Source organism: Pseudohongiella sp., from assembly GCF_040877505.1.
GTDB lineage: Bacteria > Pseudomonadota > Gammaproteobacteria > Pseudomonadales > Pseudohongiellaceae > Pseudohongiella.
Genome location: NZ_JBBDNQ010000006.1, coordinates 255,473 through 313,143 on the forward strand (window position 1 = coordinate 255,473; position 57,671 = coordinate 313,143).

Below are 57,671 nucleotides of genomic sequence, written 5' to 3' on the forward strand. Positions count from 1 at the left end.
AGGCGACGCGATGAGGTTAATTCATGCCAGTATTGCCGCGGTTCTGCTTGCCGTGGCAGCGTTAGTGTTGCCGATGTCTGCCGGCAGTGTGCACGCTGCTGCTGTTGATGTTTACGAGTTCGAAAATACCGAGCAGCAACAGCGTTTTCGCAACCTGTCCAACGAGTTTCGCTGTCCCATGTGTCAGAACGCCAATCTGACCAGTTCGCCTGGCGGTGTGGCAGCGGATTTGCGCCGGGAAATCTACCGGATGATCATTGAAGGACGCACGGATCAGGAAATTGAAGAGTTCATGTTGAATCGCTACGGTGATTTTATTTTATACCGGCCGCGTTTAACGTTGCAGACTGTGCTGCTTTGGTTCGGTCCGCTGCTATTCCTGTTGATCGGCATCTGGGCGGCTTTTTCCATCATGCGCCGCAGTGGTGGCGGTGATTCGCAACTGACAACCGAGTCGCTCAGCTCCGAAGAAGAGTTGCGATTAAAACAACTGTTGGCGCAAAAGGAAAACGACGTTTCCGACAAAGCCTGATGTACCAGGCTGCAACCCCTCCCACTGTCAAAAAGGTGATATTTTGTTCTGGATAGTCAGCCTCCTGTTAATGTTCGTTGCCGTACTTTTTGTTGTTGTGCCGATTATCCAGCATGCACGCCAGCAGCAAGGCGCCGACGGTAGCGGGCAGCATCATCGCGATTCTGCCAATCTCATGATCTTTGAAGAAAGGCTGGCGGAACTAGATGCGGAACTGGCAGCGGGCGCATTGGACGCAAATCAGCACCAGTCGTTAAAAGCTGAGTTACAGCGCAGCCTGTTGACTGATATCAAGACCGGCGAGACATCTGCTGACAGGTTGAAACAAGGGCATCCGGCGTCAACGCTGACTTCTGCGAACTGGCTTCAACCATCACGTCTTGTGCCGGTGGTCATTATCGTTCTGATGTTGCCGTTGAGCTACTATCTTTACGGTATCTGGGGGTTTGAGCGGGATCTGCAGATTGCCGATGTTTTTGAACGAAGTCGTGATAATCAAGGTAGTCCGGAAGAGATCAGAGATCTGATTTTTGAACTGGGTGCGGTTATCGAGGAGGATCGCGAAAACGGCTGGGCCTGGTACTACCTGGCGCGTCACCTGGTCAGTCTCGGTCAGATTGACGAGGCGGCGCGCGCATTTGAGCGTGCCTCTGCCCTGGTTGAGAATACCCGGGATCGATCCGTCATTCTTGGGCAGTACGCCCAGGCAGCGTATATTTCCGCGGGACAGCAGATAACGCCGGAGGTCCAGGCCATTATAGATCAGGCGCAGCGCCTGAATCCGGCAGAGCAGTCGGTACTGCAGCTGCTGGGCGCTGATGCGTTTATCAATGAAGACTATCAGGGCGCGCTGACCTATTGGCAGCAGTTGCTTGGCATGTCTCCTGGCGAGGAGGACAGGCAGTTTCTAAACCAGATGATCGCCGAAGCCCAGGCCCGCATGGAAGCGGCCGGTGTTGCCACAGAGGTTATTGAAGGGCCAAGACTTGAGATCAGTCTGTCGCTGGGACCTGACCTTGATCTGGCGCCTGATACGCGGGTATTCCTGTCAGCCCGGAATCTGCAGGAGACGGGCCCGCCGCTGGCGGCAAAAGCACTGACCGTTGGCGATTTGCCAGCCGTGGTAACCTTGTCCAATGCTGACGCTGTTGGGCCATTCAACCTGTCTTCAGCGGATGAGGTCACGGTTGTGGCTACGGTTTCACTCAGTGGCTCTGCCGATGTACAATCGGGTGACTTCCAGGCGCGGTCACCAACACTTTCGCTGGCGGATGAAGGGCCTGTGCGCCTGCAAATGTTGATTGCTGATCCGCTGCCCTGAGCGGGGTAGAGCAGCCCTGAGCCGGGTGAAGCAGCCCTGAGCGGGGTGAAGCAGCCCTGAGTCGGGTGAAGCAGCCCTGTGCCCATGCCTTAACGATTACTGAGCTTTTATGTCCCGACCCGCAGAAATTGACAGCAAACAGATGCCATCATTGATCGACCGCTTTGGTCGTCGCGTAGACTATGTGCGACTGTCTGTTACCGACCGTTGTGATTTCCGCTGTGTCTATTGCATGACCGAAGACATGCAGTTTCTGCCCCGCAAACAGGTGCTGTCGCTGGAGGAAATCTACACCGTAGGCCGCGCCTTTACCGAGCTCGGGGTCAGCAAACTGCGACTGACCGGCGGCGAACCGCTGGTGCGTAACAATGTCATGTCGCTGATTCAGGCGCTTGGACGACTTCCCGGGCTGCAGGAATTGCTGCTGACAACAAACGGGGCTCAACTGGGTAAACTGGCAGCTCCGTTACGCGACGCCGGTGTCAACCGTATCAATATCAGCATCGACAGCCTGGACGCCGAACGATTTCAACGCATAACCCGGGTCGGGCGCCTGGACAAGGTGCTTGCAGGCATCGATGCCGCGCGCAATGTTGGCTTTGACCGGATACGGCTGAATGCCGTGGTCATGAAGGGCTACAATGAAGACGAAGTGCTGGCCTTGACCGACTATGCCGTCAACCACGGTATTGATATCGCGTTTATCGAAGAAATGCCTTTGGGTCAGGCGTCCGATCATGCGCGCGAGGACACCATGTGCAGCAATGACTGGGTACGCGAGCAGATTGAGACCCGTTACACCCTGGTAAACAGCGCGGCGACCACAGCAGGGCCGTCCAAGTACTTCCAGATCCCCGGTGAACAAAGCCGAATCGGATTCATTTCCCCCATGTCGCATAATTTCTGTGCGGACTGCAATCGCGTGCGGGTGACAGTAGAAGGGCGTCTGCTGTTATGTCTGGGCAATGAGCACTCGGCGGATCTGCGTTCGGTACTGCGTAACGGGCAGGATGTTGCTATTCAGGATGAGTTGGCCAGCCTGGAGCGGGCCAGTGATACGCCGGTCAGTGACTCACTCAAGCAGGCGATCATCGCTGCCATGGATCTGAAGCCCGAGCGACACCATTTTTATGAGCAGGACTACGCACAGCCCGTGCGCCTTATGAACATGACAGGAGGCTGACAGCCCGTCGATGAGCACTGACTTCATTCCCGTAAACGCCGCAGTGATTACCGTATCCGATACCCGCACCGAAACAAACGACAGTTCTGGTCGCTATCTGGTCGAGCAGATGCAAAGTGCTGGCCACAATGTAGTTCAAAAGGTCATTATCAAAGATGATACCTACAAGCTGCGAGCGCTGGTTGCCACGCTGGTCGCTGATGAACAGGTGCAGGCTGTGCTGTTGACCGGCGGGACCGGATTTACCGCACGTGATAACACCGTTAAAGCGGTAACACCGCTGCTGGATATGCATATCGACGGATTTGGTGAAATCTTTCGTTATCTGTCCCATGCCGAGATTGGCAGTTCAACCATTCAGTCGCGCGCTTTTGCAGGCATGAGTAATGGAACCATTGTCTTTTGCATGCCAGGCTCGACCGGAGCTTGCCGTACGGCATGGGAAGGGATCATTGCACAACAGCTCGACAGTCGTCACCGGCCCTGTCATTTTGTGGACAAGTTAAAACAAGTGCATCAGCCCTGAACCGGAGAGATTCAGAGGGCTGATGCGTTAAAAACCGTCCAGGCGGGTAATGCTAAAAACAGAGTCACGACCAGTGCGTTAAAAATCAACACGCCTGCTGACTCGTGGTATATCTGATCTATCATAATAAGCTCCCGTTGCAGGGTAGGCTATCTTGAATGCCCCCTCTTGATGCGCCCGTTTGATATACCCTTTAGCCGGTGATATCGGAGCTATCGCAAGGTGCTTATTCTTACTGTGCTGCCAGAATGGTCAGAACAGGTACTGCAACAGACGCGGTTACGATGGCGGCAGTTACTAATGCTGCTCGTGCGCTGATGATAAGTTCGCTCATGAAGTCTCTCCTTTTGGGTAATACAATCACGGTTATTGGTTTTTCGTTACTTTTGATGTTGTGCATCTCAGTAACTGTGCGCATAGTAACACATGTGCGTATTAAAGTAACACTTTTATGGTGAAATATTCTCAATCTCGATAAAAGGTAACGTTTAGACGATGAAATTCCAAAAGCAGATCAAAATAACCACGTTTAATTGCAACGGTGTGCGTTCGGCTGCCAGAAAAGGGTTTTTCCAGTGGCTGAACAACCGTTGCCCGGACATCGTCTGCCTGCAGGAAATCAAAGCTCAGGAACATCAACTGCAGGAGGGGCCATTTTTCCCCGAGGGTTACCACTGTTATTATTTTGATGCAGTAAAAAAAGGTTATTCCGGCGTTGCCATTTACAGTCGGCAGCAGCCAGATCGTGTTATCCGCGGGCTGGGGTGGGAGCCTGCCGATACGGAGGGGCGCTACATTCAGGCTGATTTTGGTGATTTCAGTGTTATCTCGCTATATATGCCATCAGGCTCAAGCGGGGAGCACCGGCAAGCGGTCAAGTTCGGTTTTCTGGACATGTTCATGGCGCATCTGCAACGCCTGCGCGAAGACGGACGTGACTACATCATCTGTGCCGACTGGAATATGTGCCATAAAGAAATTGATTTAAAAAACTGGCGGGCCAATCGCAAGAGCCCGGGATTTCTGCCTGAAGAGCGCGCCTGGCTGGACAGGCTCTACGACGAAGTCGGGTACGTCGATGCATTCAGGCTGGTGAATCCGGCGCCTGATCAGTATAGCTGGTGGTCAAACCGCGGTCAGGCGAGGGCCAACAACGTTGGCTGGCGACTGGATTATCATGTCATTACACCGGCACTGGCGCCTGCAGTGGAAGCCGCTTCGATATATACTGACGAACATTTCTCGGATCACGCGCCGGTCACCCTGGTGCTGACCCGTTAGCATAGCGGTGCCCCGTCGCGGGTATGGCTGACAGCATAATCACTCTGGAGAGTCTGACACATGAAAGCGAAGGGTTTTATAGCCGGGTTGTTGCTGGCCGCACTGACGATGCCGTTGACCAGTGTTCACGCTCAGGGCATATCTGCCGTGATCTCGACCAGCAAAGGCGATATCGAACTGGATCTGAATGCGCGCGCAGCGCCAACGTCGGTTGCCAATTTTGTCAATTTGTCCATGCGTGGTTTTTACGACGGGTTGACGTTTCATCGGGTGGAACCACAATTCATGATTCAGGGTGGGGACCCTCTGGGTACTGGCACGGGTACACCAGGTTACCGTTTCAGTGGCGAAACCCATTTGCGTCACAATCGACCGGGCATTATCTCTATGGCAAATTCGGGGCCCGGCACCGAGGGCAGTCAGTTTTTTATCACCCATGTCCGCACGCCGCATCTTGATGGCCTGCATTCGGCCTTTGGTGGGGTGACTCAAGGTATGGACGTCGTGAACCGGATACGTCCCGGAGACGTGATCGAGAGCATTACCATCAAGGGAGACATCAGTTCGCTATGGGCGCAAAAGTCCGAGGTACTGGCGAGCTGGAATGCGACACTTGACGAAAATTACCCGGATCTGCGTCCCGCACCGGCGCCCTGATCAGGGCAATACCTGCTTAAAGGGTTTGACTGTGACTTTTTTGTACACGCCGGCTGCAACGTAGGGATCGTCTGCAGCCCAGGCTTCAGCTTCCTGCAATGAATCAAATTCAGCGATAATGAGACTGCCGGAAAAACCGGCGTCGCCCGGGTTTTCACTGTCAATGGCAGGGTGGGGGCCGGCAATGACGAGCTTGCCCGCACTTTTCAGGGCTTCAACCCTGACCAGGTGCGCCGGCCTCGCATTCACGCGCAGGGGCAGGCTGTTTTCGACGTCTTCACTGATGATTGCGTAGTACATAAAACTCCTCGTGGCGGATGCTGACAATAGCGTTGGGGACACCCGCTGTGTCTCAATTATCAAGTCATCGACATTGATAAAGCGGCCTGTTATTGTTGCCGGTTTGTACAGGCAGGCATGACCGGTTTGTATAGGCAGGCATGACCGGCTCGAATAAACAGGCATGACCGGCTCGAATAAACAGGCATGACCGGTTCGAATAAACAGGCATGACCGGTTCGAATAAACAGGCATGACCGGTTCTAGTAAACAGTCATGATAAGAAATTGTCCGGCCCCTGGCAATTCAAAGCCCCGGCCAGACAAAAAATCTTCAGCCCTGGCTGAGAACAACAGATCCATCAGGTACGCCTCAGGGGCGGCCAAGAGCACGCGAATCAGTATGGCACAATTATTGGAAATTCATCCGGTTGATCCGGAGCCCAGGCTTATCAGGCAGGCGGCCGATTATCTCAGGCAGGGCGGCGTCATTGTCTATCCAACCGATTCCACTTACGCGCTGGCCTGTCACATCGGTGACAAGGCTGCGCTGGAAAGAGTCCGGCGCATCCGGCAACTGGGTGACAAGCACAACATGACGCTGATGTGCCCGGATTTATCGGCCATCGCAACCTATGCCAAAGTCAGCAACACGGCTTACCGGCTGCTCAAGGCTTATACGCCTGGGCCGTACACATTCATCCTGGCGGCTACCGCTGAAGTGCCTCGTCGCCTGATGCATCCGAAACGCAAAACGATTGGCCTGCGCATACCCGAGCATCCGGTTGCCCGGGCATTGCTGGACGCCGTCGGTGAACCCATTCTGAGTACCAGTCTGATCCTGCCTGATGAAGAGCAGCCCTTGTCCGAAATCTATGATATCGAGGAAAAGCTGGGCAAACTGGTGGATCTGATCATAGAAAGCGGTGCCTGCGGCATCGAGCCATCAACGGTTATTGATCTGGTCGATGGCGTGCCGGTCGTGGTTCGTGTTGGTAAAGGTGACCCTGCGCCGTTTGGTTGACGGCTGCGGGTTGATATTGGGGTGCATGTGTCCGGTGCATTTCGTGCGATAATGGCAGTGAATTTATATTTTGATCAGCAGATATCCAGCGAGCAGAGGGAAAGAGTTTGTCTACAGTGGAATCGCAGAAACGGGTGTTATCCGGCATGCGCCCGACCGGGCAGTTGCATTTGGGGCACTACCATGGCGTTTTGAAGAACTGGATAAAGCTGCAGCATGAGTACGAGTGCTTCTTTTTTGTCGCTGACTGGCATGCACTGACCACGCATTACGCTACACCACAGGTGATCGGTGATAACGTTCTCAGCATGGTTATTGACTGGCTCGCGGCAGGAGTGAATCCCGGTTCTGCCTCGATTTTTATTCAGTCCCGGGTACCCGAACACGCCGAACTGCATTTGCTGTTGTCCATGATGACCCCTCTGGGCTGGCTGGAGCGCGTCCCCAGCTACAAAGACCAACAGGAGAAATTGCGCGACAGGGATCTGGAAACCTATGGTTTTCTGGGTTATCCATTGCTGCAGAGCGCCGACATATTGATCTATCGCGCAGGACAGGTTCCGGTAGGCGCCGACCAGGTCGCACACGTGGAGCTGACGCGGGAGGTGGCGCGCCGCTTCAATCACCTGTATGGCCGTGAACCGGGCTTTGAGGACAACGCTGAGGCGGCGGTCAAGAAAATGGGTAAAAAAGCCGCCCGTCTTTACAACAATCTGCGCAAGGCGTACCAGGAGCAGGGTGATCACGATGCACTGGAGCGCGCACAGGCGCTGATCAAGGAACAGCAAAATATTTCATTGGGCGATCGCGAGCGCTTGTTGGGCTACCTGGAAGGCAGTGGCAAAATGATACTGGCTGAACCACAGGCCTTGTTGACACCAGCGGCTAAAATGCCCGGACTGGACGGACAGAAAATGTCCAAATCCTATGGCAACACCATTGCCCTGCGTGAACCCATCGACGGCGTCGCCAAAAAAATCAATACCATGCCAACGGATCCAGCGCGTGTGCGTCTCAAGGATCCGGGTGATCCGGACAAATGCCCGGTGTGGCAGTTGCACGAAGTCTATTCGGATGACAAGACCAAAGACTGGGTGCAGCAGGGTTGTCGCAGTGCCGGCATTGGTTGCCTGGCCTGCAAGAAGCCGGTGATTGATGCGGTTGCCGCGGAACTGGAGCCCATCCAGGAACGTGCCCGACAATACGAGAAGGATCCGGATATAGTTCGGTCAATTATCGCTGAGGGTTGTGAGCAGGCGCGTGAATCGGCGCGCGAAACCTTGCAGGATGTCAGAGAGGCCATGGGGCTGTCGTACCGCTAGCGCGTACCCAACGGGAACATTTGTGATGACCGAGCAGGCAGAAACTTCCGGCACCAATGACATGCAGATTGTTGCCGCACAGCCGCAGCATGAGATGCCGTTCGCGTACGTTGCGGGCAAGGCAATCACACAGCTGCCACAGGATCTGTATATCCCGCCGGATGCGCTGGAAGTGTTTCTGGAGGCGTTCGAGGGCCCTCTGGATTTGTTGTTGTATCTGATCAAACGCCAGAATATCGACATCCTCGATATCGATGTGGCCATGATCACCGAGCAGTACATGGCTTATGTCGATTTAATGGAATCTCATCAGTTTGAACTGGCCGCCGAGTATCTGGTGATGGCGGCCATGCTGGCGGAAATCAAGTCACGCATGTTGTTGCCGCGCAGTACGCAGGAAGATGACGAAGAGGAGGATCCCCGGGCTCAGTTGATTCGACGGTTGCAGGAGTACGAACGCTACAAGAAAGCCGCAGAAGATATTGATCAGCTGCCACGGCTGGAACGTGATGTGTTTGTGGCCGGCGCCCAGGGGCCGCTGCTCGAACGTACCACGCCCGATCCCGTGGTTGAGCTGCAGGAAATTCTGATGGCCCTGTCTGGTGCCCTGCGCCGCGCGGACATGTTTGAGCATCATCAGATTCAACGCGAAACGTTGTCTACGCGTGAGAAAATGGCGGAAATACTGGTACGATTGTCCTCAGAACGTTTTGTTCCGCTGGTATCACTGCTGATGCGGGAAGAAGGCCGTCTGGGCGTGGTGGTGACGTTCCTGGCAATAATGGAGCTGATCAAGGATTCGTTGGTAGACATTGTGCAAAGTGAACCGTTTGCGCCCATTCATATCAAGGCCCGCAGTTAGGAAAATGATCGACATGATGAGTGAAGACATGATCACAGGCAATGACGCCGATACGGACACGGTGCAGGATGCTGATGATGCATTCGAGGAAGTGTCTTATCCCGTGCAGGAAATTGATCCGCAGACGCTGCAGCAGATCATCGAGGGTCTGCTATTGAGCGCCGGGCGTCCCCTGTCGGTAGCAGCTTTGTCAGAGCTGTTTCTGGAGGGCGAGCGGCCCACGAATGATCAGATTCGCGACATCCTGAGCGCCATCACGCGGGACTGTGAAGGGCGCGGTTTTGAGTTGAAGGAAGTTGCCTCGGGATTCCGTTTCCAGGTGCGACAAAAACTCAGCCCCTGGATATCAAGACTGTCGGAAGAAAAGCCACAACGCTATACCCGTGCACTGCTGGAAACACTGGGTCTTATCGCCTACCGCCAGCCAATTACCCGTGGCGATATCGAAGAGATCAGAGGGGTGGCTGTCAGCTCAACGATTATCAGAACCCTGCTCGATCGTGAATGGATTAGAGTGGTCGGACACCGCGATGTGCCCGGTCGTCCTGCAATGTTCGCCACAACAAGACATTTTCTCGACTATTTTAACCTGAAGAATCTGCAGGAGTTGCCGCCGCTGGCCGAAATTCGCGACCTCGATCAATTGAACCCGGAGCTTGATCTGAACGATGAAGAAGGCAGGGTGCTGGTGCTTCCGGAGGAATCGGTGGAAAGTGATGAGATTGACGAGGAACGCAGCCAGGCCGAACTTCTTGATGAGAACGAGGCGATGGCACTGGCCAAACGGCCGCTGGATGACATCCTGGGTTATGGCCGTAAAAAAGATGATGCTGAACCTGACAATGCAGCAGGACCGAGCACTGATGCAACACCGGACACCGACGTGACACGCCCCCAGGACAAAGACAATGATTGACGCAGTACAGGATGAAAAATTGCAGAAAGTGCTGGCACGTGCCGGCTTTGGTTCACGTCGTCAGATGGAAAGCTGGATCAGTCAGGGGCGTGTGCGTGTCAATGGTAATGTCGCGACACTGGGTGATCGTGCCGGGCCGGACGACAAGATTCTGGTTGATGGCAAGAAAGTAGCCAATACCGCGCCGGACAATACCGAGCCACGTGTCCTTGTTTACAACAAGCCGGAAAACGAAATCTGCTCACGTCGTGACCCGGAAGGACGAAAATCCGTCTACGATCATTTGCCAATGATCAAGCATGGGCGTTGGGTCGCGGTAGGGCGGCTGGATTTTAACACCAGTGGTCTGTTGCTGTTTACCACTGATGGTGAGCTCGCAAACCGGCTGATGCACCCGTCCGCCAATATCGATCGCGAATATGCGGTGCGGGTGATGGGCGATGTCACTGACGAGATGATCGCCACGATGCAGAAAGGCGTGATGATCGAAGAGCATTTGTGTCGCTTCACTGATGTACAGTTTTTTGCGGGTGAAGGCCGTAACAGCTGGTATCACGTTGTGATCATGGAAGGCCGCAATCGCGAGGTGAGAAAAATCTGGGAATCCCAGGGGGTCAAAGTAAGCCGCCTGAAACGTGTGCGTTACGGACCTGTGTTTATTCCCAGCCGAATCAAAAAGGGCCAGTTCTACGAGATGAAAACCCCGGAAATAGTCGGCCTGTACGAAACCGTCGGTATGACGCCACCGGTGGCAACCAGAAAACGTCCGGTCGACAGAAAGCGCAAGGATGGTCGACCCGGACGTGGATGATGATGGCCGGAGCCCTGTCAGGTATCCGGGGCTTCAGCATTGCTGAGCTGTTTAGATCTGAGGCTGTTGCGCAGCGGGTTGACCAGTGCCGGGATTAACGCTTCTATCAGCTGCAATTCACGCTCGGAGAACTTGCGATTGCGCTTGAAGACAATCTCTCCCAGATACTCGTCTGTACACAGCAAGCGATAACCGCAGCTGTGTGAAGACTGTTTGCCGATACGTATATCAACATCCAGAGCTTCGTGATGGTAATGCAGGCCGTCCAGCGCCACACCCCGGGTCATACTGTGCAACAGCCGCTGTTGCAATGCCGATATTTCAAGCGTGCCACCCAGGTTTTCAGTCAGCAGCGCACGCAGCTCCTGCTCCCGCTGCTTACGCCCTGAAGCCGGTTCTGCTGTTCGCTTTACAGATTGCTGCCGGGCGTCCTTGAGTGTGCTTTGCAGATAAGCTGTCATTAAATGTTTCCCCTGGTTGTGCTCACATAAAGGCGGAACTGTTTCCGCCTTCGTTTTTTATTTTGTACATGGCCTTGTCCGCACGGTTGAGCAGACTTTCTTTGGTATCGGTTGTTACATGCGAGGCAACACCGATGCTCACCGTTATCTGCAGAGGCCCGGATTCAGCGCAGAGACGGAGTCTGGCTACTGCCTCGCGCAGACGCTCGGCGATCACCAGCGCGCCGTATTTGTCAGTCTTGCTCAGGATCACAACAAATTCTTCACCCCCGTAGCGGTAACACAGATCAGTGTTGCGGTTGACCTTGGTAATCAGCCGCACCAGCTCCTGAAGGACGTTGTCGCCTGCTGCATGGCCTTCGGTGTCATTGATGTTCTTGAATTTGTCGATATCCAGAATCAGGATGGAGAGTTCATGGTGATAGCGGCGGGCAAGATTCAACTCATGCTCCAGATTGGTCATCATCGCCAGTCGATTGCCGGCGCCGGTCAAGGGGTCAGTCATCGAGGCGTTGATGGCCGCGCGATACTGCAGTGCGTTTCTTAATGGACACAGCAGAGCGCTTAACAGGGTTTCGATGATGTCCAGGTTGGTATCGGAAAACCGTGCGTTGTGGTAGAGCACAATCTCCCCCAGGTTGTCGCGCTGGGTAATTAACCGGTAACTGCAACTGTGCAGTTCGACGCTGCCCACTGACAGCTGTAGTTGTTGAGACTCGTTGACATAAACCAGGCCGCAATGATCGACCAGCTGGCTGCTTTCTTCGTGAAACAGGGCAAGAATTTTTTCCAGATCCAGTGTTGTCTGCAACCGCGTCAACAATCGGTAGCGCGTTGTCGCCAGCGGTTTGTTTTCATCCGGTAAATAATCGTTGGCTGCCGGAAATTGGGCAATCTGGGTACGTCCCTGACTAGCGGTGTCCAATGCTGTGACCGAGCTGAGTGGCATAGCCATGTAGATCTCCGGAGTAAGCGTCTACCGGAGTTAAGCGATTTTTGTGCCAGAATTATTTGATTTATATCAAGTGGAGTTAAAACAATAAGATAGCCATTTAAAAAGAGGCAATATGGCAAGTTTTCACGGGCGCGGCAAGCCAGGGACATGCGTCAGCGGCAAGAATTTGCCGGTTTACTGACGCTTGCCGTATCCATGCTGTCAGTTTGCCGTCGCGTGGGTATCTGGCATCGCGGTCAGCAGGTTGCGGATATCCAGGGCCTGTCCGTGCAGTTGTCGACTCCCTGCCTGCATCAGATAAAGGTAGGCCGGCATCAGTGATTCAGCTGTCGGCAGAGACAGGGGGTTCTCGGCCGGGTAGGCGGCGCGTCGCATTTCCGTGCGGGTCGCACCGGGGTTGATGCTATTGACGCGGATATTTGCGGTCTCGGTCAGTTCGTCTGCAAGCACCTGCATGAAACCTTCGGTGGCGAATTTACTCACCGCATAGGCACCCCAGTAGGCGCGCCCCTTGCGGCCTACGCTGGATGAGGTGAGGAGGATGCGGGCATCTTGAGACTGCTGCATGGCAGGCAGCAGGGCCCGGGTCAACAGGAAAACCGCATTAATATTGATCTGCATGAGTTTCATCCAGCTCTCCGGTGTTTGATACTGAATGGGACCCAGAGCACCCAGTTCACTGGCGTTATGCAGCAGTCCGTCCAGTGACGGGAATTGTTCCGAAACAGATTTGCCCAGCACATCGTAGTCTTCGCTGTTAGCGATGGCCAGGTCCAGCGGGTGGATGATGGCTTCAGGCAAATTCTCCTGCGCGATGGTGTCATAAACCTTTTCCAGTTTTTGCTGGGTGCGACCCAGTAAAATGACGGTCGCACCACTGCGGGCATAGGTGAGTGCGGCTGCTTTGCCAATGCCGTCGCCAGCGCCGGTGACCATGATGGTTCGGCCTTGCAGACTGTCATTGACAGCAATCGTCAGTTCGCTGGCGTTGGTGGCCCGGGCGGGTTCAATTTTCATGTGATGATCCTTGCTTTCAGGTGGCGGTGAAGCGGGCGGACAGATACCGGTGCATGTCCACAACCGATTTTGAGATGTAGCATGCCCCCCAGTCGTCAATCGGAGGGGCTGATGGCAGGTAACCGTAAGCAGCTGTGATGGTGTGCATGCCAGCGGCGTTACCGGCCTCGATGTCACGCGGGTGATCACCGACATAAATGGCCAAATGTGGCTCACAGGCAAGGCGGTTGCAAGCCAGCAGCAGAGGCTCGGGATGGGGTTTGGTCTGACTCACGTGATCGGGGCAGATCAACACCGAACAGCGAGTGTCCAGGTTCAGTTTCTGCAGCAGTGGCACACTAAAGCGCTCCGGCTTGTTGGTGACCACACCCCATGGTATGTGCCTGTCTTCGAGCTCAGACAGAAGTTTGTTCATGCCCGGGAAAAGTACCGAGTGGGTATGCTGCAATTGAGCCATGTATGCGTTGAGTAACGCCTGGTGCAATGTGTCGAAGCCGTCGGCATCAGGCGCGAGTTGGAAGGCAAGCTCCACCAGCGCGCGTGCGCCACTCGACACCGTGGCCAGAATGGCCGAGTCACTGGGAGGGGCAACACCCTGGTCCGCGCACATTTGATGCAGGACAGCAGTGAAATCAGGTGCGGTGTCGACCAAGGTGCCATCAAGATCGAACAGCACGGCGCTGACCCGGGAGCCGGCAGGCACGCTCATGTCGGTTTCCGGTAGTGAACCAGATAGTTCACGTCTATGTTCTTTTGCAGGCTGTAGCGCTTGCTCAATGGGTTGTACCCCATGCCAATCAGTTCACCCTGTTGCAAACCGTATTGCCGGCACCAGGACGCCAACTCGGAGGGTTTGATGAATTTGGCGTAGTCATGGGTCCCCCTGGGCAGCAGGTTGAGGATGTATTCACCACCGACAATGGCAAACAGCCACGATTTGGGGTTGCGGTTGAGCGTGGAAAAGAAAATATGACCGCCGGGTCTGGCCAGTTTAACGCAGGCTTCCACAATGGCTTCGGGGTCCGGCACATGCTCCAGCATTTCCAGGCATGTGACGATATCGTATTGACCGGGCTCGCGCGCAGCCATGGCTTCGGCGGCGATGTTTTCGTAGCTTATGTCCAGCCCGCTTTCGAGTTTGTGCAAGCGGGCAACGGCCAGTGAGGCTTCGGCCAGATCAATGGCGGTCACAGTGGCGCCCTGATGCGCCAGCGCTTCACTGAGAATGCCACCGCCGCAGCCGATGTCGATACAACGCTGACCGGCGGGATTGATCTTACCGCTGATAAAGCCCATGCGCAGCGGGTTGATTTCATGCAACGGCCGAAACTCACTGTTTGGGTCCCACCAGCGTGCTGCCAGAGCCTCGAATTTGTGTATTTCCGCATCATCGCGGTTACTGTGTTGTTGCGGCGCACTCATGCCTTGTCTCCCTGAAACTCGGTTTGCTGTAAGCGTTGCTGCCATGCCAGTGTCTGCTCTTGCAGGTGGTTTTTGTTGATGGTGGTCAATTCGCCGTCATTCAGCAGCAAATTGCCGTTCACCCACAGGTGGCTCACCTGGCTGGCCTGGGTCGAGTACACCAGATGCGACACCGGGTTATAAATTGGCATGGCATTGAAGCTGTCCATACGCACAGCGGCAAAGTCGGCACGCTTGCCGGTTTCCAGCGTGCCGATCAATTTGTCCAGTCCCATCGCTTTGGCACCATTTATGGTAGCCATTTGCAGGGCTTTGTATGCCGGCAGCGCACTGGCGTCGCCGGCGCAGGCTTTGGCGAGGAGTGCGGCTGTGCGCATTTCGGAAAACATGTCCAGGTCATTGTTGCTGGCGGCGCCATCCGTTCCCAGCGCAACGTTTATGCCGTTTGTCTGCAGGTGATGCACAGGGCAGAAACCGCTGGCAAGCTTCAGGTTGGATTCCGGGCAGTGCACTACGTTGGTTGCTGTTTCACGCAGCAGCGCCATGTCCTCGTCATTGATCTGGGTGGCATGTACACACAGCATACGCGGGCCCAGCAGGCCCAGATCATAGAGTCTGCGTACAGGCCGCTGACCCTGGGTCCTTTCTGCCTCCTCAACCTCGAAGGCAGTTTCGTGCACGTGCATGTGAATCGGCAGGTCGAGCTCTTCGGCAAACGTCAGCACCTTGCTCAGGGATTCATCAGAGACAGTGTAGGGGGCATGGGGTCCAAATGCCGTGCTCACAAGCTCGCTGTTGCGCCAGATGTCATGCAGTTCGGTGGTTTTACGAATACATTCGTCGGCATCGGCAGCCCACGGTGTCGGGAAATCAATGACAGGTGCGGCCAGTTGTACACGAATACCTGCCTCACTGGCGGCCCTGGCGCTGGTTTCGGGAAAAAAGTACATATCCGCGAAACAGCTGGTGCCGCCACGTATCATCTCTGCGATGGCCAGTTGCGTCCCCTGATAAACAAACTCCTCACTGATCCACTTGCCTTCCAATGGCCAGATATGGTCATTGAGCCAGGTGTGCAGTGGCAGGTCGTCAGCAATGCCGCGCAGCAGAGACATGGCGGCATGGCCATGGGCATTGATCAGGCCGGGGATCAGGGCGTGTTGCTCGAGGCTGACCTCGCGTGCTGGCCGGAACCGGGTTTTTGCATCAACCGTTGCACACAGGCCGGCGATTGCGCCGTTGCGCACCGCAATGCTGTGATGCTCCAGGATTGCATGGTCATCGGTGGCCGGAATTATCCAGCGCGCGTGAATTATCAGGTCGACGTCAAGGCGGTTTTCGCTGAGGCTCATTGCGGCTCCGATTCAATATATAAGCAGAGATTATAACGAATAAAGCGGTAAAGCAGGAGCTTGATATCGGGCCGTATTTTAGTGTCCGGAAGCGGCTCAATTGTGGTAGTATTGATCAATTTTATCGATCGGCGATTGCTGTTAAATCGACGTGTGGGAACTACCTGAACGGACTGACCCGGGCGCTCTTGGATGAGTCGCCTGAAGTCTGCATAAGAGCCTGTAAAATATGACGGAATCTACAAACCAGATATCGCCGGTTTCTCTCGAAAGCGAGATGCGCGAATCCTATCTAGCCTACGCGATGAGCGTAATCGTCGGTCGGGCGCTGCCCGATGTGCGTGACGGGCTCAAGCCTGTGCATCGACGTGTGCTGTTCGCCATGAACGTGCTCTCCAATGACTGGAACAAGCCCTATAAAAAGTCTGCCCGCGTGGTTGGTGATGTGATCGGTAAGTACCACCCCCATGGTGATTCTGCTGTATACGACACCATTGTGCGTATGGCGCAGGATTTTTCCCTGCGTTATCCGTTGGTTGACGGTCAGGGTAACTTTGGTTCCATAGACGGTGACTCGGCTGCGGCCATGCGTTATACGGAAATCCGCATGGCTAAAATTGCCCATGATCTGATGGCCGATCTGGACAAGGAAACCGTCGATTTTTCCGACAACTACGATGGCACCGAACGCATACCGGATGTTTTCCCGACACAGATACCCAATCTGCTGGTGAATGGCTCGTCAGGCATTGCGGTGGGCATGGCAACGAATATTCCGCCCCACAACCTGACAGAGGTGGTGGATGCCTGTCTCGCGCTGATGGACAACGACGACATCAGCATTGATGAGCTGATGGAATATATCAAAGGCCCCGATTTTCCGACGGCGGCGATTATCAATGGCCGTGCCGGCATTGTGGAAGCCTACAAAACCGGTCGTGGCCGTATTTACATGCGCGCGCGCGCTGAAATTATTGAAGATGAGAAGTCCAACAAGCCGACTATCATCATCACGGAAATTCCGTATCAGCTGAACAAGGCGCGACTGGTCGAAAAGATTGCTGAACTGGTCAAGGAAAAGAAGATAGAAGGCATTACCGAACTGCGCGACGAATCTGACAAAGACGGTTTACGTGTCGTGATAGAGCTGCGCCGCGGCGAAGTGGGCGAGGTTGTGTTGAACAATCTGTATGCTCAGACTCAGATGCAGTCGGTCTTTGGTATCAATATGGTGGCCTTGGTCGATGGCCAGCCCAAACTGCTGAATCTGAAGGAGATTCTGAAGGCCTTTATCCGTCATCGCCGTGAGGTGGTGACGCGCCGGACCGTATATCTGCTGCGCAAGGCGCGTGAAAAAGGTCATATACTCGAGGGCCTGGCGGTTGCGCTGGCCAACATCGATGCCGTGATCCAGCTGATCAAGGAGTCACCCAGTTCGGCAGAAGCAAAAGAGAAGCTGTTGGCACGCTCCTGGGTGTCCACCAGTGTGCTGGCGATGCTGGGCGAAGCCGGTGCCGATTCCTGTCGGCCGGAAGAATTACCGGTCGAATTTGGTTTGAAGGGTGAGGAATATTATCTCTCGCCTGCGCAGGCCCAGGCGATTCTGGATCTGCGTCTGCACCGCCTGACCGGGCTTGAGCATGAGAAACTTATCAATGATTACAAAGAGTTATTGCAGCAAATTGCGGATTTTCTTGAAATTTTGGGCAGTGATGCCCGCCTGTTTGAAGTCATGCGTGAAGAACTGAATCTGGTGCGTAGCAACTACGGTGACAAGCGTCGTACCGAGATTGTCGGTTCCCAGCTCGACTTGAGCATGGAAGATCTGATTACTGAAGAAGACCGGGTGGTCACGATTTCCCGCAGCGGTTACGCCAAGTCACAGCCATTGACCGACTATCACGCCCAGCGCCGTGGTGGTATGGGTAAGGCAGCAGCGGCAGTGAAGGATGAGGACGTGGTCGAACACCTGTTGATCGCCAGCAGTCACGATACGCTGTTGTGCTTCAGCAGTGCCGGTAAGGTCTACTGGTTGCGCGTGTTCAATATACCTCTGGCCAGCCGGACTTCTCGCGGACGCCCGTTGGTGAATATCCTGCCATTGGAAGAGGGCGAGCGAATCACCAGCATGCTGCCGATACGTGAATACACCGAAGGCTATTTCATCTTTATGGCGACAGCGCTGGGCACGGTGAAGAAAACCTCACTGACCAGTTTCTCCCGCCCGCGCAGCGTTGGTTTGCGGGCCATTGAGCTGGACGAGGGTGATCGTCTGGTTGGCACGGCGCTGACTGATGGTGAGCGTGACATCATGTTATTCGGCAGTGGCGGTAAAGTCCTTCGTTTCAACGAAGCCGGCGTCCGGACCATGGGCAGAACAGCCCGTGGGGTGCGCGGCATCCGTCTGGCCCCGGGTCAGGAAATGATTGCCCTGATTCTGCCTGAGGAAGGTCATCAGGTGTTGACGGTCAGTGAAAACGGTTACGGCAAGCGCACGGATGTTGCAGAATTCCCGGTGTACGGCCGCGGCGGCCAGGGCGTCATAGGCATGCAGACCAGCGAGCGCAATGGCGCACTGGTCGGCGCTGTTCAGGTAGCCGATGGTGGTCAGATAATGCTGATTTCCAATAAAGGCACATTGGTACGTATCCGTGTTGACGAAGTGTCTGTGCTGAGCCGCAATACTCAGGGTGTGCGCCTGATCAAACTGAAAAAAGACGAATTGCTGGTCGGTGTGGAACCAGTAGCCGACGCCGATGAGGCATTGCTTGACGATATCGTTGATGGCGATGTCATTGACGGTGAACAGCAGCCAGCGGACGAGGCCGGGGATGAGTGATACGCCTGAGCGTGTCGCATTTCTGGGGCCGCCGGGCACTTTTTCGCATGCGGCGGTAGACCGGTTTTTTGGTCCGGGCAATAACCCTGAGCGGCTGAGTGTGGCCAATATCGACGATGTCTTCCTGGAGGTTGAGGCCGCTAACGCCCGCTACGGGGTGGTACCAGTGGAAAACTCCACGGAGGGCGCGGTCAACAGCACACAGGATTGCCTGATCGATACCTCACTGACCACCGTCGGGGAAATTTATCTGCCAATTGAGCACAATCTGCTGCTGAAAGATCCGGCCAGCCTGCCTCACATCCGGCGCATCGTGTCGCACAAGCAATCACTCGGGCAGTGTCGTATCTGGTTGCGCGCGCATTACCCGGAGATTGAGTTGCATGAGGTGAGCAGCAATGCGGAGGCGGCACGGCTGGCAGCGGAAGACCCGACGACAGCAGCCATTGCCGGTGAGGTTGCGGCAGACTATTTTGACCTGAAAGTGGTTTTTCCCCGCATTCAGGACCGTAAAAACAACACCACGCGATTTCTGGTCCTGGCGCGGGACCATGCTGCGCTGGTGACCGGTCGTCAGGGACCGGCCATGGCAACGGGCCATGACAAGACCTCGATCCTGGTTTATGCCGAAAACAAGCCGGGCGCTTTGTTCCGTGTATTGGAACCGTTTGATACCTGTCAGGTAAGTCTGACTCGAATTGAGACCCGGCCAGCCCGGGATGACATGTGGTCTTACGTATTTTTTATCGATTTTGAAGGCCATATCGAAGACGATGTCGTTAAAAATGTATTCCGCCAGCTTGCCGGACGCGCCGTTAAAATCAAAAACCTTGGCTCGTATCCAAGAGCACGGGGCTGAGCCATGAGTTTGCTCAGGGACAAAACCGTTTTGATTGTCGGTTTAGGGCTGATTGGCGGTTCGATCGCCCGGGGCCTGGCGGCAAACAAGGCATGTCATCGTATTCTTGCGGTTGGCCGGGACGAAACCGCGCTGCAGACAGCAATGCTGGACGGAAGTATCCATGCTTATGCAACTGATCTGGCGACCGTGGCACCTGAAGCCGATCTGATCATGATTACTGTACCAACATTGTCGGTGCGCCTGATTCTTGAACAGCTCAACGGGCTGCTGGGCGATCATGTGATCATTACCGATGCCGCCAGCGTCAAAGGCAATGTGATTGCCGACGCACGTCGAATCCTTGGCCCGGGTGTTCGCCGCTTTGTCCCCGGGCATCCCATAGCCGGTTCCGAAAAAAGCGGCTATCAGGCGTCACGCCCCGGACTCTTCGACAAACGCAAGGTGATACTGACGCCCTTGCCCGACAACGATACGCTGGCCGTGCGCACCGTGATGGAATTGTGGCAGAGCCTGGGTGCTGACATCCACGCCATGAGTGTGGAGCGTCATGACCGGGTCCTCGCCGGCACCAGCCATTTGCCTCATCTGCTGGCCTTTACGCTGGTTAACACACTGGTCGACGCTGTCAGTGAACCGGACCGGGTACAGCAGGTGTTTGACTATGCGGCCGGTGGCTTTGCTGACTTCAGTCGCATCGCCTCCAGTGATCCGGTGATGTGGCGGGATATCTTTCTCGCCAATACGCAGGCAACGGTTGATATTCTCGATGCCTACGTTGGATCACTCCAGCAGATGCGCTCCGCTTTGCTGCGCGCGGATGGCGCCGAACTTGGCCGGGAGTTTGCCCGGGCAAAGCTGGTTCGCGACAATTTTTTCCAACGTTTTCAGCAGTCTGACGGTTCTGCCTGGGATCGCAGCTGGCAAGCGGATGACGCCGTGCTTCTGGTCGGAAGGCCCGGGCTTTCTGTGCAGGGTGAGTTTCGTGTGCCAGCGTCGGCGAGCACTGCCAGGCAATATCTGGATGATGCCGTCAGTCGTGCTGCGGTATCGTTGCTGCGCGGGGTGCCCGAGGATTGCGCGACCATGGCCTATGTGCAGAGTTTGCGCAATGCTGGTGTGCCCGTTGTTGGCCCCGAGCTGGACCTGATGACAGTTTATGGCAGTGACGCCGGGGACTCTCCTGCGCGCAGGGAGACGGGCGGGGAAGTTGTGCCTGATACGGTGGCATTGCCAACTTGCACGGAACTGCCGGCCAATGACTTTGTTGTGTTGGCTCTGGCATTGGCGGCCACGACCGTTCCGGAATCAAGGCTGGTATTGACAGGCGTGTATGCCGGCATCGAGGGTAATGAGCACCCACTGCTTGCCCTGCAGGAAATGGGGGCGGATTTGCAGTTCACCGGCGACGGATTGCTCAGCGTCATTGTCAGTACTTCGGCCTTGCATGGTTGCGAACTTGATTTTTGTGTTGCCGGGACGTCGCCTGACGTTGGTTCGCTAGACACAGATAATGGAACGGACGCCGTGAATGAACAGATTCTGGCCTACATAGCGGCCGGTTTGCTGGCAGATGGCGAAACCCGATTGCGCGTAGACAAACTTTACGACAATGTCCGAATTCTTGAGGCATGTCAGGCATGGCAAGCGCTGGGCGCAGATATTACACTGGATGACAAAATCATAAGGGTGCGTCGCTCGACACTGGCACCCGGTCCGCTGGCGTGTCGGGATGATCCTGAATTCACGCTTGTCTCCATCGTGCTGGCGCAACGTGCGTCAGGCCACATTGAATTGCCCGGAGCAGGCGCTTTTGTTGCGAAATATCCGGGTTTTGTTGATCGCTTGCAAGCATTGGGCTTCGGTCTGACGTATGAGGCCAAAGATGACTGAAACCCCGGCAAATAATGCGCCAGTACTGGCAATAGACGGCCCGGGCGGGGCGGGCAAAGGTACCGTCAGCCGCCTGCTGGCGGCCTCACTTGGCTGGCACTATCTCGACAGTGGAGCGTTGTACCGGATATTGGCGCTGGCTGCCGGTCGCAAAGGCCTGCAACTGGATGATGAGACCGGAGTGGCTGCACTGGCGCAGGGACTTGATATCGGTTTTGGCACCGGTGCCGACGACAGCGTCTGGCTGGATGGGGAAGAGGTCAGCGCTCTCATTCGCAGCGAACAGGCCGGTGCCATGGCATCTGTGGTGGCGGCGCTGCCCGCCGCCAGGCAGGCGCTATTGCTGCGTCAGAGGGCTTTTCGGCAGGTGCCGGGGCTGGTTGCTGACGGTCGTGACATGGGGACTGTGGTGTTTGCTGATGCAGTGCAAAAGGTGTTTTTAACAGCCTCTGCACAGGAGCGCGCAGATCGACGATATAAGCAGTTGATTGCAAAGGGTATTGATGTTAATATCGGCGACCTTTTATCGGATATCAATGCCCGCGATGAACGGGACAGCAGCAGAGCTGTGGCGCCACTGCGCCCTGCAGCAGATGCCGCTGTTATCGATACGACCGGGATAAGCATCTCCCGGGTGGTCAGTCAGATACTGGAACTGCTAACCGATAAAAATGTTAATACGCAGTAAGAAACTGAGCAAGTAAGATTTTAAAGCAACATGAAGTACCCGGCCTGATGATGGAGCCAGCATTGTCCATCAGCGGGCTTTTTGTCATTGGCCCGTACATGCTGGTGTGCGGTTGAACTGAAGCTGCAGAATGTGCCTCGCGGCACTTTCGAACAGCTAATTTAATTTACAGGATTAAACATGAGTGAAAGTTTCGCTGAATTATTTGAACAAAGCCTGATCGATGTAGATATGACACCTGGTGCTATCGTCAACGGCACCGTAATCGACATCGATTCAGACTGGGTTACCGTCCACGCTGGACTCAAGTCTGAGGGCGTCATTCCCAAAAGCCAGTTCCTGGATGAGAATGGTAGTTTTTCTCTGTCCATTGGTGACATAGTTAAAGTTGCACTGGAAGCCGTTGAAGATGGTTTCGGTGAAACCCGATTGTCCAGAGAGAAAGCCAAGCGCGCTGAATCATGGATGGAGCTGGAAGCGGCTTTCGAAAAGAACGAAGTGGTCAAAGGTATCATCAACGGCAAGGTCAAAGGCGGTTTCACTGTCGACCTCAACAACATTCGTGCTTTCCTGCCAGGCTCTCTGGTCGACATTCGTCCGATTCGCGATACCACGCACCTGGAAGGTCAGCTGCTTGAGTTCAAACTGATCAAGCTGGACCAGAAACGCAACAACGTTGTTGTTTCCCGTCGTGCAGTGCTGGAAGCGGTGAGCTCGGAAGAGCGCGATGAGCTGCTGGCCAGTCTGCAGGAAGGTCTTGTTATCAAGGGTGTGGTCAAGAACCTCACAGATTACGGCGCATTTGTTGATCTGGGTGGCGTTGACGGTCTGTTGCACATTACGGACATGTCCTGGAAGCGTATCAAGCACCCAAGCGAAATCGTGAATGTCGGCGACGAAATTAAAGTCAAGGTATTGAAATACGATCGCGAACGTAACCGCGTTTCACTCGGTCTGAAGCAACTTGGCGAAGATCCATGGGTTGATATCAAAGCCCGTTACCCGGAAGAGACCAGGGTCAAGGCGCGTGTCACCAACCTGACTGATTATGGTTGTTTTGCCGAGCTGGAAGAGGGTGTTGAAGGTCTGGTTCACGTGTCTGAAATGGACTGGACCAACAAGAATGTTCATCCGTCAAAAATCGTTCAGCTGGGTGACGAAGTCGAAGTGATGATCCTGGATATCGATGAAGAACGTCGTCGTATTTCCCTGGGCATCAAACAGTGCTTCCAGAACCCCTGGGATCGTTTTGCCGAACAGTTCAAGAAAGGCGACAAGATCTCCGGCAGCATCAAGTCAATCACCGACTTCGGTATCTTTATCGGTCTGGATGGTAACATTGATGGTCTGGTTCACCTGTCCGACATCTCCTGGGATGAATCCGGTGAAGATGCGGTTCGTGCCTATAAGAAAGGCGACGAAATCGAAACCGTTATTCTGTCTGTGGATCCGGAGCGCGAGCGTATTTCCCTCGGCATCAAGCAGCTGTCAGAAGATCCGTTTGCCAACTACGTCGGCGAATTTGAGAAAGGCAGCATAGTTAAAGCGACTATCACTGGCGTTGAAGCCAAATCTGCAACCGTGGATCTGGGCAATGGCGTTGAAGGCTTGCTGCGTGCATCTGAAATCAGCCGCGACAAGGTAGAAGACGCTCGCAATGTGCTGAAGGAAGGCGATCAGATCGACGTTAAAGTGGTCAGTGTGGATCGCAAGAACCGGGTTCTTGGCGTGTCTGTCAAAGCCATCGAGATGGATGACGAGAAGGCTGCAATCCAGGATCACAAAAACCAGGATGCTCCGACCGCCGGTCCGACAACCATTGGTGATCTGATCAAAGCTCAAATGGAAAAGAAATAATCTACTCAAGGAACCTGTCATGACAAAGTCTGAGCTTATCGAACGCATTTCAGCCAAACAGACGCAATTATCAGCAAAAGATTGCGAGTTTGCCGTTAAAGCGGTCATTGAGTATATGTCTGAGGCTTTGTCAGAAGGCGGCCGGATTGAAATTCGCGGATTTGGCAGTTTTTCCCTGCACTACCGTGTACCTCGCATCGGGCGTAACCCGAAGACAGGTACACCGGTGGCGCTCAGTGGAAAACATGTGCCGCACTTCAAGCCCGGAAAAGAACTGAGGGACCGTGTCAACAGTACGCTGGATCATTAACCATCAAGACACGGCATGATTCGGTGTATTGTCAGCACTGATATAAAACGGCGCATTCGAAAGAATGGCGCCGTTTTTATTTGCAAAAAGGAAAAAAGAGCATCGACTGGGGGTAATTCGTTGTGCAACGATTTAAACGGTGGTTGATATTTCTATTGCTGTTACTTATTTTTATTCTCAGCGTTGGGTTTTCCATGTGGAATACCGCGCCGGTACCGCTCTCGTTCGGTATCCATGAGTTTTCACCCCGACCACTGTCCCTGTGGCTTATCGTTGCTTTCTGCTCAGGAGGGCTGGCCGGATTGAGCATTGGTGCCGGCCTGATCCGTGACGCACGTCTGCGATTGCGAATCAGGGCGCTGGAAAAAGAACTTAAAAAAAGACCTGAATTCAAACCCAGCGAAATAGACTAAGCTCAAATGATGAGTAGTGCCTTTGGCGTTGAGGGACATCGATAATGAGTAGAGGAGTTAGCATGCAGGATGAAAACAAGATTATCATTGCTTTGGATATGGCCAGCGAAGAAGAGGTGATGGCCTTGTTGCGTTTGCTTGATCCGGCCAGCTGTCGGGTAAAAGTGGGTAAAGAGCTTTTTACCCGGTGCGGACCTGACCTGGTTCGCCGGATTGGCGGAATGGGCTTTGATATTTTTCTGGATCTTAAGTTCCATGATATTCCCCACACGGTTAACAAGGCAGTCGCGGCTGCTGCTGAGCTTGGTGTCTGGATGTTGACACTGCATGCAGCTGGTGGTGCGGATATGTTACGCGCGGCGCGCGCAGCAATCGCAGACGCCGAACACAGACCGTTACTGGTTGCGGTAACCTTGCTCACCAGTCTGGGAGAGGATGACCTGGTAGTACAGGGTATTCAGCGCTCACCACTGGAGCAGGTACAGCGTCTGGCCTCGCTGGCACAGGAGTGTGACATGGATGGCGTCGTGTGTTCCGCTGCGGAAGCTGCTGACTTGAGAAAGCTGCTAAGAAAGGACTTTTTATTAGTGACGCCGGGTATTCGTCCGCAGGGAGATCCGGCAAACGACCAGAAGCGCATCGTCACGCCAGCAGCGGCTGTGCAGGCGGGTAGTGATTACCTCGTTATAGGGCGACCCATTACACGCGCGCGTGCGCCGGCCGAAAGACTGTTGTCGATTCAGCGAGAAATTTCAGGTAACGGTTAAGATTTGTGCTAAAACCTGATCAGCTCTGGTCGAAAGCGACGAGAAGCTGTAATGCATAAATTTGTCTAATTCGGAAAAGGAGTTTCCATATGAACACAACAAAACGGTATTTCAAATATAGCCTGAAGGTTTTTCTCTTCTGTGTTGGCACGTGTGCTGCCTTGCTTTCGGTTTCAGTCAGTGCCGCTGACGAAGAATCATCAGACTCCGAAATCAGGGTCGAAGAGCAGGTCAACATCAATACAGCCAGTGCCGAAACCCTGGCATTGGCGCTGGACGGGGTAGGGGCGACAAGAGCGCTGGATATTATCGCCTACCGTGAGGAAAACGGCGATTTTGAGACCATTGAGCAGTTGCAGGAGGTTACCGGCATCGGCCCGGCCACCGTGGAACGTAATCGCATGCGAATTTTGTTGACGGATGGCACGGAGTAACAGCACAGGCGACCAGCATGCGTTAGAATAGGAGCCCTGTTACGGGGCTCCTGTTTTGGCGCTGGACTCCGGAATTAATAGTTCTCGCCGCAACCGCTGTCAGCAGCTGGCGATTGATTTTGGATTCACTATGTTGGTTTGGTTGGCATTGCCGGGTGTATTTCTCTTGTCCTGGCTGCTCAGTGCGCTACTCATCCGTCGTGGCTCGGGCTTTTTGCTTGACATACCGGTAGAGCGGAGCGCGCATCGTCAGGCAACGCCACGTGGCGGTGGCATTGCGATTGTCATCAGCGTATACAGTTTTCTTTTTATTTTGGCCAGTCAGGGCTATCTGGGTCTGTTTCAGTTCAGCGTCCTGTTGTGTGCACTGCCCGTGGCGGTCACCGGGTTTGCGGACGACCTTCGCTCACTGTCGGTAAAGGTTCGCCTGCCGGTGCATTTATTGGCGGCCTTCCTGGCATTGACCCTGCTGGGGCCAGTGCCGGAGCCATTTTTCAGTGGCGTGGTCGAGTTGCCATATGTTTTTATGTCCGCCCTGCTGATGGTGGCGCTGGTCTGGCTGCTCAATCTCTACAACTTCATGGATGGCATAGATACGCTGGCGGCAGGTCAGTGTTTGTTTGTCAGCGGCGCGGCAGCGTTACTTCTACCCGACTCACAAAGCGCCCTGGCATGGGTCTGTATCGGCCTGTTTCTGGCCACGCTGGGTTTTTTCCTGTGGAATCTGCCGCCGGCAAAGTTGTTCATGGGTGATGTGGGCAGCACATTTCTTGGGTTTTTCCTGGGCCTGCTGGGGTTGCTCACGCATTTTGATGGCAGTCTCTCGGTCTGGGTGTGGGTCCTCCTGATGGGTGTATTCATTGCCGACACGACTTACACATTGCTTCGACGCATGGTGTCAGGACACAGCGTGACCCAGGGTCACAGTACACATGCCTATCAGCACTTGTCGCGACGCCTGGCCAGTCACAGTCGCGTCGCCCTGGTATTGACTGCCGTCAATGTACTCTGGCTCTTTCCTTTGGCCTGGCTGGCCACCAGATCCCCCCAATATGGGGTGGTTCTGGCAATCTCTGGTATAGTACCGTTAATGTTCGCAGCCGCTGCTCTGGGAGCAGGGACTGAAGGTGGCGCCAACACAAAGGATCAGGCATGAATCTGTATACGATACCCCTATCGCGAACCGTAAAGCAGGTGTTGTTGATGCTGGTTGATGGCCTGATGCTGGCCCTGGCGGCATGGCTGTCCTTTAATATGCTCGATATCGATGCAGGCACTCTGGCTGACAGAATGGTGCTGTTTACCGGTCTGGCAATTCTGCTGAGTGTCCTGGGTTTTTTCCGCATTGGATTGTATCGGGCATTGCTTCTGTACATGGGGGTGCAGTCCGGTTTTATTGTTCTGCAAGGTGCCACTATCGCCGCCGGGTTGTTCGGAGGCGTGTATTATCTGGTGTTGTCACCCCAGGAGCTGAACAATGCCGTGGTACCTATTTTCTGGATGCTGGCCCTGCTTTTTGTGGGTGGCAGTCGATTCGTTGCCAAAATTGCCCTGCAAAGTCTGATTCAGAATTTTCGCCCCAAAGAACCCGTCATCATCTATGGCGCCGGCAGCTCCGGCATGCAACTGGTGGCGGCTCTGCAAAACGGGGATCAATACCTGCCTGCGGCATTTGTAGATGACAGCCGTCATATCGTTGGCAGCATCGTTCATGGCATTCGTGTATACAGCCCAACGGCTTTAGCCGACCTTATCAAAAACTTTTCGGTGCGCCAGATCCTGCTGGCCATGCCGTCAGCCAGTCACGCAGAGCGCAAAGAAATCCTGAACCGTCTGGAGCACCTGCCGGTTCACGTCAAGACGGTGCCTGAACTGTTTGATATGCGATCAGGCAAAGTGCACGTTGATGAAGTCCGTGATATTGATATTGAGGATTTGCTTGGCCGGGATATCGTGCCGCCGGATCCCGATCTGATGGGGGCGTGTATCACCGGTAAATCGGTGATGGTCACGGGGGCGGGCGGCTCGATCGGTTCGGAACTCTGCCGCCAGATTGTCAATCTGCGACCGGCCAGGCTGGTGTTGCTGGACAGCTTCGAATTTGGTCTGTACGACATAGAGCTGGAACTTCTATCTCTGCGCGATGCATTGCCGGAAATTGACGATGCTCAGGAGACAGAAATTATAGCGTTGCTGGGCAATGTCTGTAATCACGGCCTGATGGAGGCGGTCATGACGCGATTTGGTGTGCATACCGTGTACCATGTTGCGGCCTATAAACAGGTACCCATGGTTGAAAAAAATGTTGTAGAAGGTGTGCACAACAATGTTTTTGGCACTGCCGTCTCGGCTCTGGCCGCGCAGAAATGTGCTGTTGAGCATTTTGTTCTGATCTCGACTGACAAAGCGGTGCGGCCCACCAATGTGATGGGGGCGACCAAGCGTTTTGCCGAGCAGGTTTTGCAGGCTTTGACCGTACGCCAGGGCAGCACGACCTGTTTTAGTATGGTTCGGTTTGGCAATGTACTGGGCTCATCCGGATCAGTTGTGCCCCTGTTCCGGCGTCAAATCAGCGAAGGCGGGCCAGTGACTGTCACTCACCCGGAAGTTACCCGCTACTTCATGACCGTGGAGGAGGCGGCGCAGCTTGTCATTCAGGCAGGCTCCATGGCCAGCGGTGGTGATGTTTTTGTGCTCGATATGCATGACCCGATCAGGATAGTGGATCTGGCGCGGAAAATGATTCATCTGATGGGCTACGATGTCCGCGATGAGAATTCCTATCGCGGTGACATAGCGATTGAGTACACGGGCCTGCGCCCGGGGGAGAAGCTGTTCGAAGAGTTGCTCATTGGTGAGTCAGTGACGGGCACGGAACATCCCAAAATCATGCGCGCCGAAGAAGACTACCTGCCCTGGGAAACGCTGGAGCCCATGCTGAAAGAACTGCAGACAGCCTGTTCAAACATGGATCTTCAGGGTATTCGCAATATTCTGATGCGGGCCGTTGACGGTTTCGAGCCGGAAACACTCGCTGACGATCCGCTATGGCTGGAGCAGGCAGCAACCGCGTCGAGCGGTGCTGCCTCTGAAAGGACGACCTCTGCCAATGTCACCTCGCTACACAAGCGGTAACTGCCAAGCAGTCATTAACGCCGTGTAACTGACTCGATGATAACCGGCTCTACTGGCACGTTTTGGTGCTGGTTCCTGTTCGCGGTTTCTACGGTGGCAATCTGATCAACAACATCCATACCGCTGATAACCTCGCCGAACACGGCATAACCAAATTGTTGGGGGGTGGTGCCGGTCTGATTGAGGAAGTCATTGTCTACCAGGTTGATGAAGAACTGGCTGGTAGCACTGTCAACGACATTGGTGCGGGCCATCGCCAGCGTGCCGCGATCGTTCTGCAACTCCGGGTCAGCCTCATTGGTAATGGGAGCGTACCCCGACATTTCAACAAAATCGCTGTCATAACCGCCGCCCTGAATCATAAAGCCGGGAATGACCCGGTGGAATGTCAGGTTGTCATACAGATTGTTGTCTGTATAGCGCAGGAAGTTTTCAACTGAAATCGGTGCCCGATCGGCCCACAGTTCGATTTCGATGCTGCCCATGCTGGTCTCCATGACGACCACCGGGTTGCCTTCCAATTCCTCGCTGATATCGTCGGCAACGTCGGCGGCTGCCTCTGCCACCGTTTCGGCAGTATCGGCAGCTGTTTCAGCAGCCTGTTCTGTCATTGATTCCAGGTCTGACGGTGCATCGCTGTCGCCGGAACAGGCTGCAAGAGTGAGGCTGCCGCCGAACAGTAAGGCCATCAGTAAGTGTTTATAGCTGTTTGCAATCATAGTCATATCCCGCTTGGTCAAACTCAGTTTAGCTCGAGCGACCGATTATAACCGGAGATGCACAGGATGCCAGTGTTTGCTGGAGATTGATTCAGTCTGAGGGAAAATCAGGGGAGGGATGTGGCTGCCCAACCAGGACTCGAACCTGGAACCAAGTGATTAACAGTCACCTACTCTACCATTGAGCTATTGGGCAATAATGTTGGTCATCTGAGTGACCCCAACAGGACGCGTATACTAATGAGATTTTTGTGGGGGGTCAACCCTTCTTTGTCATCTTTTGCCGGTATACGTCAGTGCGTCGCATAAGCATGACAGGCATGTCCGGCAAAGACGAACCAGGTCGTCGCTAAGCGGCTTGCCAAGCGTGTATACTGCCAGTCATGAGCATACCATTTAAAATGTCATCACCCTTCAAGCCTGCTGGCGATCAGCCTGTCGCTATCGAGGCTCTGGTCGATGGTCTGCAGGAGGGACTGCTGGCGCAGACCCTGTTGGGCGTAACCGGTTCCGGCAAAACCTTCACCATTGCCAACGTAATCGAAAAAACCCAGCGACCCGCCTTGGTCATGGCGCCCAATAAAACACTGGCCGCTCAACTGTACGGTGAGTTTGCCGAATTTTTCCCGGACAACGCGGTCGAGTATTTTGTCTCCTATTACGACTATTACCAGCCCGAAGCCTATGTGCCTTCCTCCGATCTGTATATCGAGAAAGACTCTTCCATCAATGAACACATTGAGCAGATGCGCTTGTCGGCAACCAAGGCTTTACTGGAACGGCGCGATGTAATTGTAGTGGCAACCGTGTCGGCCATCTACGGCCTGGGTGACCCCGGTTCCTACCTGAAAATGGTTCTGCACCTGGATCGGGGAGACAAAGCCGATCAGCGTTATATCCTGCGCCGGCTGGCGGATATGCAATACACCCGCAACGACATGGAGCTGCAGCGGGCAACATACCGGGTTCGGGGGGATGTTATCGATGTGTATCCGGCGGATTCGGAAAAATATGCTGTGCGCATAGAGCTGTTCGATGATGAGATTGAAAACCTGGCTTTTTTTGATCCGCTGACTGGCGAAGTGGTGCGAAAGGTGCCGCGTCTGACTATATTTCCGAAATCGCATTATGTCACGCCACGCGAGAAGGTGCTGGACGCGCTTGAGCAGATCAAGGTGGAGCTTAATGAGAGAGTGCTGCAATTGGAGAGCAATCACCAACTGGTGGAAGCTCAACGCTTGTCCCAGCGCACAAAATTCGATCTGGAAATGATGAACGAGCTGGGCTACTGCACTGGCATCGAAAACTATTCGCGCTATCTTTCCGGGCGCCATGCGGGGCAGCCACCACCGACTCTGTTTGATTACTTGCCGCCTGATGCACTGGTGATCGTGGACGAATCACATGTGTCCATACCTCAGATCGGGGCCATGTATAAAGGTGACCGCTCACGCAAGGAAACCCTGGTTCAGTACGGTTTCCGTTTGCCCTCGGCGCTTGACAACAGGCCGCTTCGCTTTGAAGAGTGGGAGTCGCTGACACCTCAGCTCATCTTTGTATCGGCGACGCCGGGTCCATATGAAGGAGAGCGTGCCGGGCAGACTGTGCGCCAGGTGGTGCGACCCACGGGTCTTATCGACCCGGCGGTTGAGGTGCGCCCGGCCGGCACCCAGGTAGACGATCTGCTGTCGGAAATACGCCAGGTTGTGGCCCGGCAGGAACGCGTACTGGTGACAGTGCTGACCAAGCGCATGGCGGAAGACTTGACCGATTATTTTATGGATCATGACGTACGGGTTCGTTATCTGCACTCGGACATTGACACGGTTGAGCGGTCGGAAATTATCCGGGACTTGCGCCTGGGTAACTTTGATGTGCTGGTGGGTATCAATCTGCTGCGCGAAGGTCTGGATATTCCGGAGGTGTCGCTGGTTGCCATTCTGGATGCTGACAAAGAAGGTTTCCTGCGCTCCGAGCGCTCCCTGATACAGACAATGGGGCGGGCGGCAAGAAATATTCGTGGCCGGGCGATTCTTTATGCCGACAGAATTACCGGGTCCATGCAGCGCGCCATGGATGAAGGCGACCGCCGCCGCGAAACCCAGATTGCCTTCAATACGGCCAATAATATTACGCCTGCCGGCGTCAATAAAAGCATCATGGACGTGATGGAGGGTGCCTATGGTGATGGCAAAGGGCGCAAGCGCAACCGTCAGGGTGCATCTGTCGCGGAAAAAATAGCGGCTTACGGAACCGGCGCGCAGCCGGATGTGCCAATGGACGTTAAATCGGTGAGTCGGGAAATCAATCGACTTGAGGCGCGCATGCTTGAACTGGCCAGGAATCTTGAATTTGAAGAGGCGGCGAAACTGCGCGATGAAGTCAGTGTGTTGCGAAAACAACTGCTGCAAGTGTAGAGCGACTGCTGCCGGGTTGGCGACTGGGTTGGTGACCGGGTTGAAAGGTCAGCTATTTCCGACACTTGCTATTGTAGTTTTGGCCCGCTGCCCCTATAATCGCCAACCTTGATAAAAGCACCCTCAAGCAGTTTGGTCGGCGATTTCTGTAAGCAGTTGTAAAGCGAATTACAGGCGCGTAGCTCAGTTGGTTAGAGCGCTACCTTGACATGGTAGAGGTCACCAGTTCGAATCTGGTCGTGCCTACCACCTTCCTGCCCTGAAGCCGATATCTAGCGAACGGCTTTTGTTGCTTTTGTTTTAACGTACCCATAATTGATAAACACGTCTTCTTATGCCTGCAATTACCCTCCCTGACGGAAGTCAACGCAGCTTCGATGCAGCCGTAACGGTTGCACAGGTCGCTGAATCCATCGGTGCCGGACTGGCCAAGGCAGCCCTGGCCGGCCGTGTAGATGGCACTCTGGTAGATACGTCGCATCTGATTTCAAAGGATGCTGAGCTGGCGATTATCACCGAGCGTGACCCGGAAGGCCTGGATGTGATTCGACACTCGTGTGCACATTTGATGGCGCAGGCGGTGCAGCGTCTGTTTCCTGAGGCACAGGTAACGATTGGTCCGGTAATAGAGGATGGCTTTTTCTACGATTTCGCCTATGAACGGGCGTTCACCCCGGAAGATCTGGAACAGATCGAAAAGGTCATGGGTGAAATCGTAAAGGAAAATCTGCCCGTGTCACGTGAAGTCATGAGCCGTGATGATGCCATCGCCATGTTTGACAACATGGGTGAGAAGTACAAAGTTGAAATCATTAAGGACATTCCCGGTAACGAGGAATTGTCGTTTTACCGTCAGGGTGATTTTATTGATCTGTGCCGCGGCCCGCACGTGCCCAGTACCGGCAAGTTCAAAGCCTTCAAGTTGACCTCGGTGGCCGGTGCCTACTGGCGCGGCGATTCCAGCAAAGAAATGCTGCAGCGCATCTACGGCACGGCCTGGGGTGACAAAAAGGCCCTGGCCGACTACCTGTTCCGTCTGGAAGAAGCGCAAAAGCGTGATCACCGGAAAATCGGCAAGAAACTGGATCTGTTCCATTTCCAGGAAGAAGCCCCCGGCATGGTGTTCTGGCACCCCAAGGGCTGGTCGATCTATCAGACCATCCAGCACTACATGCAGAAGCTGCAGAACGACAACGGTTATCAGGAAATCCGTACTCCACAGTTGGTGGACTACACCTTGTGGGAAAAGTCCGGTCACGCTGACAAGTTTGCCGATGAGATGTTCAGCGTTGAATCAGAAAACCGCATGTACGCCATCAAGCCGATGAACTGTCCCTGTCATGTACAGGTGTTCAATCAGGGGCTGAAGAGCTACCGCGACCTGCCGCTGCGGCTGGCCGAATTCGGCTCCTGTCACCGGTTTGAACCATCGGGCTCGATGCACGGGTTAATGCGGGTGCGCAGCTTTACCCAGGATGATGCCCATATTTTCTGCGCTGAATCAGCGATCCAGGACGAAGTAGCCCAGTTTATGGAGCTGTTGTTCCGGGTGTACAAGGACTTTGGCTTTGATGAGATCATCCTGCGCCTGTCCACCCGCCCGGAAAAGCGCGTCGGCAGTGACGAGATGTGGGACAAGGCCGAAGAGGCCCTGCGTCAGGCACTGAACAACAGCGGTCTGGCCTGGGAATTACTGCCGGGCGAGGGTGCCTTCTACGGACCCAAAATCGAATTTTCGCTGAAAGACTGCATGGGCCGTGTTCAGCAGTGCGGCACTATCCAGGTTGATTTCTCCATGCCGGAACGTCTGGGTGCACAATATGTGGCCGAAGATGGCAGCCGCAAGGTGCCGGTCATGTTACATCGAGCCATTCTGGGCTCATTCGAGCGTTTTATTGGTGTTCTGATCGAGCACTATGCCGGCGCATTGCCGGTCTGGCTCGCCCCGGAGCAGGCGGTAATTCTCAATATTACCGACAAACAGGGCGAATATTGTGAAAAAGTGCGTAAAATATTGGCAGAAAAGGGTTTTCGTGTCAGTGCGGACTTGAGAAATGAGAAGATCGGCTTTAAAATCCGCGAGCACACGATGCAGAAGGTGCCATTCCTTCTGGTAGCGGGTGACCGGGAAATGGAAAACGGTCAGATTTCCGTCCGAATACAGGACGGCCAGGACCTGGGAACCATGGCAATTGAGGCATTCGCTGATCATCTGGCAACAGACGTAGCGCGCCTGGGTCGTACCGGTAACTGAGATCGTATGGTTGCCAAATTTTAATTTATGCAGGAGAGAAGACGCTGTCGAATATGAAGAGCAGTTCCAAAAAACCCGTCATTAACGAAAACATTGAAGCCACGGAAGTACGTCTGGTACTGGCCGATGGTGAACAAAAAGGTGTGGTGACGATTGAGGAAGCACGAGCTGAGGCCGCAGAGGTCAAGCTCGACCTGGTGTTGATCGCCCCTGATGCTGAACCACCAGTCTGCAAGATCATGGATTACGGCAAACACGTCTTTGATATCAAGAAACAGAAGGCTGCCAGCAAGAAAAAGCAGCGCAAGACGCAGATTAAAGAAATCAAGTTTCGACCAGGGACGGAAGAAGGGGATTATCAGGTAAAACTACGCAACCTGATACGTTTCCTAGAAGATGGGGACAAGGCCAAGGTATCGTTAAGATTCCGCGGACGCGAACTCGCCCATCAGCATCTTGGCCTCGAACTGGTACAGCGGATCGCTAAGGATCTGGAAGAGTACGGTACCGTCGAGCAGGACCCCAAGATGGAAGGTCGCCAGATCGTTATGGTTCTGGCACCGACGAAGAAGAAGAAGGTCTGACACCGGTCAGATTTTCATTTATCTAAACTGTATCGCCAGTGATGGCTGATAAATGCGGAGTAATACCCGAATGAGCAAGATGAAGACCCACAGTGGCGCCGCCAAGCGCTTCAAGAAGACAGCGAGCGGCTGGAAGTGCAAAAGCGCCAACAAAAGCCACATCCTCACCAAAATGACCACCAAGCGCAAACGTCATCTGCGCGGCACATCTCTGGTTTCTGCCAGCGACAAGCCGTTGATCGACCGTATGCTGCGTAAAATTTAATCATTTAGGATACCGAGGAGACTGATATGGCCCGAGTTAAACGAGGCGTAACGGCGCGTCGCCGTCACAAAAAGATTCTTAAACTGGCAAAAGGCTACTACGGTGCCCGCAGCCGTGTGTATCGTGTAGCGTTCCAGGCAGTCATCAAAGCCGGGCAGTACGCGTACCGTGACCGTCGTACCAAGAAGCGTGTATTCCGTTCGCTGTGGATTACGCGTATCAACGCGCAGTCACGTGTTAATGGTATGACCTACAGCCAGTTGATTGCTGGTTTGAAGAAAGCCAACATTGCTGTTGATCGCCGTGTCATGGCCGATCTTGCTGTGCACGACAAAGCAGCTTTTGCAGCGCTGGTGAACCAGGCGAAAGCCGCACTGGCGTAAGTAAAAACGGTACCTTTTGCAGAGCCGGTCCGGGTTTTCCTATCTCCCGCGCCGGCTCTGTGCTTTCATGGTATAAGCGGATTGATCCATGACTGATACAGCCATTCTGTTAGACACTGCCCTGCAAGCCATTGACGCGTCGCAAGACGAACGCGCCCTGGAACAATTGCGGGTTGATTATCTGGGCAAAAAGGGTCAGTTGACAGATCTGCTCAAAGGTCTGGGTAAACTGCCAGCCGAGCAGCGGCCTGCTGCCGGAGAATCCATCAATGTCGCCAAGCGCCGTATACAAGAGGCGCTGGATGCACGTCGTCATGTTCTGGTCGATCAGGCACTTGCGGCGCAGCTGGCACAAGAAACAATTGATGTCACCTTGCCCGGCCGACGCCAGTCCGCCGGTGGCCTGCATCCAGTCAGCCGCACAATGGACCGGATTCAACGTTTGTTTGAATCGGCCGGTTACAGTGTCGCGGAAGGCCCGGAGATCGAAGATGATTACCACAACTTCGAGGCGCTCAACATCCCCGGTCATCACCCGGCCCGAGCCATGCATGATACTTTCTATATCAATCCGTCCACCGTGCTGCGCACACACACCTCGCCAGTACAGGTTCGGGTGATGGAGCAGGGCAAACCCCCGTTTCGCATGATTTGTCCGGGCCGGGTCTACCGTTGTGACTCCGATCTGACGCACACGCCGATGTTTCACCAGGTGGAAGGCTTGCTTATCGCGGAAGACGTCAGCTTTGCTGATCTTAAGGGCACGCTGGAGGAGTTTTTGCGCGCCTTCTTCGAAGCCGACCTGGCCGTGCGATTCCGTCCTTCCTATTTCCCCTTCACGGAACCATCTGCCGAAGTCGACATGAGCTGTGTCATGTGTGAAGGCAAGGGCTGTCGTGTCTGTAAACAGACCGGTTGGATTGAAATACTGGGTTGCGGCATGGTTCATCCGTCGGTGCTGGAAGCCTCTGGCATAGACAGCGAACAGTATCGCGGCTACGCCTTTGGCATGGGTGTAGAGCGCCTGACCATGCTGCGATATGGCGTCAACGACCTGCGCCTGTTCTTCGAAAACGACCTGCGCTTTCTGAAACAGTTCAACTGAACCGTGTAACTAAAGCGGCACTGCAATCAAAAGAGCATTAAGACATGATCTTCACACAACAATGGATTCGTGAGTGGCTGGGCGCAAGTGTTGACTCGGCGATCCTCACGCCGGGCAGGCTGGTATCCCAACTTACCATGGCGGGCCTTGAAGTAGATGCGCACGGACCGGTAGCCGCGGCATTCAGTGGCGTTGTTGTGGCTGAGGTCGTTGATGTGCAGCCCCACCCGGATGCTGACAAATTGCGCGTATGCACGGTGAACGATGGCAGCCAGACATTGCAGGTGGTGTGCGGTGCGCCCAATGTACGTGCCGGATTAAAAGTACCTTACGCGACCATCGGCGCAGAATTGCCGGGCGCCGAAGCCGACAAATCCTTTCGTATCAAAAAAGCAAAATTACGTGGTGTCGAGTCCAATGGCATGTTGTGCTCGGCTGCAGAGTTGGGATTGTCCGACGCTGCAGACGGGCTGTTCGAGTTGCCGGCGGATGCGCCGGTGGGCACCGACATACGCCAATACCTGGATCTGGACGATGTTTTCTTTGAATTGGATCTGACGCCGAATCGGGGCGACTGCCTCGGTATTCGTGGCATAGCCCGGGAAATCGCTGCGCTCAATGGCTTGCAGGTGTCCGCGCCTGACATGTCAGTGGTCCCGGCTACGATACAGGATACCTTTCCGGTCAGGATAACTGCGCCTGACGCCTGCCCACGTTACCTGGGACGCGTTGTGCGCAATATCAATGTCAGCGCACAGACACCGCTGTGGATGCAGGAGAAGTTGCGGCGCTGCGGGCTGCGCAGTATCGATCCGGTGGTTGATATCACCAATTATGTACTGCTCGAACTGGGGCAGCCCATGCACGCCTTCGACCTCGCTCAGCTCAAGCAGGAAATCTGTGTGCGCCTGGCGACAGCGGATGATGAACTTGTCCTGCTCGATGGCAAAACCGTTCAGCCCGACAGTGACACCTTGCTGATTACCGATGCGACCGGACCTCTGGCGCTGGCAGGCATCATGGGTGGCGAACACAGCGGTGTTAACAGCAACACCCGTGATGTGTTCCTGGAATGTGCGTATTTTGCGCCGTTGGCAGTTGCGGGCCGTGCCCGTCGATATGGTCTGCATACCGATGCCTCGCATCGATATGAACGCGGTGTGGATTTCGAACTGCAGGCCCTGGCGATGGAGCGGGCGACGGCGCTGCTGTTGGAAATATGTGGCGGCGAGGCTGGGCCAGTCTCGCAAGCACTTGGCGAGTTGCCAGTCCCACGCGAGGTGTCACTGAAACCGGCGAATGTCTCGCGCTTGCTGGGCATGGCCATGAGTGACGCTAAAATAATCAGTATTCTTGAGGTGTTAGGCATAAAATCTCTGGCAAATTCTCAGGATGAGATGCGCTTCGCAGTACCCTCGTTTCGCTTTGACATCAGTATCGAAGCCGACCTGATTGAGGAGCTTGCCCGCGTCCACGGTTATGACAAGCTGCCAGTGACGAGGCCTGCGGTCCGTATGCAATTGCCTGAGCAACCAGAGTCCGTGGTCAGTATTTCCCGTCTGCGTGAGCGGCTGGTGACACTGGGGTATCAGGAGGTGATCACCTACAGTTTTGTTGAACCCGGTCTGATGGCGTTGGTGCAGGAGAGTCCGCCCCCCGTGCCTCTACAGAATCCGATTTCAGCAGATATGTCTGTTATGCGTACCAGCTTGTGGCCTGGCCTGCTCAGCACACTCAAGCACAACGTCAATCGACAGCAAGCCCGTGTGCGTCTGTTCGAGACCGGCCAGGTCTTTCTGCGCCGTGAGGGCGACCATGAGCAGACAATCCGTCAACCCGAGATGCTGGCAGGGCTGGTTTACGGTGGGCGACAGCCTCCGGACTGGTCGCAGGGCAAGGAGTCAGTTGATTTTTTTGATCTTAAAGGTGATCTCGAAACACTGCTGGGACTAACGGCGCGTGCTGACGAGTTCATCTTCGAAAGCGCTGAGCATCCGGCATTACACAGCGGCCAATGTGCCAGGATAGTGCTTAACGGGCGCCATGTGGGTCTGATGGGCGCCTTGTCACCACGCCTGCAGCGTGAGCTGGATTTCAATAACAGGGTCTATGTTTTTGAGATTGAACTAGGCGCGGTTCTTGCCACAAAAATTCCGAAATTCAATCCCTTGTCGCGCTTCCCTGAAGTAAGCAGAGACCTTGCCATTGTGGTCGATCAACAGGTATCAGCGCAGGCACTGCGGCAGGTATTGCAGGCGGAGGCGGGTGAATTCCTTGTCGGGTTGCGAATATTTGATGTTTATCAAGGCGATGCATTGGGTGAAAACAAAAAAAGTGTCGCCCTGGGCTTGACCTGGCAGCATCCTTCGCGCACTCTAGGCGACGATGATGTCAATGTGATAATTAAGCGTTGTGTCAAAGGCCTGGAAGACAAATTTAATGCAGAGTTAAGGAAATGAGCATGGACAAGGGCGCACTGACAAAAGCTGAAATGGCTGAACGCCTGTTTGACGAGTTAGGCGTCAATAAACGTGAAGCCAAGGAGCTGGTTGAGCAGTTTTTTGAAGAGATACGTCTGGCATTGGAGAGCAGTGAGCAGGTTAAATTGTCCGGATTCGGCAATTTTGATCTGCGGGACAAGAAACAGCGCCCGGGTCGAAACCCCAAGACCGGCGAGGAAATACCCATCAAAGCACGGCGTGTTGTCACATTCCGGCCAGGCCAAAAGCTTAAGGCGCGGGTAGAAAAGTATGCTGGAACCCAATAGCAACAAGGAGTTGCCGCCAATACCGGCCAAGCGCTACTTCACTATTGGTGAAGTAGGGGAGCTGTGCACGGTCAAGCCGCATGTGCTGCGCTACTGGGAGCAGGAGTTTCCTCAGCTTAAACCAGTCAAGAGGCGAGGCAATCGCCGGTATTACCAGCGCGAAGATGTCCTGCTGATCCGCCAGATCAAATCTCTGCTGTACGAGCAGGGATTCACCATTGGTGGGGCACGCCAACGTATGAATGGTCATCAGGAGGCTTCGGCAGGTACTTCCGTGGAAGCGGGGGAACTCAGGCAGATGATCAAAGAATTAGAGGAGGCGCTATCGTTGTTGTAGTTGCAACTGCTACTCCATTGCGCACCAACATGGTGCCATATCGAACATTCGTCCTATCAAAAGTTCTCTATTTGTTACTCCCCGCCTTTACATCATTTTCTCCAGTGATATAGTCCATAAGCTACTCAACAGGGCCTTTGCCTTGTTGGGTAATTTAAAAGGCAAAAAATATTGCCAATTAGTGTCGTGCATCCCATCTGCATGACAGACCTAAAATCATAATAAGCTTTAAGAGGTCTATGGATGAAATCACAATCTGTTTTTAATTACAGAGTCAGTCTGCTGTCCGCAGCAATCGCCGCAAGTCTGCTTGTTCCCACCAGCGCCGTTATGGCGCAACAAGAGCCCGAAGTAGAGGAAGTTGTTGTAACTGGCTCTTTTATACGTCGTACTGAAGGTTTTCAGGCGGCATCTCCGATTCTTCAGTTTGATGCTGAAGATATCGCCACCGAAGGCACGCCCAATATGGGTGATGTCATCAATAGTCTGAGCTTTAATCAGGGCTCATCTATCACCCAGAACTCGCTGACCGGTGCGTCCAGCACAGCAACTTCAATCAATTTGCGCGGGTTGGGGGCAGGTGCAACACTGAACCTGGTTGACGGTATGCGTGTCATCGGGACCAATGTTAATACCTTTCTGCCACAGATTGCGATCGGTCGCATGGATATAGTGACAGACGGCGCCGCAGCACTCTACGGTTCTCAGGCCGTAGCCGGTGTGGTCAACTTTGTGCCGCGCAAATCATATGACGGTGTTCGTGTTGAAGTGTATCGGCAAGGCGATGACCGTGGTGATTACACCGACGATCAGGTCAGTCTGCTGGCCGGTACCGAATGGAATGGTTTCGACGTTGTTGTCGCCGGTGAATACCGCACCAACGGCCGCCTGCGCATGATTGACCGGCCGGAGCAGATGAACGCCGGCCTGACGTCGTCAAGTACACCCAATCCCGGTCGTTATCGCGTGCCGCTGCGTGATGAGAATGGTGAACTGACGGGTGATACGGCAGTGCGGTCAGACCCCAATTGCGGCGGGGTACGTCAGGACCCGACTCAGGTCGGCAATAATCCGAACGGGTTCACGTTTGGTGGTCAGTGCTGGTATGACTTCGGTGAGTTCTGGGATTACCGCGCCGCGCAGGATTCTGCCCAGGCTTTTACTCACCTGACTTATGATGTCAGTTCGGACCTGACGCTGTCGGGGCAGTGGAGCTACTACAAGCGCTGGACAGCCAACCGTGGCTCACCTTCCAACCCGGGTGGTCGTACCGGAGAGTTGCCGATTATCCGTGGCGAACTGCCCGGCAACCCTTTCCCGGCCCGTGATGCCAATGGCAATCAACTCTATGCACTGGACTCGAATGGCGACGGCGTGCCTGATCGCGATCAGAACGGTCAGGTGGTGCGAGACCCCAATGGTATCCCGTTCAATGAAGATGTCGCGTTTTCCGCATGGCGTCCCTGGGGTAAACACGGCACCTTGCCATCCCAGCTTGGGCCCGATGGTGCCACCATTGGTTCCGGATTGTTGTTCGGGTGGCGAACGGCGCTAACGGCCGATTTCACGGTTCCTTTTGTTGACGGCTGGGACGGCAGTGCGACGTACATGTACGCCCGCTCTACGGACAACAGCAGAGCCAACAACTTCAGTCTGGGCATGTTGACCCAGGGTTTGAACTGCGACGTCGTGAATGATCGTGATGCCTGTTTTAATCCGTTTGTCTCCCCGGACGGCAATAACCTCAATACCCAGTCGGTAGCCGATTCCACCTACGTGCAGAATCGTGTCGATGACGTTGAGACCCTGCAGACAGTGGATCTGGTGTTTAACGGCACTATCGCACCGGGTGGGTTTGCGTTGCCGGGTGGCGAAATTGGTGCCGCGGTTGGTTATCAGCGCCGTGAAGACCGCTTTGACAATACGCCCAGCCTGCACAGCCTTACGGGTGACGTATTCATCGGCACCCAGTTGTTCCCGTTCAGTGATGGGCGTTCAGTCAATGCCTTCTTTGGTGAGCTGGCGTTGCCGGTACTGGATAACCTGGAACTGCAGGTTGCGGTTCGTAATGAGGAATACAGTACCGGTCAAAGTTCAACTGATCCCAAATTCGGGCTGATTTACCTGCCGACTGACTGGTTATCTGTGCGGGCAACCAAGGGCACGTCCTTTATTGCACCGTCGTTGAATCAGTTAAATGCGCCGCAATCCTGTGGCCTGACCAACGTGGCGGACCCATTCACCACATTCGCTGCCTTTACCGCCAACTGCTCGCAGGGTAACCCTGATCTGGTGCCGGAATCAGCGGATACCATGGGCGTAGGGGTAACACTGAACCTGCTGGAAGGCATGACGCTGGATATTGACTACAGCGAAACCGACTTTACTGATCGTATTATATCGTCGACGACTGCCGATATCCTGGCATCTGACTTCTTTAACTTCCGTCAGGCCACTGGCTATTCTGGTACCGGTACGCCACCGATTGATATGGTCCGGAGTTGGGTAGCCAGTCCGCAATCTGATCCGCGCATCCAGCGTGATCCGAACAATGTTGCTCAAATCGACCGTATTATCAGCAGCGATACCAATGCATCCAGCATGCTGGTGGAAGCGATTGATATCAAGTTCGACTATCTGTTCCCAATTGCTGATCTGGGTATGTTTAATGTTGGCGTCGATGCGACATTCGTCGATACCTACCAGTACCAGCTGTCACCGGATCGGGACGTCGTGGAGGCCGTGGGTAACCAGAACGCCCTCACCGGTGCTGTGCCCCCGATGCCGGAGTGGAAGGCCAACGTCCGTCTGGGCTGGTCGCGTGATCAGCACAGCGTCAATGTCATTGTCCGTTACCTGGACGAGATGACATTCGATGCCAGCAAGTTCGAGTTCCAGCGCTTGCTACCATTCAGCAACTACCGCGATGTTGACGTGTTGCGGGCATCAACCATTACTGATGCCAGCTACAACTATCGCGGCCTGCAAGCCTTCGGCGGTGAATTCTCGTTCACTGTAGGTGCCCGTAATCTGTTCGACAGGCTGCCACAGAAGGTGCCATTGCTCGGCGGCATGGAATCATTCCTGTATGACCCGACAGGGCGCATGGTTTATGGCCGGGTAACATTCGAGATGTAAGCGCCGATGTGCCGACACGGACGTTGGCAAGTTAACGAGCGTGTTAAATAAGGAAGGCGGCCAGGTTCCCCCCGGGCCGCCTTTTTTATTGCCCGTCAGCTTTATCTCTCGTCAGGCTTGCAAGCCGACGCAGGGCAAGTATAATGCCCGCTCGATTATTCGGGGCGTAGCGCAGTCTGGTAGCGCACTACACTGGGGGTGTAGGGGTCGCAGGTTCAAATCCTGCCGTTCCGACCAATTAAGGGCTGGCAGTTCGATAAGCACAGCCCATGAAAAGAGAGCATGTCTTTGGCTGCTCTCTTTTTTTATGCCACGCTGTTCACTCTGCGAAAATTTATTGTCTGTTGTTTCAGGTGCTTGCCCGCTGGCGTTGGGCGCCGATCCATCGTAAACTCGGTCCATGATTCAGTCTGCCGAAAAGCCTTTAATGTGAAAGCCAAATCTGACCACAGCTCCAAATCCACGCCCGATCCATCCCCGGGTTCCGCTGAACCGACGGATAAGTCGACGGTGTTGCCTGTGCTGGATCCGGTAGAAGCTTTGCAGGTGGAAAAGCTTTACCGGGCCGGCGAAGTCATTATGCGCCAGGATGAGCCCGGTGATTGCGCCTACTTTGTTCAGAGCGGACGTGTCGAGATCACGCTGCGGCGCCCGGATGGCAGCGAAATGGAAGTAGGCCGCCGTGGTCCGGGCACATTGATTGGCGAGATGGCGATAGTTGATGACGGTCCCCGCAGTGCCACCGTGCGCGCCCTGGAAGACTGCCGGCTACTGGAGATATCAAAAGCGGATTTCAGCCGTGCTGTCCAGAACGCCAATCCTATCGTAGGCCTGGTGACCAAGCTGATTCTGATGCGTTATCGGGATATCCTGCAACGCTCGGAAAATGTCCGGGAGTTTACCGGCGTCACGACCATGCTTGAGCAGCAGGAACGTTATCATGCTGAAGAAAGCCAGGTTCTGGACGCCGTCCGCATGGCAAACGAGTTCAAGGTGGCTGTCGGCAGAAAAGAGCTGTTTCTTGAGTATCAACCTTTTATCGAGATCGCCAACGGTCGCATCATTGGTTTTGAGGCGCTCATGCGCTGGCATCACCCTACCAAAGGGCTCATGCGACCAGACCTGTTTATTCCCATGGCTGAAGATACCGGACTGATTATCGAAGCGACCCGCTGGGCGTTCCGTGAGTCATGCAAGGCTCTGAAGCGGATGATCACTCAGAGTGGAGATTCGTCACTGTTCATCAGCGTCAACTTCTCTGCCCAGGATTTCGATGACCCTGCGTTTCTGGATGAGATGCTGTTCATTCTCCACGAAACCGGCATTCATCCCTCGCAGATACATCTGGAGATCACGGAGCGATTGCTGTTGCGACAATCGGAGCACGTGAGGAAAGTTCTGCTGCAATGTCGGGATCATGACATGCAGATCGCTATCGACGATTTTGGTACCGGATATTCGTCACTGAGTTATCTGCACCAGTACCCGGTAACAACGCTTAAAATTGATCAGAGTTTCATTCGCAATATGACCACCGACAAAGGCGCCCTGGGCCTGGTCAAATCAATCCTGTCCCTTAGTGAAAACATGGGGCTTTCCATTATTGCCGAGGGCGTGGAAACCCGGGAACATGTCGATATGTTGAAGTCATTGAAGTGTCAGGTCGCACAGGGATATTTTTTCGCGCGCCCGGTACCCGAGCATGAAGCCGCCAGTCTGCTGGCCGCTCAGGCAAAGCGCGTGCCATGACCGAGCTAAGTATCAGGCTGCTGAGCACTGTTCCCGGCCTGCCTCCTGTGCTGCAAACCATTCATCTTCTGGGCCTGGCCATGCTGATGGCGTCGGCGGTGATGATGAACCTGCGTTTGCTGAACCTGGCGGGTCGGCGTCAACAGGTAGAGGAAATGTTGCAACGTCTGTTTCCGTGGTTCTTCTGGGCATTACCGGTGATGCTGGTCAGTGGTCTGCCATTCCTGCTCGCCCGTCCGCAGCGCTACCTGAATAATCCGGTGTTTGCCATCAAGGCCGGTTTTCTGTTGTTAGCGCTGTGTACCATGACGGCACTGTGGTTGGGATTTCGTCGTGGCACAACGCAACAGCAAACGTTGCTGATAAAAACGCTGGCACTGGTGTCTTTGTCCGCATGGTTGATGACGGCAATGTCCGGCCGCTGGATTGCGTATTCTGACTATCTGTTCTGGCCAGGGTGACATGATGCTGCAACACGAATTCTGGCTCAATCTTGAGTATCTGTGGCTGGCCGAGCAGATCGGCGCAACGTGGCTGTTTCCGTTGTTCAATTCTTTGCACGTGCTCAGTATTACGTTGATGCTTGGCGCCTTGCTTATGCTTGATTTGCGTCTCACCGGTGTTGCCGCAAAAATCTATCCGTACAGAGTCCTGAGTCAGGATTTTCTGCCATGGATCTGGGCCGCGTTTGCCATAGCCATCGTAACCGGTGCAGGTCTGTTCATTACCCGTGCCAGTGCGCATGTGCTCAACCCTGCCTTTCAATGGAAAATGGTGCTGATGCTGCTGGCAGGGTTGAACATGCTGATTTTTCATCGTCGCCGGGTGCGCATGGCTGTCGGCTGGGATCAATCCGGGCCCATGCCATGGTCAATGCGTCTGACCGGCGTTGCTTCCTTGGTGCTGTGGGCCGGTGTTATGCTGGGTGGGCGCTGGATGGGACATATAATTTAGTTTGGGAGAACGACATGGGCGAAGCATACATTGTTGCAGCGGTCCGTACCGCTTGTGGCCGCCGAAACGGACGACTCAGCGGTATTCACCCGATCGATCTGGGCGCAGCGGTGGTGGATGAACTGCTGGACAGAACCGCATTGCCGGCCAATGCCGTCGATGATGTAATATTTGGCTGTGTCAGCCAGGTCGGCGCGCAGGCGGGCAATCTTGCGCGGAATGTGGCACTTGCATCACGCCTTGATGTCTCTGTTCCCGGTGTTACTGTTGATCGTCAATGCGGGTCGTCGTTGCAGGCCATACATTTTGGCGCACAGGCGGTAATGTCAGGCACCCAGGATCTGGTTATCTGCGGCGGTGTCGAAAGCATGAGTCTGGTTCCAATCGGCTCCAATATCAATGACACGCTCGACAAGGGCAGAGGCGTACCTCGCGGTGAGCGTATTGATGAGTTATACCCTGGCATTGAATTCAGCCAGTTCGATGGTGCCGAATTACTGGCACAAAAATATCATATCAGTCGCAAGGAACTGGACAAGTTCGGTGTGCTCAGCCATCAGCGCGCAGCAGCGGCAACCAACAATGGTCATTTCCGCCGTGAAGTGGTGCCGGTGGAGGTCACGCTGCCTGATGGCAGTCTTGACACCCATGTGCTTGACGAGGGCATTCGCTATGACGTCAGCCTGGAATCCATGCAGGGTCTCAAGACGCTGTTCGAAAATGGCGTGATTACGGCGGGCACCGCCAGCCAGATTGCCGATGGTTCGGCCGCGCTGCTGATCGCCAGCCGCCGCGCGGTGGAAAAATACAATCTGCCGGTGCGGGCGCGCATCCATACGCTGGTCGTTGTGGGCTCGGATCCGGAGATTATGCTGGAGGGGCCGATCCCGGCTACCGAAAAGCTGCTCGATCGCGCCGACCTGACGATAGACGACATTGACCTGTATGAAGTTAACGAGGCGTTTGGTTCAGTACCCCTGGCCTGGGCCAAGGCGCTTGGCGCTGATTTGCGCCGCTTGAATGTCAATGGCGGTGCGCAGGCGCTGGGACATCCTCTCGGGGCCACGGGTGCAAAACTGATGACAACTCTGCTGCATGAGCTGGAAAGGCGAGAAGCACGTTATGGACTGGTCGCCATCTGCGAAGGTGGCGGTACCGCCAATGCCACCCTGATAGAGCGAATAGACAGTCTTGACTGGTAAGCCCTGCGGCCTGGATCAGTTGCGTTTCAGTAATCGCTTCAGCCGGGAACTGCCCGCCGATCCGGTGCCCGACAACTACTGCAGGCAAGTCAGTGGTGCCTTGTTTTCCAGGGTTCTGCCAACACCGGTTAAAGCGCCTCGTCTGCTTGCATTGGCTGATGAGGTGGCAACGCTGCTGGGCTTGTCTACTGCAGACTGCGATCCTCGCCGCCTCGCCAGTGTGTTTTCAGGCAATGAAATTCTGCCAGGCATGGACCCCTTTGCCAGTGTTTACGGTGGTCACCAGTTTGGCCACTGGGCCGGTCAACTGGGCGATGGCCGCGCCATTAACCTTGGCGAGGTTGTCGGCCCGGACGACAAGACCTGGACGCTCCAGCTGAAAGGCGCCGGTGCCACGCCGTACTCAAGACAGGCAGACGGCAGGGCCGTGCTGCGCTCCTCGGTGCGTGAGTTTCTGTGCAGTGAAGCCATGCATCATCTGGGCGTACCAACGACACGTGCGTTAAGTCTGGTACTGACCGGTGATACGGTGGTGCGGGACATGTTTTACGATGGCCATCCGAAAGCAGAGCCAGGTGCCATTGTATGCAGGGTGTCGCCTTCCTTTGTACGATTTGGCCATTTTGAGTTATTGGCCGCGCGTGGCGACATGGCTTTGCTCGAGTCGTTATTACAGTTTGTTGTCAAAACTGATCGGCCGGACCTTGCTGCGCAACTGACAGGTAGTACCGAGGCTGGCCGCAGCGCAATATATCTGCAATGGTTCGCTCAGGTGTGTCAATTGACACAGGACATGATTGTGCACTGGATGCGTGTGGGATTTGTCCACGGCGTCATGAACACTGATAATATGTCAGTGCTGGGCCTGACCATAGATTACGGCCCCTATGGCTGGATTGATGACTACAACCCGGACTGGACACCCAACACCACTGACTCAGAACAACGCCGTTACCGGTTCGGACAACAGGCTGCAATCGCACGCTGGAATCTTTTTCGACTGGCCAATGCTCTGTACCCTGTCATCAAGGACGCTGATGCCCTGCAATCCATAGTTGATGGTCTGCCTGCGTCATATGAAAGTGCCAGATACAAGATGATGGCCGGCAAACTGGGCCTGGCTGACGATGTGATCACGCAGCCACAATTCAAGGATTTACTGGACAATCTGGAGACCCTGCTGTGCTGTCAGCCCATCGACATGACAATCTTCTTTCGTTGCCTGATTGAGTTCGCCTGCCAGGGAAAACGGGAAGACGGAACGTTTGTTGCGCTGGCGGATGTCGTCAGGCCGGCTTTGTATCCCCTGGATGGAAGTGGTGTGAGCCAGATCCAGGACAAAAACCTTCCGTTATTTCAACAATGGGAAAAACTGTACCGACAGTTTTTGGCTGTGTCCGCGTTTAATCACGAGAACAGGCAAAAGTGCATGGCTGCGGCGAATCCGGTTTTTGTCTTGCGTAACTACCTTGCCCAGCAAGCGATAGATGGCTTGGAGCAGGGTGACAGGACCGAGTTTGACGCGCTGCTCAGGCTGTTGCGGCAGCCGTATGCACCCGTGTCGGGACCTGATCAGCGCTTTGCTGAGCGGCGGCCGGCCTGGGCCAGCAACAGGGCCGGTTGTACGATGTTGTCGTGCAGCTCATGACGGGTCTGATCTGCGGTCGGGCGCCTGTCGTAACTACTACGTTGTTTGCCGCAAAAGCGGGGTTTGGTAACACTTTGTCACCGTTGTATCTTGCTTAGAACAGGGCTTTCACGGAAGCTACGCCATATTTGGAATTTACCTTCAACCCCGCTGAATTAGTGCGGCCTCACCGGCCCGGGAGCTGGACCTTGCGATTTATCTTGCGCCATCCGTTATTGATCCTGTTCGTTGTCGCTGCGATAGCGTTGTCTTACGGCGTTTACAGCCGACTTGCGGGAGGCCCTGTCGCTGGCGGTGGCCCGGGCATGATGGGCGGCGGCGGCATGGGGCCGGTGTCAGTCACCGTTGCCGAGGTTATCCGTCAACGACTCGCCGATGAGGTTGAGTCGGTGGGCACAGCGCAGGCCAACGAGTCTGTCAACCTGACGGCCAAGGTTTCCGATACGGTGACGGCTGTCCACTTTGAAGACGGCGATCTGGTAGAGCAGGGCGACATTCTGGTCGAACTGACCAACAGTGCAGAAGCGGCTCGCTTGAGCGAAGCGCGGTCTGAAATGGAGGATGCCAGGCGTCAATATGAACGTCTGGAAAGCCTTATAACCACCAACCTGATTTCACAGACAGATCTGGAAACGGCCCGAACCCGGTTCCAGACCGCAGAAGCGAGACTCGAGGGGGTGATTGCCAACATGGACGATCGCCTGATTCGTGCCCCATTCTCCGGCATGCTCGGTTTTCGCAATATCAGTGAAGGCACTCTGGTAACGCCTAATACCGTCATCACCACACTCGATGATATTTCAACCATCAAACTGGATTTCAATATTGCCGAAGTGTTTTTCGCACAACTTCAGTCGGGTTTGACGGTAAAAGCCAACAGCATCGTGTATCGCGGACGTGATTTTGAAGGCGTGGTTCAGAATATTGGTTCACGCATTGATGAGGTAACCCGGTCGGTTCAGGTACGTGCTGAGATAGATAACAGCGACCGTGTTTTGCGCCCGGGCATGCTGCTGACAGTCGGATTGACGCTGAATGAGCGCGACACCGTGGTGGTGCCGGAAGAATCGTTGATACCCAGCCAGGGACGTCAGTATGTTTTTGTTGTTGACGAAGAAAACATTGCGCGCCGGGTTGAAGTAGAGATCGGGCGCCGCCGCCCGGGGCTGGCTGAAATTGTGTCCGGCGTAGTGCCCGGCCAGCGTGTAGTGACTCAGGGTATAGCACAAGTCAGGCCTGGCCAGCCAGTGCGTATCATGAATACAGGTGAGTCCAGTAACAGTGCATCCGGCAGTTCCACGTCCGGTGAAGGTCAGTCTTGAGTGCAGGTTTGTACTGATCCAGCGGATCAGTCCCGGGCTCATTTTAGAGGGTAAGGCACCATGATATTGTCTGACGTTTCAGTTAAACGGCCGGTTTTCGCCGCAGTGATCAGTCTGCTACTGGTAGCGTTTGGCATCCTGTCGTTCATGGAGCTGCCGGTTCGCGAATACCCTGATACCAGCCCCCCTGTGGTCTCGGTCAGCACCAGCTATCCGGGTGCGTCGGCAGAAATCGTCGAGGCACAGATAACCCAGCTGATCGAGGATCAGATTAATGGGGTTGAAGGCGTACAGACCATCAGCTCATCAAGCAGCGATGGCAGTTCGCGTGTGTCCGTGGAGTTTGCCGTCGGTCGCGATATTGATCAGGCGGCCAACGACATTCGTGACAAGGTGTCCCGGGTCACCCGGCGCCTGCCTGAAGGTGTGGATCCGCCCGAAATAGCCAAGGCAGATGCAGATGCACGTCCGATGGCGTTTTACAATCTGCAAAGCACTCAAATGAGCTTTATTGAGCTTAACGATTACGCCGAACGCTACGTAGTCGATCAGTTCGCTGTGATTGACGGTGTGGCCAGTGTTTCGGTTCGTGGCACAGGTGGTTATGCCATGCGGGTCTGGCTGGACAGGGTTGCACTGGCCGCCCGCGGTCTCGCAGTGACCGATGTGGAATCTGCCTTGCGACGGCAGAATATCGAGCTGCCAGCCGGGCGTGTTGACTCGCTGGAGCGCGAGTTCAGCGTCCGTGTCGATCGCGTCTATCAGACGCCCGAGGACTTCAGAGGACTGGTTATCAGTCGTGGTGAAGATGGTCACCTGGTGACCCTGGGAGAGGTCGCGCGGGTGGAGCTGGGCGCAGCCAGCAATCGGGCCGTGTTTCGCGGTAACGGTGTCGACGCCGTAGGTCTGGGCATCGTGCGCCAGTCTACCGCGAACAGTCTGCAGATACTGAGGGATACGATCACGGTGGCAGAGCGGGTCAATTCGACTTTGCCCGATCATATGACCTTACAGCTGTCGAACAGTGATGCAGAGTTCATTGAGTATGCTATCGATTCGGTGTACAGCACCATCATTATGACTGTCATTCTGGTCAGCCTGGTTATCTACATGTTTTTGGGCTCATTCCGCAGCATGTTGATTCCCGCCGTCACCATTCCTGTGTGTCTGTTGTCGGCATTCATGGTCATGCTGCTATTTGGTCTGACCATCAACCTGATCACCTTGCTGGCTTTGGTGCTGTGTGTCGGGCTGATAGTTGATGACTCCATTGTTGTGCTGGAAAACATACAGCGCCGTGTCGAGGCGGGTGAACCACCTTTGCTGGCTGCTTACAATGGCGCGCGTCAGGTCGGGTTCGCAGTTGTTGCGACCACACTGGTATTGCTGGCCGTGTTTGTGCCGGTTGTTTTCATGGAAGGCAACATGGGCATATTGTTCTATGAACTGGCGATCACCATTGGTGGTGCTGTCATCATTTCAACCGTACTGGCTTTGTCGCTGACCCCGATGATGAGTTCAAAGCTGCTTAACAGCCATTCTCATGAAAGTTTTCTTACCCGAATTGTTGACCGTGTATTCAGATGGTTGCAGCAAGGCTATCACTCAGCGCTGGAATTTGCGCTTGGCATTCGCTACGTCATTCTGGCCAGCCTGGTGCTGGTTGGTGTGGCGGTATATTTCCTGTGGCTACAGATCCCTTCTGAATTCGCGCCACAGGAAGATCAGGGTGTGTTCATGGCCCGGATCAGCGGACCCGAAGGTGCCAGCATGGCCTACATGCAGGAACAGGCCAATGAAATGCAGGAAAGTGTCACGCCGTTCCTGGAAAACGGCGAAATTAAAAGTATTGTCACTATCCTGCCCGGCTTTGGTGGTGGCAGCGGTGTCAGCGGTGGTATGGCTATTGTCGCGCTGGCAGACTGGGAGGTCAGGGAAAAACCGACACAGCAGGTCATGAACGAGTTGGCCGCAGATTGGCAGAATCTGCCGGGCCTGGAAATAAACATGTTCATGCGGTCCGGGCTTGTGCGCGGCGGTGGGGGTATGCCGGTTCAGTTCGTGATTGGTGGTCGCACCTACGAAGAGCTCACACAATGGCGTGACATCCTGATTGAGCGCGGTGAAGCCAGTGGTCTGTTCACGCGTATGAATTCGGATTTCCTGGAAACACGACCCAGTCTGACGATTACTGTCGACAAAACCCGGGCTGCAGATCTTGGCGTGTCAATTCAGGCTATCGGACGAACCCTGCAGGCCATGATGAGCGAGAGCCGGGTAACGACATTCGCCGACCGTGGCGAGGAGTACGACGTCATTCTGCAGGCCGAAGAGAGCCAGCGCGCATCACCGGATGACCTGACCAATATTTATGTCAGGTCGGAAAGCAGCGGACAGTTGATTCCCCTGTCCAACCTGATTGCTGTTGAGAACACATCATCGCCCAACTCACTGAATCGCTACATGCGCATGCGCGCCATTACTCTCAGCGCGGGCTTGCAACCCGGTGTCACACTGGAGCAGGGACTGGACTTTCTTGAGCAGGCTGTACTGACTGAGCTGCCGGAACACGCACAAATCAATTACAAGGGCGAGTCGCTTGAGCTGAAGGAAGCCAGTGGCGGACTGGCTTTCATTTTTGCCATGTCACTGCTGGTTGTGTTTCTGGTGCTGGCAGCCCAGTTTGAGAGTTTTGTGCATCCGATGGTGATCATGACCACAGTGCCTTTGGCAATTTTTGGTGCGCTGATCGGTTTGCTGTTGACCGGCGGCAGCTTGAATATCTATACCAATATAGGATTGATTATTCTGGTGGGTATCGCCAGCAAGAACGGCATTCTTATTGTTGAATTTGCCAATCAGTTGCGGGATGAAGGCAAGGCCTTTCGTGAAGCGCTGGTTGAAGCCTGTGATATGCGTTTGCGACCGGTGCTGATGACAGCCCTGTCGACCATGATGGGTTCATTGCCCTTGATTTTTGCCACCGGTGCCGGCTCTGAAAGCCGCGTGTTGCTGGGAACGGTTATTTTTTCCGGTGTTCTCATGACAACCCTGATGACCTTGTTTGTCGTTCCGGTCGTGTATGATCTGCTGGCGAAGAACACCGGGTCGCCGCAAACAGTCGCGCGCTTGCTTAACAAGCTGCAAAGCAAATACACTGAGGATGCTAAGCCTGCGACAGCCTCAACCGCAAGTGGTGCAAACCAGGCCGTCAGTCAACGCCTTGAAGACATCTGATACTTTGATGTGGACCGGCAGTTGACGGTGGCCGTCAATGCCGGGCAAGGGAGTAACAGTGTATGGAAGTGACAACAATCGTAGTGCTGGTCGTCGTTGCGGTGCTGGCTTTTTATGGCATCGGTATCTTCAACAGGCTTGTAAGTCTCAGAAATCGGTATCAAAACGCATTTGCGCAAATCGAAGTCCAGTTGAAACGGCGCTATGACCTGATACCCAACCTGGTTGAAACCGCCAAAGCCTATATGGCGCATGAGCGCGAAACCCTGGAATCGGTCATCTCTGCCCGCAACGCAGCCGCTCAGGGCTTGAGTGACGCGGCAGCAAAACCCGGCGATGCCACTGCCATGCAGGCGCTGGCAGCGCAGGAAGGCGCACTGGGCGGGGCACTGGGGCGGCTTAATGTGGTAATGGAGGCTTATCCGGACCTGAAAGCCAGCCAGAACATGATGCAATTAACCGAAGAGCTCACCAGCACAGAAAACAAAGTCGCCTTCGCGCGGCAGGCGTTCAATGATCAGGTGATGGCCTATAATACCTATAAGCAGAGCTTCCCGCCGGTCGTTTTTGCCGGGATTTTTGGTCACGGCGCGGACGCTTCATTATTGGAGTTTGCTGATAGCGAGCAGATACAAGACGCGCCCAAAGTCAGCTTCTGAGTCTTACCGGAGCCACGTCCATGGATTTTTTCCAGGCCCAGGATATCGCGCGCCGCAAGACCGGGCGTCTCGTTCTGCTGTTTGTGCTGGCCCTGGTCAGCCTTATCGTGATTACCAACCTGCTGGTGATTGTCACACTCGGTCTGGCGTCGACCGAGGCAGGAAGCGGCGTAGCGTTTTCTGCTACTGATCCTGGCTTGTATGTTGTCATCAGCCTCGCTGTCCTGGCTGTTGTAGGCTTTGGCAGTCTGTACAAAACTGCCAGTCTTCGCGGGGGCGGGGCACGCGTCGCCGAGTCTCTGGGTGCGCGTCTGCTGGTCCCGGGCGGTGGCGATATTTACGAGCAGCGGGTACTCAATGTTGTTGAGGAAATGGCGATCGCTTCTTCCACGCCGGTACCACCGGTCTACCTGATGGAAGAGGAGGCCATTAATGCTTTTGCTGCCGGTTATTCGCCCGCTGACGCCGTGGTGGGAGTCACCCGTGGCGCCATTACCAAATTGCAGCGCGAAGAACTTCAGGGTGTCATAGCCCACGAGTTCAGTCATATCCTGCACGGTGACATGCGGCTCAATATCCGGTTGATTGGCTTGCTTCACGGTATCCTTGTGCTGGGCATGATGGGGTACTATCTGATGCGTACCGCTGGCGTGAGTCGTCGTGGAAAAAACGGCAATGGCATCGTTTTTCTGGGATTGGGACTGATTGTCATAGGCGCCGCAGGGACGTTTTTTGGCAATCTGATCAAGGCTGCTGTCAGTCGGCAGCGCGAGTATCTCGCCGATGCATCGGCGGTGCAGTTTACCCGCAGCGCCGAGGGTATCGCCGGTGCCCTGAGGCGAATAGGCGGTGACAGCGCAGGTTCACAACTGGCAAATCCCGGCGCTGCCGAAATCAGTCATGCCCTGTTCAGTCAGGGGGTTTCGACCTCATTCGCTGCGTTGTTTGCAACGCACCCACCGTTGCAGCAGCGCATAAAACGGTTACAGCCGCAATGGAACGGAGATTTCTCCATGGCGCCAGCGCCTGATCAGGATGGCTCTGGCAGTGACCGGGCCAGCAACGCTGCAGCGGGTGTCGACGATCGTCAGCGTAGTGTCTCAATGCTGGATGTAGCCGTCGTGTCCGCCTTGCAAAGAGCCGGTTCTCCCGATTCGGCAGATCTGCGCGAAGCGCACCGGGTTCGCAGCCAGTTGACCCCGGTTTTTCTGCAGGCGGCACACGAGCCTCACGGTGCGCGTGCCCTGGTCTATTTTCTGCTCCTTGATTCGGCAACAGATGATGCATCGCGCACTGGATTTCACGCGCAGCTCGCTTACCTCAAAAGCAATGCTGACGCTGGCGTCTACCAGGAATTGTCGAGTCTGATTGCACAAAGCGATCGGCTGGCCGGCGGTGACCACCTGGCACTGATCAACATTTCGCTCTCAGCTTTGCATCAACTCAGCTCCGCGCAGTACAAACTGTTTGGCAATAACATGCTCGCGATTCTGGAACTGTCGCATGGCTGCAATCCCATGTCATGGCTGTACCACTACCTTGTGCGCAAAAATCTGGATGTGGTGTTTGCTGCCGCTGCCAGGAACCGCCGTGCGCGTTCGCGCCGGTTGGCCGAGTGCGGCGATGCCTGTCAGGTGACACTGTCGCTGATGGCGCACGCGGGACAACAAGGTACAGCGGTGCCGACCGCCTTCACCGCCGCCTGTCAGCAACTGCGGGCAGACCTGCCTGGCCTGGTGGATACTTCATTGCGGCCGATTGACCAGTTGAACCGGGCGGGGCTGTATGTTGCGCTTGATGAGTTGTCGTTGCTGAGCGCACCGGAAAAGAAAAAATTCCTGCTTGCGGTAGCGGCCTGCATTCAGACCGATGGTGCTGTGACGGTCGCAGAACAGGCGTTATTCCAGACCTTTGCCGAAATACTGGACTGTCCTGTGCCAGCCTTGTTTTGAACCCATACCTGACATCGATCGGCAGCACCGACAGCACCGACATGAGCGTCACGCAAGCGCTCAGGACTACATGCCCGGTACCACCACCTGATCAATCACGAGGCACGGGCATGATGGCAAGCACATGCATCTGCCCATCGGGATGTTGTACTGAGTCCACAATTTCGCGGCCCTCAGGCAACTGCTGTGAGTTCGACAGTGCCAGATATGCCAGGCGTTTTTTGGCTTCGGCCCGGTAGTACATCCGCGCCACCACTTCCTGGCCGGTATAGCAGCCTTTCTTGAAATCGATAGTGCCATCGATGTCATAGTTCAATAACTGAGGTGTATACAGATCCTGTTGTCCGGGCCGGATATGGGCAATACCCGCGCGTATATCCGCGATACGCCAATCCTGCTCAGAGCCTGACTGACACCCTGATGACAGTGTCGATGCAAGCTCTCCATGGCTGGCGCTGAGGACACAGTAAAATCTTGCCGGCGACTCCTCAATACGAATGACGGCAGCACCCCGGGCCACGGTGCAGGCATCCCGGGTCTCTGGCGCGTGGATGCCGGCTGCGCTGAGAGCCTTTGCTGCCTCGTTACCAACAAGGCCCAGGACCACAAATTGCTCGCTGACTTTCTGTAGCTCGGTTTTGAAGAAAACCTGATATTTTTGTAAGGTGCCAAGCACGATATCAGCCATACCGGCACTGCATAACAGGAGCAATCGATCATCATGCATGACCACCCGAAGGTCGGCCACCACGCGGCCTTTCAGATTGCAAAGCGCAGCGCGCAAGGTCCGGGTCGGGGATAATCTGTCCATGTTGCAGCTTAGCTGACCCTGCAAAAAGCGCTCGCTGTCCGGGCCGCTGACGGCAATGATGTCGAAATCGTCAAGCTGAGTCAGCCATGCCCGATTTGCTTCATCTGCTATCGGGCGTTTCAACTCTTTATCAGCATTGGAATTGTCTGACGGTTTGACAGGCATAGTATCTAAATCCGGTAAAACTCGATAATTTCGGTTAAAATCCCTGCATGGCCAATGTTCTGGCTTAGCAGACAGGAATCACTATGTTATCAGATATCAGGTACAAGAAAATGCTCTGGCACAGTCGGCGCGGGATGTGGGAGCTGGATATTTTATTGCTGCCATTTGCAGAAAACCTGCTTCCGACACTGGGCCTTGATGAACAGCAGCTGTACGAGGAGCTGTTGACAGAAGAAGATCAGGATCTCTTTGCCTGTCTGGTCGAACGTGCAACCCATCCTGATCCGAAGATTCAGGCGCTGGTATCCAGAATCCGGGAATATGCTGCATCGGGCGTCCGTCGGCCGCACTGATGGGGTTGCGATTTTGTCCGGAACCGTCCGGCGCGCTGACCGGGTTGTATTGCGCGCTGCACATGACGGCCGCTCTGGCGGTGGTTACAAGTGCCGTTCCCGCAGCAGGCAAGGTGCTTCTGGCTGTGTTGCTGGTGGTGCAGGCAGTCGCCCAGCTGCGGCACGCAACTCTGCAGGCTGACACAGCAATTGTCGCTGTTGATTTTGATGTAAACGATTCTTTGCTCGAGTTGGCAAACGGGCGCCGGATACCCGTTGTTGTCAGCCAGATATACTGTGTTCCCTGCCTGCAAGTGGTCCGGCTGCAGCGCAGGACGAAGCAGGCGGATTCATTTTTCAGTTTTGTGGTATTCCCTGACAGCGCTGATGCTGATACCCGTCGTCTGTTACGGGCCTGCCTGTTGAAGTTGTCGTTGCGGCCACCGGATGACCAGAGAACCTCTGAATAAGTCCATGTGCACTCTGGCAACGTGTCAGACAACAGGGCGGTAAGCGGCCGGTGTTAACACTGTGTCCTTTGCCTGTTCAAGCATGT

General features: G+C 54.7%; 54 protein-coding genes and 3 tRNA genes (2 of these 57 running past the window's edge). 46 read left to right on the top strand and 11 right to left on the bottom strand.

The window, feature by feature from the left end; genetic code table 11:
• From WD071_RS01285 to WD071_RS01315, 7 genes are all read left to right on the top strand, one after another.
• Nucleotides 1–14: the end of a DsbE family thiol:disulfide interchange protein gene (locus tag WD071_RS01285; RefSeq protein WP_368046476.1), read on the top strand. It extends 529 nt beyond the left edge of the window; 14 of the gene's 543 nt are visible here — the last part of the coding sequence; its start codon lies off the left edge, out of view; the stop codon is at nucleotides 12–14.
• Entirely contained in the window at nucleotides 11–532 is a 522-nt protein-coding gene (locus WD071_RS01290; RefSeq protein WP_368046477.1) for a cytochrome c-type biogenesis protein, read from the top strand. The genes WD071_RS01285 and WD071_RS01290 overlap by 4 nt, the downstream gene beginning before the upstream one ends.
• Before the next feature lie 43 nt (nucleotides 533–575).
• On the top strand, nucleotides 576–1,853 hold the full coding sequence (gene ccmI / locus WD071_RS01295; protein WP_368046478.1) for a c-type cytochrome biogenesis protein CcmI: 1,278 nt from the start codon (nucleotides 576–578) through the stop codon (nucleotides 1,851–1,853).
• 109 nt (nucleotides 1,854–1,962) lie between these two features.
• Nucleotides 1,963–3,036, top strand: a complete 1,074-nt coding sequence (gene moaA, locus WD071_RS01300; protein ID WP_368046479.1) for a GTP 3',8-cyclase MoaA — start codon at nucleotides 1,963–1,965, stop codon at nucleotides 3,034–3,036.
• 10 nt (nucleotides 3,037–3,046) lie between these two features.
• Entirely contained in the window at nucleotides 3,047–3,562 is a 516-nt protein-coding gene (gene moaB / locus WD071_RS01305; protein WP_368046481.1) for a molybdenum cofactor biosynthesis protein B, read from the top strand.
• Nucleotides 3,563–4,057: 495 nt separating this feature from the next.
• Nucleotides 4,058–4,843, top strand: a complete 786-nt coding sequence (locus WD071_RS01310) for an exodeoxyribonuclease III (RefSeq protein WP_368046482.1) — start codon at nucleotides 4,058–4,060, stop codon at nucleotides 4,841–4,843.
• Nucleotides 4,844–4,903: 60 nt separating this feature from the next.
• Nucleotides 4,904–5,500 carry a peptidylprolyl isomerase gene (locus tag WD071_RS01315; RefSeq protein ID WP_368046483.1) on the top strand — a complete coding sequence of 199 codons (597 nt, stop codon included), beginning with the start codon at nucleotides 4,904–4,906 and terminating at the stop codon, nucleotides 5,498–5,500.
• On the opposite strand, the gene WD071_RS01320 is transcribed toward WD071_RS01315, so the two are convergent.
• Nucleotides 5,501–5,800 (bottom strand): YciI family protein, encoded by a 300-nt coding sequence (locus tag WD071_RS01320; protein ID WP_368046485.1) that lies wholly within the window; start codon nucleotides 5,798–5,800, stop codon nucleotides 5,501–5,503.
• Between the two features lie 381 nt (nucleotides 5,801–6,181).
• On the opposite strand from WD071_RS01320, the gene WD071_RS01325 reads away from it, so the two are divergent.
• From WD071_RS01325 to rluB, 5 genes are all read left to right on the top strand, one after another.
• Nucleotides 6,182–6,802, top strand: coding sequence for an L-threonylcarbamoyladenylate synthase (locus WD071_RS01325; protein ID WP_368046487.1), 621 nt, complete (start codon nucleotides 6,182–6,184; stop codon nucleotides 6,800–6,802).
• Between the two features lie 107 nt (nucleotides 6,803–6,909).
• Complete coding sequence (locus tag WD071_RS01330; protein WP_368046488.1) at nucleotides 6,910–8,124, top strand: tryptophan--tRNA ligase; 1,215 nt, start codon at nucleotides 6,910–6,912, stop codon at nucleotides 8,122–8,124.
• A gap of 61 nt (nucleotides 8,125–8,185) precedes the next feature.
• Nucleotides 8,186–8,986, top strand: a complete 801-nt coding sequence (locus WD071_RS01335) for a ScpA family protein (protein WP_368046685.1) — start codon at nucleotides 8,186–8,188, stop codon at nucleotides 8,984–8,986.
• Between the two features lie 103 nt (nucleotides 8,987–9,089).
• Nucleotides 9,090–9,902, top strand: a complete 813-nt coding sequence (gene scpB, locus WD071_RS01340; protein ID WP_368046686.1) for an SMC-Scp complex subunit ScpB — start codon at nucleotides 9,090–9,092, stop codon at nucleotides 9,900–9,902.
• Complete coding sequence (gene rluB, locus WD071_RS01345) at nucleotides 9,895–10,713, top strand: 23S rRNA pseudouridine(2605) synthase RluB (protein ID WP_368046489.1); 819 nt, start codon at nucleotides 9,895–9,897, stop codon at nucleotides 10,711–10,713. The genes scpB and rluB overlap by 8 nt, the downstream gene beginning before the upstream one ends.
• A gap of 17 nt (nucleotides 10,714–10,730) precedes the next feature.
• Here the strand turns inward: rluB and WD071_RS01350 are convergent, their stop codons facing one another.
• The 6 genes from WD071_RS01350 to WD071_RS01375 form a co-directional block, all read right to left on the bottom strand.
• Complete coding sequence (locus tag WD071_RS01350; RefSeq protein ID WP_368046490.1) at nucleotides 10,731–11,174, bottom strand: hypothetical protein; 444 nt, start codon at nucleotides 11,172–11,174, stop codon at nucleotides 10,731–10,733.
• A 22-nt stretch (nucleotides 11,175–11,196) separates the two neighbouring features.
• Entirely contained in the window at nucleotides 11,197–12,129 is a 933-nt protein-coding gene (locus WD071_RS01355) for a GGDEF domain-containing protein (protein ID WP_368046491.1), read from the bottom strand.
• A gap of 201 nt (nucleotides 12,130–12,330) precedes the next feature.
• Entirely contained in the window at nucleotides 12,331–13,146 is an 816-nt protein-coding gene (locus WD071_RS01360) for a YciK family oxidoreductase (protein ID WP_368046492.1), read from the bottom strand.
• Between the two features lie 16 nt (nucleotides 13,147–13,162).
• Complete coding sequence (locus WD071_RS01365) at nucleotides 13,163–13,855, bottom strand: HAD-IA family hydrolase (protein ID WP_368046493.1); 693 nt, start codon at nucleotides 13,853–13,855, stop codon at nucleotides 13,163–13,165.
• On the bottom strand, nucleotides 13,852–14,568 hold the full coding sequence (ubiG, locus tag WD071_RS01370; protein WP_368046494.1) for a bifunctional 2-polyprenyl-6-hydroxyphenol methylase/3-demethylubiquinol 3-O-methyltransferase UbiG: 717 nt from the start codon (nucleotides 14,566–14,568) through the stop codon (nucleotides 13,852–13,854). The genes WD071_RS01365 and ubiG overlap by 4 nt, the downstream gene beginning before the upstream one ends.
• Entirely contained in the window at nucleotides 14,565–15,920 is a 1,356-nt protein-coding gene (locus tag WD071_RS01375) for a TRZ/ATZ family hydrolase (RefSeq protein ID WP_368046495.1), read from the bottom strand. Before WD071_RS01375 ends, ubiG begins: the two co-directional genes overlap by 4 nt.
• A 229-nt stretch (nucleotides 15,921–16,149) precedes the next feature.
• Between WD071_RS01375 and gyrA the strand changes: the two genes are divergently transcribed.
• The 11 genes from gyrA (at nucleotide 16,150) to WD071_RS01430 (ending at nucleotide 29,115) form a co-directional block, all read left to right on the top strand.
• A complete protein-coding gene (gyrA, locus tag WD071_RS01380; RefSeq protein WP_368046496.1) occupies nucleotides 16,150–18,759 on the top strand; it encodes a DNA gyrase subunit A in 2,610 nt (869 codons plus the stop codon).
• The gene (gene pheA / locus WD071_RS01385) at nucleotides 18,752–19,618 is read left to right on the top strand and encodes a prephenate dehydratase (RefSeq protein WP_368046498.1); all 867 of its coding nucleotides are present in this window, start codon (nucleotides 18,752–18,754) and stop codon (nucleotides 19,616–19,618) included. The genes gyrA and pheA overlap by 8 nt, the downstream gene beginning before the upstream one ends.
• A 3-nt stretch (nucleotides 19,619–19,621) precedes the next feature.
• Nucleotides 19,622–21,511, top strand: a complete 1,890-nt coding sequence (locus tag WD071_RS01390; protein WP_368046499.1) for a prephenate dehydrogenase/arogenate dehydrogenase family protein — start codon at nucleotides 19,622–19,624, stop codon at nucleotides 21,509–21,511.
• Nucleotides 21,504–22,199 carry a (d)CMP kinase gene (gene cmk, locus WD071_RS01395; RefSeq protein ID WP_368046500.1) on the top strand — a complete coding sequence of 232 codons (696 nt, stop codon included), beginning with the start codon at nucleotides 21,504–21,506 and terminating at the stop codon, nucleotides 22,197–22,199. Before WD071_RS01390 ends, cmk begins: the two co-directional genes overlap by 8 nt.
• A 180-nt stretch (nucleotides 22,200–22,379) precedes the next feature.
• A complete protein-coding gene (gene rpsA, locus WD071_RS01400; protein WP_368046501.1) occupies nucleotides 22,380–24,056 on the top strand; it encodes a 30S ribosomal protein S1 in 1,677 nt (558 codons plus the stop codon).
• A 19-nt stretch (nucleotides 24,057–24,075) separates the two neighbouring features.
• Nucleotides 24,076–24,366 carry an integration host factor subunit beta gene (gene ihfB / locus WD071_RS01405; RefSeq protein WP_368046502.1) on the top strand — a complete coding sequence of 97 codons (291 nt, stop codon included), beginning with the start codon at nucleotides 24,076–24,078 and terminating at the stop codon, nucleotides 24,364–24,366.
• A gap of 122 nt (nucleotides 24,367–24,488) precedes the next feature.
• The gene (locus WD071_RS01410) at nucleotides 24,489–24,779 is read left to right on the top strand and encodes a lipopolysaccharide assembly protein LapA domain-containing protein (RefSeq protein ID WP_368046503.1); all 291 of its coding nucleotides are present in this window, start codon (nucleotides 24,489–24,491) and stop codon (nucleotides 24,777–24,779) included.
• A gap of 62 nt (nucleotides 24,780–24,841) precedes the next feature.
• Complete coding sequence (gene pyrF / locus WD071_RS01415; protein WP_368046687.1) at nucleotides 24,842–25,546, top strand: orotidine-5'-phosphate decarboxylase; 705 nt, start codon at nucleotides 24,842–24,844, stop codon at nucleotides 25,544–25,546.
• Nucleotides 25,547–25,635: 89 nt separating this feature from the next.
• Nucleotides 25,636–25,980, top strand: a complete 345-nt coding sequence (locus WD071_RS01420) for a ComEA family DNA-binding protein (RefSeq protein WP_368046504.1) — start codon at nucleotides 25,636–25,638, stop codon at nucleotides 25,978–25,980.
• Between the two features lie 130 nt (nucleotides 25,981–26,110).
• A complete protein-coding gene (locus tag WD071_RS01425) occupies nucleotides 26,111–27,136 on the top strand; it encodes a glycosyltransferase family 4 protein (RefSeq protein ID WP_368046505.1) in 1,026 nt (341 codons plus the stop codon).
• Nucleotides 27,133–29,115 (top strand): polysaccharide biosynthesis protein, encoded by a 1,983-nt coding sequence (locus WD071_RS01430; protein ID WP_368046506.1) that lies wholly within the window; start codon nucleotides 27,133–27,135, stop codon nucleotides 29,113–29,115. The genes WD071_RS01425 and WD071_RS01430 overlap by 4 nt, the downstream gene beginning before the upstream one ends.
• Nucleotides 29,116–29,129: 14 nt before the next feature.
• On the opposite strand, the gene WD071_RS01435 is transcribed toward WD071_RS01430, so the two are convergent.
• On the bottom strand, nucleotides 29,130–29,726 hold the full coding sequence (locus tag WD071_RS01435) for a peptidylprolyl isomerase (protein ID WP_368046688.1): 597 nt from the start codon (nucleotides 29,724–29,726) through the stop codon (nucleotides 29,130–29,132).
• 229 nt (nucleotides 29,727–29,955) lie between these two features.
• A tRNA-Asn gene (locus WD071_RS01440) sits at nucleotides 29,956–30,030 on the bottom strand.
• Nucleotides 30,031–30,217: 187 nt separating this feature from the next.
• Here WD071_RS01440 and uvrB point away from each other — a divergent pair.
• The 21 genes from uvrB to WD071_RS01545 all read left to right on the top strand — a co-directional run bounded on the left by uvrB (nucleotide 30,218) and on the right by WD071_RS01545 (nucleotide 55,807).
• On the top strand, nucleotides 30,218–32,251 hold the full coding sequence (gene uvrB / locus WD071_RS01445) for an excinuclease ABC subunit UvrB (protein ID WP_368046507.1): 2,034 nt from the start codon (nucleotides 30,218–30,220) through the stop codon (nucleotides 32,249–32,251).
• Nucleotides 32,252–32,423: 172 nt separating this feature from the next.
• Nucleotides 32,424–32,500: transfer RNA gene (locus WD071_RS01450), tRNA-Val, on the top strand.
• Between the two features lie 85 nt (nucleotides 32,501–32,585).
• Nucleotides 32,586–34,505, top strand: a complete 1,920-nt coding sequence (gene thrS / locus WD071_RS01455; RefSeq protein ID WP_368046508.1) for a threonine--tRNA ligase — start codon at nucleotides 32,586–32,588, stop codon at nucleotides 34,503–34,505.
• 44 nt (nucleotides 34,506–34,549) lie between these two features.
• Nucleotides 34,550–35,089, top strand: coding sequence for a translation initiation factor IF-3 (gene infC, locus WD071_RS01460; protein WP_368046689.1), 540 nt, complete (start codon nucleotides 34,550–34,552; stop codon nucleotides 35,087–35,089).
• A gap of 70 nt (nucleotides 35,090–35,159) precedes the next feature.
• Nucleotides 35,160–35,354: a 50S ribosomal protein L35 gene (gene rpmI / locus WD071_RS01465; RefSeq protein WP_368046509.1), complete on the top strand. Its 195-nt coding sequence runs from the start codon at nucleotides 35,160–35,162 to the stop codon at nucleotides 35,352–35,354.
• A 26-nt stretch (nucleotides 35,355–35,380) separates the two neighbouring features.
• Nucleotides 35,381–35,737 (top strand): 50S ribosomal protein L20, encoded by a 357-nt coding sequence (rplT, locus tag WD071_RS01470; RefSeq protein WP_368046510.1) that lies wholly within the window; start codon nucleotides 35,381–35,383, stop codon nucleotides 35,735–35,737.
• Between the two features lie 88 nt (nucleotides 35,738–35,825).
• Nucleotides 35,826–36,842, top strand: a complete 1,017-nt coding sequence (pheS, locus tag WD071_RS01475) for a phenylalanine--tRNA ligase subunit alpha (protein ID WP_368046511.1) — start codon at nucleotides 35,826–35,828, stop codon at nucleotides 36,840–36,842.
• Nucleotides 36,843–36,886: 44 nt separating this feature from the next.
• Nucleotides 36,887–39,301 (top strand): phenylalanine--tRNA ligase subunit beta, encoded by a 2,415-nt coding sequence (gene pheT / locus WD071_RS01480; RefSeq protein ID WP_368046512.1) that lies wholly within the window; start codon nucleotides 36,887–36,889, stop codon nucleotides 39,299–39,301.
• A 2-nt stretch (nucleotides 39,302–39,303) separates the two neighbouring features.
• The gene (gene ihfA / locus WD071_RS01485; protein ID WP_368046513.1) at nucleotides 39,304–39,609 is read left to right on the top strand and encodes an integration host factor subunit alpha; all 306 of its coding nucleotides are present in this window, start codon (nucleotides 39,304–39,306) and stop codon (nucleotides 39,607–39,609) included.
• The gene (locus tag WD071_RS01490; protein WP_368046514.1) at nucleotides 39,593–39,946 is read left to right on the top strand and encodes a MerR family transcriptional regulator; all 354 of its coding nucleotides are present in this window, start codon (nucleotides 39,593–39,595) and stop codon (nucleotides 39,944–39,946) included. Before ihfA ends, WD071_RS01490 begins: the two co-directional genes overlap by 17 nt.
• 243 nt (nucleotides 39,947–40,189) lie before the next feature.
• Complete coding sequence (locus WD071_RS01495) at nucleotides 40,190–43,084, top strand: TonB-dependent receptor (protein ID WP_368046515.1); 2,895 nt, start codon at nucleotides 40,190–40,192, stop codon at nucleotides 43,082–43,084.
• Nucleotides 43,085–43,244: 160 nt separating this feature from the next.
• Nucleotides 43,245–43,321, top strand: a tRNA-Pro gene (locus WD071_RS01500).
• 192 nt (nucleotides 43,322–43,513) lie between these two features.
• Complete coding sequence (locus WD071_RS01505) at nucleotides 43,514–44,833, top strand: EAL domain-containing protein (RefSeq protein WP_368046516.1); 1,320 nt, start codon at nucleotides 43,514–43,516, stop codon at nucleotides 44,831–44,833.
• On the top strand, nucleotides 44,830–45,294 hold the full coding sequence (locus tag WD071_RS01510; RefSeq protein WP_368046517.1) for a DUF6644 family protein: 465 nt from the start codon (nucleotides 44,830–44,832) through the stop codon (nucleotides 45,292–45,294). Before WD071_RS01505 ends, WD071_RS01510 begins: the two co-directional genes overlap by 4 nt.
• A gap of 1 nt (nucleotide 45,295) precedes the next feature.
• Nucleotides 45,296–45,787 carry a DUF6644 family protein gene (locus WD071_RS01515; protein ID WP_368046518.1) on the top strand — a complete coding sequence of 164 codons (492 nt, stop codon included), beginning with the start codon at nucleotides 45,296–45,298 and terminating at the stop codon, nucleotides 45,785–45,787.
• Nucleotides 45,788–45,801: 14 nt separating this feature from the next.
• The gene (locus WD071_RS01520; protein ID WP_368046519.1) at nucleotides 45,802–46,989 is read left to right on the top strand and encodes an acetyl-CoA C-acyltransferase; all 1,188 of its coding nucleotides are present in this window, start codon (nucleotides 45,802–45,804) and stop codon (nucleotides 46,987–46,989) included.
• Nucleotides 46,979–48,637: a YdiU family protein gene (locus tag WD071_RS01525; RefSeq protein ID WP_368046520.1), complete on the top strand. Its 1,659-nt coding sequence runs from the start codon at nucleotides 46,979–46,981 to the stop codon at nucleotides 48,635–48,637. Before WD071_RS01520 ends, WD071_RS01525 begins: the two co-directional genes overlap by 11 nt.
• 188 nt (nucleotides 48,638–48,825) lie before the next feature.
• Complete coding sequence (locus tag WD071_RS01530) at nucleotides 48,826–49,959, top strand: efflux RND transporter periplasmic adaptor subunit (RefSeq protein ID WP_368046521.1); 1,134 nt, start codon at nucleotides 48,826–48,828, stop codon at nucleotides 49,957–49,959.
• Nucleotides 49,960–50,025: 66 nt separating this feature from the next.
• Nucleotides 50,026–53,196, top strand: coding sequence for an efflux RND transporter permease subunit (locus WD071_RS01535; RefSeq protein WP_368046522.1), 3,171 nt, complete (start codon nucleotides 50,026–50,028; stop codon nucleotides 53,194–53,196).
• A gap of 62 nt (nucleotides 53,197–53,258) precedes the next feature.
• On the top strand, nucleotides 53,259–53,855 hold the full coding sequence (locus WD071_RS01540) for a LemA family protein (RefSeq protein WP_368046523.1): 597 nt from the start codon (nucleotides 53,259–53,261) through the stop codon (nucleotides 53,853–53,855).
• A gap of 20 nt (nucleotides 53,856–53,875) precedes the next feature.
• Entirely contained in the window at nucleotides 53,876–55,807 is a 1,932-nt protein-coding gene (locus tag WD071_RS01545) for a M48 family metallopeptidase (RefSeq protein WP_368046524.1), read from the top strand.
• A gap of 91 nt (nucleotides 55,808–55,898) precedes the next feature.
• On the opposite strand, the gene WD071_RS01550 is transcribed toward WD071_RS01545, so the two are convergent.
• A complete protein-coding gene (locus tag WD071_RS01550) occupies nucleotides 55,899–56,783 on the bottom strand; it encodes a folate-binding protein YgfZ (protein WP_368046525.1) in 885 nt (294 codons plus the stop codon).
• Nucleotides 56,784–56,866: 83 nt separating this feature from the next.
• Here WD071_RS01550 and WD071_RS01555 point away from each other — a divergent pair, with 83 nt between their 5' ends.
• Entirely contained in the window at nucleotides 56,867–57,136 is a 270-nt protein-coding gene (locus WD071_RS01555; protein WP_368046526.1) for a succinate dehydrogenase assembly factor 2, read from the top strand.
• Nucleotides 57,136–57,585 carry a hypothetical protein gene (locus WD071_RS01560; RefSeq protein ID WP_368046527.1) on the top strand — a complete coding sequence of 150 codons (450 nt, stop codon included), beginning with the start codon at nucleotides 57,136–57,138 and terminating at the stop codon, nucleotides 57,583–57,585. The genes WD071_RS01555 and WD071_RS01560 overlap by 1 nt, the downstream gene beginning before the upstream one ends.
• A 24-nt stretch (nucleotides 57,586–57,609) precedes the next feature.
• On the opposite strand, the gene nadB is transcribed toward WD071_RS01560, so the two are convergent.
• Nucleotides 57,610–57,671: the 3' portion of an L-aspartate oxidase gene (gene nadB / locus WD071_RS01565; protein WP_368046528.1), read on the bottom strand. The gene runs 1,585 nt beyond the window's last position; the window shows 62 of its 1,647 coding nt (coding positions 1,586–1,647); its start codon lies off the right edge, out of view; the stop codon is at nucleotides 57,610–57,612.

What these genes read in the sequence shown, in the direction of transcription:
- WD071_RS01520 (WP_368046519.1), top strand. Translation starts at nt 45,802, where the DNA reads ATGGGCGAAGCATACATTGTTGCAGCGGTCCGTACCGCTTGTGGCCGC.
- ihfA (WP_368046513.1), top strand. Translation starts at nt 39,304, where the DNA reads ATGGACAAGGGCGCACTGACAAAAGCTGAAATGGCTGAACGCCTGTTT.
- WD071_RS01540 (WP_368046523.1), top strand. Translation starts at nt 53,259, where the DNA reads ATGGAAGTGACAACAATCGTAGTGCTGGTCGTCGTTGCGGTGCTGGCT.
- pyrF (WP_368046687.1), top strand. Translation starts at nt 24,842, where the DNA reads ATGCAGGATGAAAACAAGATTATCATTGCTTTGGATATGGCCAGCGAA.
- WD071_RS01350 (WP_368046490.1), bottom strand. Translation starts at nt 11,174, where the DNA reads ATGACAGCTTATCTGCAAAGCACACTCAAGGACGCCCGGCAGCAATCT.
- WD071_RS01425 (WP_368046505.1), top strand. Translation starts at nt 26,111, where the DNA reads ATGTTGGTTTGGTTGGCATTGCCGGGTGTATTTCTCTTGTCCTGGCTG.
- moaA (WP_368046479.1), top strand. Translation starts at nt 1,963, where the DNA reads ATGTCCCGACCCGCAGAAATTGACAGCAAACAGATGCCATCATTGATC.
- WD071_RS01325 (WP_368046487.1), top strand. Translation starts at nt 6,182, where the DNA reads ATGGCACAATTATTGGAAATTCATCCGGTTGATCCGGAGCCCAGGCTT.
- pheA (WP_368046498.1), top strand. Translation starts at nt 18,752, where the DNA reads ATGAGTGATACGCCTGAGCGTGTCGCATTTCTGGGGCCGCCGGGCACT.
- WD071_RS01420 (WP_368046504.1), top strand. Translation starts at nt 25,636, where the DNA reads ATGAACACAACAAAACGGTATTTCAAATATAGCCTGAAGGTTTTTCTC.
- WD071_RS01490 (WP_368046514.1), top strand. Translation starts at nt 39,593, where the DNA reads ATGCTGGAACCCAATAGCAACAAGGAGTTGCCGCCAATACCGGCCAAG.
- thrS (WP_368046508.1), top strand. Translation starts at nt 32,586, where the DNA reads ATGCCTGCAATTACCCTCCCTGACGGAAGTCAACGCAGCTTCGATGCA.
- WD071_RS01435 (WP_368046688.1), bottom strand. Translation starts at nt 29,726, where the DNA reads ATGACAGAACAGGCTGCTGAAACAGCTGCCGATACTGCCGAAACGGTG.
- rluB (WP_368046489.1), top strand. Translation starts at nt 9,895, where the DNA reads ATGATTGACGCAGTACAGGATGAAAAATTGCAGAAAGTGCTGGCACGT.
- ihfB (WP_368046502.1), top strand. Translation starts at nt 24,076, where the DNA reads ATGACAAAGTCTGAGCTTATCGAACGCATTTCAGCCAAACAGACGCAA.
- WD071_RS01495 (WP_368046515.1), top strand. Translation starts at nt 40,190, where the DNA reads ATGAAATCACAATCTGTTTTTAATTACAGAGTCAGTCTGCTGTCCGCA.
- uvrB (WP_368046507.1), top strand. Translation starts at nt 30,218, where the DNA reads ATGAGCATACCATTTAAAATGTCATCACCCTTCAAGCCTGCTGGCGAT.
- pheS (WP_368046511.1), top strand. Translation starts at nt 35,826, where the DNA reads ATGACTGATACAGCCATTCTGTTAGACACTGCCCTGCAAGCCATTGAC.
- WD071_RS01320 (WP_368046485.1), bottom strand. Translation starts at nt 5,800, where the DNA reads ATGTACTACGCAATCATCAGTGAAGACGTCGAAAACAGCCTGCCCCTG.
- rpsA (WP_368046501.1), top strand. Translation starts at nt 22,380, where the DNA reads ATGAGTGAAAGTTTCGCTGAATTATTTGAACAAAGCCTGATCGATGTA.
- WD071_RS01335 (WP_368046685.1), top strand. Translation starts at nt 8,186, where the DNA reads ATGCAGATTGTTGCCGCACAGCCGCAGCATGAGATGCCGTTCGCGTAC.
- rplT (WP_368046510.1), top strand. Translation starts at nt 35,381, where the DNA reads ATGGCCCGAGTTAAACGAGGCGTAACGGCGCGTCGCCGTCACAAAAAG.
- WD071_RS01510 (WP_368046517.1), top strand. Translation starts at nt 44,830, where the DNA reads ATGACCGAGCTAAGTATCAGGCTGCTGAGCACTGTTCCCGGCCTGCCT.
- ubiG (WP_368046494.1), bottom strand. Translation starts at nt 14,568, where the DNA reads ATGAGTGCGCCGCAACAACACAGTAACCGCGATGATGCGGAAATACAC.
- rpmI (WP_368046509.1), top strand. Translation starts at nt 35,160, where the DNA reads ATGAGCAAGATGAAGACCCACAGTGGCGCCGCCAAGCGCTTCAAGAAG.
- WD071_RS01365 (WP_368046493.1), bottom strand. Translation starts at nt 13,855, where the DNA reads ATGAGCGTGCCTGCCGGCTCCCGGGTCAGCGCCGTGCTGTTCGATCTT.
- WD071_RS01390 (WP_368046499.1), top strand. Translation starts at nt 19,622, where the DNA reads ATGAGTTTGCTCAGGGACAAAACCGTTTTGATTGTCGGTTTAGGGCTG.
- WD071_RS01375 (WP_368046495.1), bottom strand. Translation starts at nt 15,920, where the DNA reads ATGAGCCTCAGCGAAAACCGCCTTGACGTCGACCTGATAATTCACGCG.
- WD071_RS01515 (WP_368046518.1), top strand. Translation starts at nt 45,296, where the DNA reads ATGATGCTGCAACACGAATTCTGGCTCAATCTTGAGTATCTGTGGCTG.
- WD071_RS01310 (WP_368046482.1), top strand. Translation starts at nt 4,058, where the DNA reads ATGAAATTCCAAAAGCAGATCAAAATAACCACGTTTAATTGCAACGGT.
- WD071_RS01545 (WP_368046524.1), top strand. Translation starts at nt 53,876, where the DNA reads ATGGATTTTTTCCAGGCCCAGGATATCGCGCGCCGCAAGACCGGGCGT.
- WD071_RS01290 (WP_368046477.1), top strand. Translation starts at nt 11, where the DNA reads ATGAGGTTAATTCATGCCAGTATTGCCGCGGTTCTGCTTGCCGTGGCA.
- WD071_RS01430 (WP_368046506.1), top strand. Translation starts at nt 27,133, where the DNA reads ATGAATCTGTATACGATACCCCTATCGCGAACCGTAAAGCAGGTGTTG.
- WD071_RS01360 (WP_368046492.1), bottom strand. Translation starts at nt 13,146, where the DNA reads ATGAAAATTGAACCCGCCCGGGCCACCAACGCCAGCGAACTGACGATT.
- cmk (WP_368046500.1), top strand. Translation starts at nt 21,504, where the DNA reads ATGACTGAAACCCCGGCAAATAATGCGCCAGTACTGGCAATAGACGGC.
- WD071_RS01355 (WP_368046491.1), bottom strand. Translation starts at nt 12,129, where the DNA reads ATGGCTATGCCACTCAGCTCGGTCACAGCATTGGACACCGCTAGTCAG.
- gyrA (WP_368046496.1), top strand. Translation starts at nt 16,150, where the DNA reads ATGACGGAATCTACAAACCAGATATCGCCGGTTTCTCTCGAAAGCGAG.
- WD071_RS01555 (WP_368046526.1), top strand. Translation starts at nt 56,867, where the DNA reads ATGTTATCAGATATCAGGTACAAGAAAATGCTCTGGCACAGTCGGCGC.
- WD071_RS01550 (WP_368046525.1), bottom strand. Translation starts at nt 56,783, where the DNA reads ATGCCTGTCAAACCGTCAGACAATTCCAATGCTGATAAAGAGTTGAAA.
- WD071_RS01560 (WP_368046527.1), top strand. Translation starts at nt 57,136, where the DNA reads ATGGGGTTGCGATTTTGTCCGGAACCGTCCGGCGCGCTGACCGGGTTG.
- WD071_RS01315 (WP_368046483.1), top strand. Translation starts at nt 4,904, where the DNA reads ATGAAAGCGAAGGGTTTTATAGCCGGGTTGTTGCTGGCCGCACTGACG.
- moaB (WP_368046481.1), top strand. Translation starts at nt 3,047, where the DNA reads ATGAGCACTGACTTCATTCCCGTAAACGCCGCAGTGATTACCGTATCC.
- pheT (WP_368046512.1), top strand. Translation starts at nt 36,887, where the DNA reads ATGATCTTCACACAACAATGGATTCGTGAGTGGCTGGGCGCAAGTGTT.